The 56628-nt window shown below is 67.6% G+C and carries 56 protein-coding genes (2 of these 56 running past the window's edge); 30 read left to right on the forward strand and 26 right to left on the reverse strand.

The window, feature by feature from the left end:
- From H537_RS52170 to H537_RS0100560, 9 genes are all read right to left on the reverse strand, one after another.
- Positions 1–80 carry the start of a hypothetical protein gene (locus H537_RS52170; RefSeq protein ID WP_156901241.1) on the reverse strand. 304 nt of this gene lie to the left of the window's left edge, so 80 of the gene's 384 nt are visible here — the first part of the coding sequence; it begins with the start codon at positions 78–80; the stop codon falls past the left edge of the window.
- A gap of 125 nt (positions 81–205) precedes the next feature.
- Positions 206–1450 (reverse strand): beta-ketoacyl-ACP synthase II, encoded by a 1245-nt coding sequence (fabF, locus tag H537_RS0100525; protein ID WP_028996341.1) that lies wholly within the window; start codon positions 1448–1450, stop codon positions 206–208.
- 7 nt (positions 1451–1457) lie between these two features.
- A complete protein-coding gene (gene acpP, locus H537_RS0100530) occupies positions 1458–1697 on the reverse strand; it encodes an acyl carrier protein (protein WP_028996342.1) in 240 nt (79 codons plus the stop codon).
- A 96-nt stretch (positions 1698–1793) separates the two neighbouring features.
- Positions 1794–2543 carry a 3-oxoacyl-ACP reductase FabG gene (gene fabG / locus H537_RS0100535; protein WP_028996343.1) on the reverse strand — a complete coding sequence of 250 codons (750 nt, stop codon included), beginning with the start codon at positions 2541–2543 and terminating at the stop codon, positions 1794–1796.
- Positions 2540–3478: an ACP S-malonyltransferase gene (gene fabD, locus H537_RS0100540; protein WP_028996344.1), complete on the reverse strand. Its 939-nt coding sequence runs from the start codon at positions 3476–3478 to the stop codon at positions 2540–2542. The genes fabG and fabD overlap by 4 nt, the downstream gene beginning before the upstream one ends.
- 38 nt (positions 3479–3516) lie before the next feature.
- Entirely contained in the window at positions 3517–4506 is a 990-nt protein-coding gene (locus H537_RS0100545; protein WP_028996345.1) for a beta-ketoacyl-ACP synthase III, read from the reverse strand.
- Positions 4503–5558: a phosphate acyltransferase PlsX gene (gene plsX, locus H537_RS0100550; protein ID WP_028996346.1), complete on the reverse strand. Its 1056-nt coding sequence runs from the start codon at positions 5556–5558 to the stop codon at positions 4503–4505. The genes H537_RS0100545 and plsX overlap by 4 nt, the downstream gene beginning before the upstream one ends.
- A gap of 200 nt (positions 5559–5758) precedes the next feature.
- Entirely contained in the window at positions 5759–5941 is a 183-nt protein-coding gene (gene rpmF, locus H537_RS0100555; RefSeq protein ID WP_028996347.1) for a 50S ribosomal protein L32, read from the reverse strand.
- A 283-nt stretch (positions 5942–6224) separates the two neighbouring features.
- Positions 6225–6884, reverse strand: coding sequence for a YceD family protein (locus H537_RS0100560; protein ID WP_238446569.1), 660 nt, complete (start codon positions 6882–6884; stop codon positions 6225–6227).
- On the opposite strand from H537_RS0100560, the gene H537_RS0100565 reads away from it, so the two are divergent.
- Genes H537_RS0100565 through H537_RS0100575 form a run of 3 tightly spaced genes read left to right on the forward strand, consistent with a single transcriptional unit; the run spans position 6856 to position 9551 of the window.
- Positions 6856–7443, forward strand: coding sequence for a Maf family nucleotide pyrophosphatase (locus H537_RS0100565; protein WP_043457946.1), 588 nt, complete (start codon positions 6856–6858; stop codon positions 7441–7443). The two genes, H537_RS0100560 and H537_RS0100565, sit on opposite strands and share 29 nt — an antisense overlap.
- 48 nt (positions 7444–7491) lie before the next feature.
- Positions 7492–8799 carry a capsule assembly Wzi family protein gene (locus H537_RS48685; protein ID WP_084150239.1) on the forward strand — a complete coding sequence of 436 codons (1308 nt, stop codon included), beginning with the start codon at positions 7492–7494 and terminating at the stop codon, positions 8797–8799.
- Positions 8790–9551 (forward strand): SAM-dependent methyltransferase, encoded by a 762-nt coding sequence (locus tag H537_RS0100575; RefSeq protein ID WP_375136312.1) that lies wholly within the window; start codon positions 8790–8792, stop codon positions 9549–9551. Before H537_RS48685 ends, H537_RS0100575 begins: the two co-directional genes overlap by 10 nt.
- 24 nt (positions 9552–9575) lie before the next feature.
- Here H537_RS0100575 and H537_RS40285 read toward each other — a convergent pair whose 3' ends face one another.
- Both H537_RS40285 and H537_RS40290 read right to left on the reverse strand, forming a co-directional pair.
- Positions 9576–11045, reverse strand: a complete 1470-nt coding sequence (locus H537_RS40285) for a DEAD/DEAH box helicase (protein ID WP_043457947.1) — start codon at positions 11043–11045, stop codon at positions 9576–9578.
- Positions 10990–12174, reverse strand: a complete 1185-nt coding sequence (locus H537_RS40290) for an MraY family glycosyltransferase (RefSeq protein ID WP_084150241.1) — start codon at positions 12172–12174, stop codon at positions 10990–10992. The genes H537_RS40285 and H537_RS40290 overlap by 56 nt, the downstream gene beginning before the upstream one ends.
- A gap of 286 nt (positions 12175–12460) precedes the next feature.
- On the opposite strand from H537_RS40290, the gene H537_RS0100590 reads away from it, so the two are divergent.
- The 24 genes from H537_RS0100590 to H537_RS0100710 all read left to right on the forward strand — a co-directional run bounded on the left by H537_RS0100590 (position 12461) and on the right by H537_RS0100710 (position 37891).
- Entirely contained in the window at positions 12461–14344 is a 1884-nt protein-coding gene (locus H537_RS0100590; protein ID WP_064735875.1) for an SLBB domain-containing protein, read from the forward strand.
- An 18-nt stretch (positions 14345–14362) separates the two neighbouring features.
- The gene (locus H537_RS0100595) at positions 14363–15526 is read left to right on the forward strand and encodes a Wzz/FepE/Etk N-terminal domain-containing protein (RefSeq protein WP_238446570.1); all 1164 of its coding nucleotides are present in this window, start codon (positions 14363–14365) and stop codon (positions 15524–15526) included.
- Between the two features lie 31 nt (positions 15527–15557).
- Complete coding sequence (rfbB, locus tag H537_RS0100600) at positions 15558–16619, forward strand: dTDP-glucose 4,6-dehydratase (protein ID WP_028996352.1); 1062 nt, start codon at positions 15558–15560, stop codon at positions 16617–16619.
- Between the two features lie 13 nt (positions 16620–16632).
- Positions 16633–17529 carry a dTDP-4-dehydrorhamnose reductase gene (rfbD, locus tag H537_RS0100605; protein WP_028996353.1) on the forward strand — a complete coding sequence of 299 codons (897 nt, stop codon included), beginning with the start codon at positions 16633–16635 and terminating at the stop codon, positions 17527–17529.
- 34 nt (positions 17530–17563) lie between these two features.
- Positions 17564–18457: a glucose-1-phosphate thymidylyltransferase RfbA gene (gene rfbA, locus H537_RS0100610; protein WP_028996354.1), complete on the forward strand. Its 894-nt coding sequence runs from the start codon at positions 17564–17566 to the stop codon at positions 18455–18457.
- Positions 18458–18470: 13 nt separating this feature from the next.
- Positions 18471–19022 (forward strand): dTDP-4-dehydrorhamnose 3,5-epimerase, encoded by a 552-nt coding sequence (gene rfbC / locus H537_RS0100615; protein WP_028996355.1) that lies wholly within the window; start codon positions 18471–18473, stop codon positions 19020–19022.
- Positions 19023–19109: 87 nt separating this feature from the next.
- Complete coding sequence (locus tag H537_RS0100620; protein WP_043457948.1) at positions 19110–20540, forward strand: mannose-1-phosphate guanylyltransferase/mannose-6-phosphate isomerase; 1431 nt, start codon at positions 19110–19112, stop codon at positions 20538–20540.
- An 8-nt stretch (positions 20541–20548) separates the two neighbouring features.
- Positions 20549–21475: a GDP-L-fucose synthase family protein gene (locus tag H537_RS0100625; protein WP_028996357.1), complete on the forward strand. Its 927-nt coding sequence runs from the start codon at positions 20549–20551 to the stop codon at positions 21473–21475.
- Positions 21476–21498: 23 nt separating this feature from the next.
- Positions 21499–22620, forward strand: a complete 1122-nt coding sequence (gmd, locus tag H537_RS0100630) for a GDP-mannose 4,6-dehydratase (RefSeq protein ID WP_043457982.1) — start codon at positions 21499–21501, stop codon at positions 22618–22620.
- A gap of 34 nt (positions 22621–22654) precedes the next feature.
- Entirely contained in the window at positions 22655–23653 is a 999-nt protein-coding gene (locus H537_RS0100635) for a 2Fe-2S iron-sulfur cluster-binding protein (protein ID WP_028996359.1), read from the forward strand.
- Positions 23654–23676: 23 nt separating this feature from the next.
- On the forward strand, positions 23677–24450 hold the full coding sequence (rfbF, locus tag H537_RS0100640; protein ID WP_028996360.1) for a glucose-1-phosphate cytidylyltransferase: 774 nt from the start codon (positions 23677–23679) through the stop codon (positions 24448–24450).
- A gap of 2 nt (positions 24451–24452) precedes the next feature.
- A complete protein-coding gene (rfbG, locus tag H537_RS0100645; RefSeq protein ID WP_028996361.1) occupies positions 24453–25535 on the forward strand; it encodes a CDP-glucose 4,6-dehydratase in 1083 nt (360 codons plus the stop codon).
- Complete coding sequence (gene rfbH / locus H537_RS0100650; RefSeq protein ID WP_028996362.1) at positions 25532–26854, forward strand: lipopolysaccharide biosynthesis protein RfbH; 1323 nt, start codon at positions 25532–25534, stop codon at positions 26852–26854. The genes rfbG and rfbH overlap by 4 nt, the downstream gene beginning before the upstream one ends.
- Positions 26855–26867: 13 nt before the next feature.
- Entirely contained in the window at positions 26868–27755 is an 888-nt protein-coding gene (locus H537_RS0100655) for an NAD-dependent epimerase/dehydratase family protein (protein ID WP_028996363.1), read from the forward strand.
- The gene (locus H537_RS0100660; protein ID WP_028996364.1) at positions 27752–28777 is read left to right on the forward strand and encodes a GDP-mannose 4,6-dehydratase; all 1026 of its coding nucleotides are present in this window, start codon (positions 27752–27754) and stop codon (positions 28775–28777) included. Before H537_RS0100655 ends, H537_RS0100660 begins: the two co-directional genes overlap by 4 nt.
- Entirely contained in the window at positions 28774–29715 is a 942-nt protein-coding gene (locus H537_RS0100665; protein ID WP_028996365.1) for a glycosyltransferase family protein, read from the forward strand. Before H537_RS0100660 ends, H537_RS0100665 begins: the two co-directional genes overlap by 4 nt.
- A gap of 11 nt (positions 29716–29726) precedes the next feature.
- Complete coding sequence (locus tag H537_RS0100670) at positions 29727–31013, forward strand: lipopolysaccharide biosynthesis protein (RefSeq protein WP_028996366.1); 1287 nt, start codon at positions 29727–29729, stop codon at positions 31011–31013.
- A gap of 15 nt (positions 31014–31028) precedes the next feature.
- Positions 31029–31754, forward strand: a complete 726-nt coding sequence (locus H537_RS50510; protein ID WP_084150243.1) for an acyltransferase — start codon at positions 31029–31031, stop codon at positions 31752–31754.
- Between the two features lie 31 nt (positions 31755–31785).
- Positions 31786–32730, forward strand: coding sequence for an NAD-dependent epimerase/dehydratase family protein (locus H537_RS50270; protein ID WP_043457949.1), 945 nt, complete (start codon positions 31786–31788; stop codon positions 32728–32730).
- Positions 32727–33887, forward strand: a complete 1161-nt coding sequence (locus tag H537_RS48700; protein WP_051241441.1) for a glycosyltransferase family 4 protein — start codon at positions 32727–32729, stop codon at positions 33885–33887. Before H537_RS50270 ends, H537_RS48700 begins: the two co-directional genes overlap by 4 nt.
- A 99-nt stretch (positions 33888–33986) precedes the next feature.
- A complete protein-coding gene (locus tag H537_RS0100690) occupies positions 33987–35159 on the forward strand; it encodes a hypothetical protein (protein ID WP_156901245.1) in 1173 nt (390 codons plus the stop codon).
- Positions 35156–35992 (forward strand): glycosyltransferase family protein, encoded by an 837-nt coding sequence (locus H537_RS0100695; protein WP_028996369.1) that lies wholly within the window; start codon positions 35156–35158, stop codon positions 35990–35992. Before H537_RS0100690 ends, H537_RS0100695 begins: the two co-directional genes overlap by 4 nt.
- Positions 35989–36753: a glycosyltransferase gene (locus H537_RS52175; protein WP_156901247.1), complete on the forward strand. Its 765-nt coding sequence runs from the start codon at positions 35989–35991 to the stop codon at positions 36751–36753. Before H537_RS0100695 ends, H537_RS52175 begins: the two co-directional genes overlap by 4 nt.
- 7 nt (positions 36754–36760) lie before the next feature.
- The gene (locus tag H537_RS0100710) at positions 36761–37891 is read left to right on the forward strand and encodes a glycosyltransferase family 4 protein (RefSeq protein ID WP_028996371.1); all 1131 of its coding nucleotides are present in this window, start codon (positions 36761–36763) and stop codon (positions 37889–37891) included.
- 135 nt (positions 37892–38026) lie between these two features.
- Here the strand turns inward: H537_RS0100710 and H537_RS0100715 are convergent, their stop codons facing one another.
- From H537_RS0100715 to H537_RS0100760, 10 genes are all read right to left on the reverse strand, one after another.
- Positions 38027–39316: a lipopolysaccharide biosynthesis protein gene (locus tag H537_RS0100715; RefSeq protein ID WP_028996372.1), complete on the reverse strand. Its 1290-nt coding sequence runs from the start codon at positions 39314–39316 to the stop codon at positions 38027–38029.
- Positions 39317–39640: 324 nt separating this feature from the next.
- The gene (locus H537_RS40310) at positions 39641–41512 is read right to left on the reverse strand and encodes a polysaccharide biosynthesis protein (RefSeq protein ID WP_043457951.1); all 1872 of its coding nucleotides are present in this window, start codon (positions 41510–41512) and stop codon (positions 39641–39643) included.
- Positions 41509–42099: a sugar transferase gene (locus H537_RS0100725; protein WP_028996373.1), complete on the reverse strand. Its 591-nt coding sequence runs from the start codon at positions 42097–42099 to the stop codon at positions 41509–41511. The genes H537_RS40310 and H537_RS0100725 overlap by 4 nt, the downstream gene beginning before the upstream one ends.
- A 32-nt stretch (positions 42100–42131) precedes the next feature.
- Positions 42132–43295: a DegT/DnrJ/EryC1/StrS family aminotransferase gene (locus tag H537_RS0100730; protein WP_028996374.1), complete on the reverse strand. Its 1164-nt coding sequence runs from the start codon at positions 43293–43295 to the stop codon at positions 42132–42134.
- Positions 43296–43308: 13 nt separating this feature from the next.
- A complete protein-coding gene (locus H537_RS0100735; RefSeq protein WP_028996375.1) occupies positions 43309–44025 on the reverse strand; it encodes a methyltransferase domain-containing protein in 717 nt (238 codons plus the stop codon).
- A 13-nt stretch (positions 44026–44038) separates the two neighbouring features.
- Positions 44039–45070: a glycosyltransferase family 2 protein gene (locus H537_RS0100740; RefSeq protein ID WP_028996376.1), complete on the reverse strand. Its 1032-nt coding sequence runs from the start codon at positions 45068–45070 to the stop codon at positions 44039–44041.
- Complete coding sequence (locus tag H537_RS0100745; RefSeq protein WP_084150247.1) at positions 45067–46200, reverse strand: glycosyltransferase; 1134 nt, start codon at positions 46198–46200, stop codon at positions 45067–45069. Before H537_RS0100745 ends, H537_RS0100740 begins: the two co-directional genes overlap by 4 nt.
- On the reverse strand, positions 46197–46772 hold the full coding sequence (locus H537_RS0100750; protein WP_310732998.1) for an acyltransferase: 576 nt from the start codon (positions 46770–46772) through the stop codon (positions 46197–46199). Before H537_RS0100750 ends, H537_RS0100745 begins: the two co-directional genes overlap by 4 nt.
- A gap of 33 nt (positions 46773–46805) precedes the next feature.
- On the reverse strand, positions 46806–48053 hold the full coding sequence (locus H537_RS40315) for an MATE family efflux transporter (RefSeq protein WP_051241447.1): 1248 nt from the start codon (positions 48051–48053) through the stop codon (positions 46806–46808).
- Between the two features lie 68 nt (positions 48054–48121).
- The gene (locus H537_RS0100760) at positions 48122–48679 is read right to left on the reverse strand and encodes a Uma2 family endonuclease (protein ID WP_028996379.1); all 558 of its coding nucleotides are present in this window, start codon (positions 48677–48679) and stop codon (positions 48122–48124) included.
- Between the two features lie 142 nt (positions 48680–48821).
- Here H537_RS0100760 and lysS point away from each other — a divergent pair, with 142 nt between their 5' ends.
- On the forward strand, positions 48822–50381 hold the full coding sequence (gene lysS, locus H537_RS40320; protein WP_051241449.1) for a lysine--tRNA ligase: 1560 nt from the start codon (positions 48822–48824) through the stop codon (positions 50379–50381).
- Between the two features lie 167 nt (positions 50382–50548).
- Entirely contained in the window at positions 50549–51100 is a 552-nt protein-coding gene (locus tag H537_RS0100770) for a PNPOx family protein (protein ID WP_028996380.1), read from the forward strand.
- A gap of 22 nt (positions 51101–51122) precedes the next feature.
- Here H537_RS0100770 and H537_RS0100775 read toward each other — a convergent pair whose 3' ends face one another.
- Entirely contained in the window at positions 51123–51290 is a 168-nt protein-coding gene (locus H537_RS0100775) for a hypothetical protein (RefSeq protein WP_156901249.1), read from the reverse strand.
- A gap of 111 nt (positions 51291–51401) precedes the next feature.
- Positions 51402–51809 carry an IS200/IS605 family transposase gene (tnpA, locus tag H537_RS0100780; RefSeq protein ID WP_028996382.1) on the reverse strand — a complete coding sequence of 136 codons (408 nt, stop codon included), beginning with the start codon at positions 51807–51809 and terminating at the stop codon, positions 51402–51404.
- Here tnpA and H537_RS40325 point away from each other — a divergent pair.
- Complete coding sequence (locus H537_RS40325; RefSeq protein ID WP_156901257.1) at positions 51796–53106, forward strand: RNA-guided endonuclease InsQ/TnpB family protein; 1311 nt, start codon at positions 51796–51798, stop codon at positions 53104–53106. The genes tnpA and H537_RS40325 overlap by 14 nt on opposite strands.
- 190 nt (positions 53107–53296) lie before the next feature.
- Here H537_RS40325 and H537_RS0100790 read toward each other — a convergent pair whose 3' ends face one another.
- The 3 genes from H537_RS0100790 to H537_RS0100800 all read right to left on the reverse strand — a co-directional run.
- A complete protein-coding gene (locus H537_RS0100790) occupies positions 53297–54073 on the reverse strand; it encodes an enoyl-CoA hydratase (RefSeq protein ID WP_238446574.1) in 777 nt (258 codons plus the stop codon).
- Positions 54074–54180: 107 nt separating this feature from the next.
- Entirely contained in the window at positions 54181–55449 is a 1269-nt protein-coding gene (locus tag H537_RS0100795) for a DUF3108 domain-containing protein (RefSeq protein WP_028996384.1), read from the reverse strand.
- 52 nt (positions 55450–55501) lie between these two features.
- A protein-coding gene (locus H537_RS0100800) for a M61 family metallopeptidase (RefSeq protein ID WP_028996385.1) crosses the window boundary here: on the reverse strand, positions 55502–56628 show its 3' portion. Its footprint extends 613 nt past the window's final position; only the last 1127 of its 1740 coding nucleotides appear in the window; the start codon falls outside the window, past its right edge — the gene reads right to left on this strand; it ends in the stop codon at positions 55502–55504.

Genomic DNA, 56628 nt, shown 5'->3' on the forward strand with positions numbered 1-56628 from the left:
CCCGCCACGAGCAGCGCCCCGGCCGCCGCGGCGCCCAGGGCGGCCAGCGGGGGCGCCTGCAGCCACAGGGTCAGCCACATCAGCGGTGTGGCCACCGCCGCGGCACTCAAAAGGCAAAGGCCGACACGCCAAGACGTGTCGGCCTCCAGGGACAGGTGAACGGCCGGGGCCGTGCGCATGCCGCTCGCGAATCGGGCAACGCTGATCAGGCGCGGCGGAACACCAGCGTACCGTTGGTGCCTCCAAAGCCGAAGTTGTTCTTCACTGCCACATCGATCTTCATCGGCCGCGCCTCGTTGGCGCAGTAGTCCAGGTCGCACTCCGGGTCCTGGTTGAAGATGTTGATGGTCGGCGGCGAGATCTGGTTGTGCAGCGCCAGCACGGTGAACACCGACTCCACGCCGCCAGCGCCGCCGAGTAGGTGGCCGGTCATCGACTTGGTCGAGTTCACAACCAGCTTCTTCGCGTGGTCGCCGAAGGCCAGCTTGATGGCGTTGGTCTCGTTCTGGTCACCCAGCGGCGTCGAGGTGCCGTGCGCGTTGAGGTACTGCACGTCCTCGGCGTTGATGCCGGCGTTGCGCAGCGCGGCCTTCATCGAGCGCTTGGGGCCGTCGACGTTGGGCGCCGTCATGTGGAAGGCATCGGCACCCATGCCGAAGCCCACGAGCTCGGCATAGATCTTGGCGCCACGCTTTTTGGCGTGTTCGTACTCTTCCAGCACCAGCACGCCCGCGCCCTCGCCCAGCACGAAGCCGTCGCGGTCCTTGTCCCAGGGGCGCGAGGCCGTCTTGGGATCGTCGTTGCGGGTGGACAGCGCGCGCGCCGCGGCGAAGCCGCCGACGCCCAGGGGCGACACGGTGCTCTCGGCACCGCCGGCCACCATCACGTCGGCATCGCCGTACTCGATCAGGCGCGCGGCCTCGCCAATGCAGTGCAGCCCAGTGGTGCAGGCAGTGACGATGGCCAGGTTGGGTCCCGTGAATCCGAACTGGATCGACACGTGGCCCGAGATCATGTTGATGATCGAGGCCGGCACGAAGAACGGGGAGATGCGCCGTGCGCCGCGCTCCCGGTAGTCCTGGTGCGTCTGCTCGATCATCGGCAGCCCGCCGATGCCCGAACCCACCATCACGCCGATGCGCTCGGCGCTTTGCTCGTTGAGCTCCTCACCGGTGGGCAGCCCGGCATCCTTCACGGCCTGGATCGACGCCGCCATCCCGTAATGGATGAAGGTGTCCATGTGGCGCGCTTCCTTGCCGGGGATGTAATCCTCCACATTGAAGCCGCGCACCTCGCCTGCGAAGCGGCAGGACAGCGCCGACGCGTCGAACTTCGTGATGTGGTCGATGCCCGAACGGCCGGCGATGAGGTTGGCCCAGCCTTCGGCCACCGAGTTGCCGACCGGGCTGATCAGCCCCAGCCCGGTGATGACGACGCGACGTCGGCTCATGCTTCGGTCAGCCCTTGTAGTTCTTGCTGGCGTAGTCGATCGCCAGCTGCACCGTGGTGATCTTCTCGGCCTCTTCGTCCGGAATCTCGATGCCGAACTCGTCTTCCAGAGCCATCACCAGTTCCACCGTGTCGAGCGAGTCCGCGCCCAGATCGGCCACGAAGGCCTTCTCGTTGGTGACGTCGGGTTCGGGCACGCCGAGCTGCTCGGCAATGATTTTCTTGACACGTACTTCGATATCGCTCATTGACTCCTCCAGGGGGGGATTGCTCAAACGGCCCGGATTCTACGCGTCCGAGGGGGTCGGCCCCCTTGACGCCCCGTCGGGCCCACTCGGTGCTATTCAGTGCATGAACATGCCGCCGTTGACGTGCAGCTCGGTGCCGGTGATGTAACCCGCCTGCGGCGAGGCCAGGAAACAGACGGCATCCGCGATCTCCTGCGGCTGCCCCAGGCGGCCCAGCGGGATCTGCTGCAGCAGCGCGGCCTTCTGCGCCTCGGGCAGCACTTCGGTCATGTCGGTGGCGATGAAGCCCGGGGCCACGCAGTTCACCGTCACGCCGCGGCTGCCGAGCTCGCGCGCCAGCGCGCGCGTCATGCCCGCCACGCCGGCCTTGGCCGCGGCGTAGTTGGCCTGCCCCGGGTTGCCCGAAGCGCCCACCACCGAGGTGATGTTGACGATGCGGCCATAGCGCTGCTTCATCATCGGACGCATCACGGCGCGGCTCAGGCGGAACACCGCCTTGAGGTTCGTGTCGAGCACGGCGTCCCAGTCGGCGTCCTTCATGCGCATGGCGAGCTGGTCGCGCGTGATGCCGGCGTTGTTGACCAGCACGTGCAGGGCACCCTCGGTCTTGACGAGGGTCTCGATCGCAGCGTCCGTGCCGGCGGCGTCATTGACGTCCAGCGCAATGCCGCGGCAACCGGGGAAAGCCGCCAGCGCCTCGGAGATGGCCTGGGCGCCGGACTCGGTCGTGGCGGTGCCGATGACCTTCATGCCGGACTGCGCCAGCGCCACTGCGATGGCACGGCCGATGCCGCGCGAGGCGCCCGTGACCAGGGCGACTTGTTCGTTGAGAGCCGGTGCGCTCATGCCAGGAATCCTTTCACCTCGGCCAGCGAGGCCGGATCGAACAACGCCGCGCCCTGCAGTTCGGCGTCAATGCGCTTGACCATGCCCGCGAGCACCTTGCCCGGGCCGCACTCGACCACGTGCGTGATGCCGCGGCCCTTGAGGGCCTGCACCACCTCCACCCAGCGCACCGGGCCGAAGGCCTGGCGGTAGAGCGCATCGCGGATGGCCTCGGGCTCCACGGGGGAAGCCACGTCGATGTTGTTGACCACGGGGATCGCGGGCACGGCCAGCGCCACGCTGGCCAGCTTCTCGCGCAGACGCTCGGCCGCGGGCTTCATCAGGCTGGAGTGGAACGGCGCGGACACCGGCAGCGGCAGCGCGCGCTTGGCCCCCTTGGCCTTGAGCACCTCGCAGCCCTTTTCCACGCCGGCCTTGGAGCCGGCGATCACGGTCTGCTTGGGATCGTTGAAATTGACGGCTTCCACCACTTCGCCGCTGGCCGCGGCGGCCTCGGCGCAGCCCTCACGCACCGACTGCGCGTCCAGGCCCAGGATGGCAGCCATGGCGCCGGTGCCCACGGGCACGGCTTCCTGCATCGCCTGCGCGCGCAGCCGCACCAGCGGCAGCGCATCGGCCAGGGTCAGTGCACCGGAAGCCACCAGCGCCGTGTACTCGCCCAGCGAATGGCCGGCCAGTGCCTGTGGCTGCGCACCGCCCTCGGCCAGCCAGGCGCGCCAGCAGGCGATGCCGGCGGTGAGCATGACGGGCTGCGTGTTGGTGGTGAGGTCGAGCTCGGACTTGGGCCCTTCGTGGATCAGGCGGGCGACATCCTCGCCCAGGGCCTGCGAGGCCTCTTCGAGCGTGCTGCGCACGGCCGGGTGGTCGCCCCAGACGTCGAGCATGCCCACGGCCTGCGAGCCCTGGCCGGGAAACACGAAAGCGAACGAAGTCATCACGAAAAGCGAAGTGAGTACTGAAAACCTGGCGCGGATCAGAAGTCGATCAACACCGCGCCCCACGTGAAGCCGCCACCCACGCCTTCGAGCATGAGCGTGTCGCCACGCCGGATGCGGCCGTCACGCACGCCGGCGTCCAACGCCAGCGGAATGGAGGCGGCCGAGGTGTTGCCGTGCTGGTCCACGGTGACGATGACCTTGTCGGCCGGCAGCTTCAGCTTGCGGGCCGTGCTGTGCATGATGCGGATGTTGGCCTGGTGCGGGATGAGCCAGTCAATGTCGGCTTCGGCCCGGCCGGCCTTGGCCAGCACGGAGTGCGCCACCTCGGCCAGCACGCTCACCGCGAGCTTGAACACCGCCTGGCCGTCCATCTTGAGCAGCGGGTCGCCAAGCACCTGGCCGCCCGCCACCGTGCCCGGCGTGCACAGGATGTCGGCATGGCGCCCGTCGGCATGCAGCTCGCTGGTGAGGATGCCCGGGCGCTCGCTGGCCTCCAGCACCACGGCGCCGGCACCGTCGCCGAACAGCACGCAGGTGGTGCGGTCGTTGAAGTCCAGGATGCGCGAGAACACCTCGGCGCCGATCACCAGCGCCCGCGTGGCGCTGCCGGCACGGATCATCGCGTCGGCAATGGACAGGCCGTAGACGAAGCCCGAGCACACGGCCTGCACGTCGAAGGCCGCGCCGCCGTGGATGCCGAGCTTGCGCTGCACCAGGCAGGCCACCGAGGGAAAGACCATGTCCGGCGTGGACGTCGCGACGATGACGAGGTCGATCTGCGCGGGCTCCAGTCCGGCGGCTTCGAGCGCATGGCGTGCAGCCTGCGCGGCGAGGTCGCTCGAATTGACGCCGGGGTCCACGAAATGGCGCGCGCGGATGCCGGTGCGTTCGACGATCCAGTCGTCGGAGGTCTCGATGCCGCGCTCGGCGAGCTGGCGCACCAGGTCGTCATTGGTGAGCCGCCGAGGTGGCAGCACGCTGCCGGTGCCGGCGATGCGGGAGTAGCGGGAGGCGTTGGAAGTCATGCAGCGTGAACCGCCGGGCTTGGCGCGACTGCGGTCGCGGCCTGCAGCGTGCCCAGGATGCGGTCGTGAACCCGGTCCAGCAGCCGGTTGCGGGCGGCATCATAAGCGCGTGCCAGGGCATTCTCGAAGGCGAAGGCATCGGCCGAGCCGTGGCTCTTGAACACCAGCCCACGCAGCCCCAGCAGTGCCGCGCCGTTGTAGCGCCGGTGGTCCACCCGCGCCTTGAAATGATTGAGCACCGGCATCGCCGCCAGCGCTGCCAGTCGCGTGAAGGCGTTGCGCGTGAACTCCTGGCGGATGAACTCCGCCAGCATCGCTGCCAGGCCTTCGGAAGCCTTGAGCACCACGTTGCCCACGAAACCGTCGCACACGACGAGGTCGGTGGTGCCCTTGAAGATGTCGTTGCCTTCGACGTTGCCGTAGAAGTTGAGCTGACCAGCGGCAGCCGCCGCGCGCAGCAGCTCGGCGGCCTGCTTGATGGTGTCGCTGCCCTTGATGGCTTCCTCGCCGATGTTGAGCAGCCCCACCGTGGGCTCTTGCTTGCCTTCCACCGCCGACACCAGCGCGCTGCCCATGACGGCGAACTGCAGCAGGTGCTCCGCAGTGCAGTCCACGTTGGCACCCAGGTCGAGCACGGTCGTGTAACCGTCGCGGCGGTTGGGCAGCACGGTGGCGATGGCCGGACGGTCGATGCCCTGCAACGTCTTGAGCACGTAGCGCGCCACGGCCATGAGCGCGCCGGTGTTGCCGGCGGACACGCAGGCGTCGGCACGTGCACCTTGCCCCTCGACTGCCTTGAGCAGCGAGATGGCCACGCGCATGGACGAATCCTTCTTGCGCCGCAACGCCACCTCGACCGTGTCGTCCATGGTGACGACCTCGGTAGCGGTCACGAGCGTGCAGCGCTCCCAGTCCCGAGCAGGAGCCAGTGCCTGTTCAGTGCCCACGAGCAGCAACTCGGCATCCGCATGCCTGCGCAGAAAAGCTTGGCAGGCCGGCAGCGTGACGGCAGGTCCGTGGTCGCCGCCCATGCAATCGACGGCCAGACGCACCCGGTCAAGTGCGGCGTGAGACGATGGGGACACGAGAGGATCCAGAAACGGCGCCTGTGTGCTGGATAGCAATGCCACCAATGACGGCAAGCGCAATGCCAGCGGACATAGGAATGCCCGGCGGCACTGGACGCACCAGCCGGGCAGACAGCAAGCGAAACCGATGCGGCGGCCGGATCAGCCGGCCACGCGCTTCAGGATCAGGCGTCGGACTTGGTGGCGAGCACCTTGCGCCCACGGTAGAAACCGTTGGGGCTGATGTGGTGACGCAGATGCACTTCGCCGGTGGTGGGCTCGAGCGCCGTACCCGGCTGGGTCAGGGCGTTGTGCGAGCGGTGCATACCACGCTTGGAAGGGGACTTCTTATTTTGCTGAACGGCCATGTTGGATTCTCCTGCGCTCTTGCCGAGCAGAACCTGCGCCGGCCGGAAAAGCACCGGACCCGAATGCAGAGACGGCCCCACGCAACACGAAGCGGATGAAGTGACCGAAAGCAAGCCCTGCACAAGACTGACATGTCCAGCACAACGCTTTTTTCGGTTCTCTCCGCCTTCCGATTACGCCACCCGACCAACGGGTAGCGCCATGGGGCACCATTGAACGAAGCCAGCAAGTATAGCAGCTGAGCGACTCAAGCCCAAGAGCTGGTCTTTGCGGACGGTCAAATCAAACGTCTTCGCCACCCTGCCCATCCGGGCGGCGGCGCAAGCGCGCCAGCGCGGCAAAGGGATTCTCGCGCTCGGGCACCGGCTCCTCCTCCTCGGGCTGGGCAGGAACGTGCAGCGGCTGCGGACACTGCTCGTGACGCGGCACCAACGGCAGCGCAAGCAACAGTTCGTCCTCCACCAGCGAACGCAGGTCGAAAGCGCGCTCCAGCACCAGCACGTCGTCCTCGCTTTCGGCATCCAGCCGTGCCGCCTCTTCCTCACTGCGCACGAAGCGCAGGCTGCGCTGCAGTGACAGCGGCAGCGTCACCGGCTGCAGGCAGCGCTGACACTCGCGCCAAACCTGGGTGCGAGCTTCCAGATGCACCCATCGCTCGGGCTCCAGCGCCCCAGGCTTGCGCATTTCACCTGCGGCAGACCACTCCACCTCGCCTTCGGGCGGCGGCGCTTCGGCCGGCCAGCCATCGAGCAGCCGTTCGAAGTCGGCCAGCGGCCAGCCGCCCTGCAGCGCGGCGCCGTCGGCGGTGAAGTTTTCAAGGTCCAGGCGCAGGGGATCGTGGGAACGGGCTTTCATCCCGGGCAGTTTACGAGGGCGCACAGAACCTTCCGGGCCGGGTGGGACAATCCGCCCGATGAATCCGCCCCTGATCCTGGCTTCCACGTCACGCTACCGGCGCGAGCTGCTGCAGCGCCTGCGACTGCCCTTCACGATCGAGTCCCCGCACACTGACGAAACCCCGCTGCCTGGCGAAGCCCCGGCCGCGCTGTCGCTGCGCCTGGCGCTGGCCAAGGCACAGGCCGTGGCCGCGCAGCATCCTGAGGCAGTGGTGATTGGCTCGGACCAGGTGGCCGACCTGCACGGCCAGCCCATCGGCAAGCCTGGCGACTTCGAGCGCGCCGTGCAGCAGCTGCGCCGCATGAGCGGTCAACAGGTGGTGTTCCAGACGGCCGTGGCAGTGGTGCGGCGCGACCGCAGCTTCGAACGCGCGCTGCTGGCCCCCGTGGCGGTGACATTCCGCACCCTGTCCGATGCGGAGATCGAGCGCTACCTGAGCCTGGACCAGCCTTTCGACTGCGCTGGCAGCGCCAAGAGCGAGAGCCTCGGGGTGGCACTGCTGGAACGCATAGACTCGGATGACCCCACTGCGCTGGTGGGCCTCCCCCTCATGCGCACTTGCCGGTTGCTGCGCGAGGCCGGCATCGACCCGCTCTCCACCTGACTCCCCTGGCCGCCAAGACGGCCCATTTTTGTTCTTTGATCTGCCCGCATGCCTCTTCTAACTCGCTCTACCCTTCTGCACAGCGCCCTGGCGCTGCTGGCCGGCGCCGCCACGTTGCCCGCGCAAGCCGGCTTGTCGCTGGATCAGGCACTGGCGCGGCATCAGCAGCTCCTGGCTGCGGACGCCGGTGCACAGCCCGGCGTGACCGAGGCGCTGCCGCCCGTGCCGAACGGGATCCTGCTGGTCGGCGGCAACTCAATCGACAGGCTGCCGCAGCTGCTGGCATCTCCCCTGGGTTTGGGCGGTAGCGGCCTGCGTCTGGCACACACGCTTGCCGACGGCCGCGAGGGCTTGACCGTGCGCCTGGGACTGCTGGGCAGCGACGAAGCGGCACGCCACTGGACACTGGAAGGCACGGAGCTGGCCCTCCGGGCCGGACCAGGGGAAGCCTACGCCTCGGTGCAGCGGCGCCACTGGGGTCCCTCCTGGACAGGCAGCCTGATCCTGGACGCCGCCGCACCGGCCGTGGCGGCTGTGGGCTGGCGCAAAACGTCGACCACCGCCTTCGAAACGCCCTGGCTGGCCTGGCTGGGACCGTGGAACGCGGACTTCTTCATCGGCGGTCTGGCCGGCCACACCCAGCCCGCCCATCCTTATCTCGTCGGCATGCGGCTGCAGATCCAGCCCCTACCCTCGCTGCAGCTCGGCGCATCGCGCACGCTGCAGTGGGGCGGCCGCGGACGCGATCAGAGCTTCAGCTCCTTCGCGCGCGGACTGCTGGGGCGAGACAACCAGGACGACAGCAACACCCAGCCCGGCAATCAGCTCGCCGGCTTCGATGCGCGCTGGCACACCTCGATCGCGCAGAGCCAGCAGCTGGCGATCTACGGGCAGCTCACGGGCGAAGACGAAGCCGACTACCTCCCAGGCAAAAACATGAAGCTGGCTGGCCTGGAATGGTCGCTGCAGAGTGCGGGCCACAGCCTGCGGCTGTTCGTGGAACGTGCCAACGTCGTCGCCGGCCTGCCAGGTGTGGCCTACCGGCACCACATTTATCTTCAAGGCTATACGCAGGACGGGCGACCGCTGGGCCACCCTGCCGGCGGCGACACCAAGCTCACCAGCGTGGGAGCCGTGCTAGACATGGGCAATCTCAGCGGCGAGCTGGTGGCGTACGACGGCCGTGCCGAGCCCACGGCACAACGGCTAGTCGCCGGCTCCGTCAGCGGCGTCAACGCGGCCCTGGCTTGGCGTGCACGCAGCGACCAGACCGTGGGCCTGAACCTGTGGAGCGGGCGCGATGGCGGCGGCCGTGACAGCGCGGCGCAGCTGTGGTGGCAATACGCATGGCGATGAAGGGCTGCCTATTGCTCGTGCCGTGCCCGCTGGATTTCGGCGGCACGGACACGGCCCCCGACATCCGGCAGACGCTCCCGCAAGGCGCGCTGGAAGCGGCAGCCGGACTGCAACACTGGGTGGTGGAAAACGCACGTACGGCGCGCGCCGTACTCAAGCGCGTAGGCGCCGTGGTGCCACTGGCCGTACCGCTGCAGCAGCTGCACATGGTGGAGCTGCCGCGTCCGCCCAAAGGCCGACAGGCGCAGCCGGCGCCGGACCTGCGCCCGCTGCTGCAACCGGCCCTGCAGGGTCACGACATCGGCCTGATGTCCGAAGCCGGCATGCCGGCCGTGGCGGATCCAGGCGCGGCACTGGTGGCCGCGGCACACGCACTGGACATCCCCGTACGGCCACTGTCCGGACCCAGCGCGCTGCTGCTGGCGCTGGCGGCCAGCGGGCTCAACGGCCAGAGCTTCGCCTTCAACGGCTACCTGCCGGTGGACGCAGCCGAGCGCGCCACGCGCATTCGCGAGCTGGAAGCGCTGTCGCGCCGCGCCACGCAGGCGCAACTGCTGATCGAGACGCCCTACCGCAACGAGGCCATGCTCAGCGCGCTGGTGACGACGCTGCAGCCGTCCACGCGGCTGTCTGTGAGCTGCGGCCTGACGCTACAGGCCGAGTGGTCGCGCAGCGACACCGTGGCGCGCTGGCGCGCGCAGCCGCGCCCGCTGCCCAACGACGTACCGACGGTATTCGTGTTCCAGGCCTGAAGGCCACCGCCCCAAGCGGCGACTTCAGGCGGCCGACGCTTCGCTCTTCTTGGCGCCGAAGAGCGCAGCGATCTTCTTGCGTGGCTTGAGGTGCAGCGAGGCACCGGGCTGCACCGAAGGCGCACCCTGCTCCCAGGCTGGCGTGCCGGACGTGACGCTGGGCTCGTAGGGGCGGTCGAAGAAGGGGTCCGCGGAGGCGGTCGCGCCGCGGCGCGGCGCCGGAGCGCTGCGTTCCGCACGGCGCGGCTCCGGCCGCTCTTCGACCGACACGGGTCGACGCGGACGGCGCCAGCGGTCTTCGTCGAGCTCCAGCGGTTCCAGCTCAATCTTCTTCTTGATGAGCTTCTCGACCTCGGCCACCAGCCGCGCGTCCTCGCGCGCCACCAGGGTCATGGCCAGACCCGAGGCGCCGGCACGGCCCGTGCGGCCGATACGGTGCACGTAGTCCTCGGCGTTGAAGGGCACGTCGAAGTTGAAGACGGCGGGCAAGTCGGCGATGTCCAGGCCGCGCGCAGCCACGTCGGTGCACACCAGCACGTCCACCTCGCCGCGCTTGAAGGCTTCCAGCGCCTTCAGGCGCTCGTCCTGCGACTTGTCGCCGTGCAGCGCATTGGTGCGCAACCCGTCGCGCTCGAAGGAGCGCGCCAGCCGCGCGCAGCCGAGCTTGGAGTTGACGAAGACGATGGCCTGCCGGATCTCGCGATCTCGCAGCAGCTTGAGCACGGCGCGGCGCTTGTCGTCGGCATCCACGCTGTAGAAGCGCTGCTCCACGGTGGAGGCCGTGGCGTTGGGCCGCGCCACTTCCACCAGCAACGGATCCTGCAGATAGCTTTCGGCCAGGCGCTTGATCTCAGGCGAGAACGTGGCGGAGAACAGCAGCGTCTGGCGCGTCTTGGGCAGGTAGCTCAGGATGCGCTGCAGATCGGGCAGGAAGCCGATGTCGAGCATGCGGTCGGCCTCGTCGAGCACCACGTACTCGACCTGGTTGAGCACCGCATTCCTGGCCTCGATGTGATCCAGCAGACGCCCGGGCGTGGCGATGAGCACCTCGACGCCGGCCTTGAGCTCGGCAGTCTGGGGCTTCATGTCCACGCCGCCGAAAACTACGGCTGCACGCAGCTTGGTGTGGCGGGAGTAGGCCTTGACGTTGTTGGCGACCTGGTCAGCGAGCTCCCGGGTGGGCGCCAGCACCAGCGCGCGCACCGGGTGGCGGGCGGGCGACATGCTGCTGTTCTCGTGGCGCAGCATGCGCTGCAGCAACGGAATGGAGAAGGCGGCGGTCTTGCCGGTGCCGGTCTGGGCCGCGCCCATCACGTCACGGCCGTCCAGCACCACCGGAATGGCCTTTGCCTGGATCGGCGTCATCATCGCGTAGCCCTGGTCGGCTACGGCACGAAGCAGCTTGGGATCGAGCGGGAGGGTGTCGAAGCGCGCCGCCTCACTGGGGGCGCTGGGTGCGGCAGCCGGTGCCGCGGTTGGCGTGAGATCCATCATGTCGCGCAATTATCTCCGCTGCAGCACGGGCACGTTCGCGGGAACGGCGCAAGACCATCCAGCGCGGAGCCCTGAAACGCACGATGCGCCAGTACAGCGTGACGTAGCTCACGCCGAACAGCACGATGCAGCCGCCCAGCATGACGGTGTTGTCCCACCACAACATGGCCGGCACGACCGAGAGGCTGCACAGCAGCCACAGGTAAGGCGCGGTCATGGAATTGCGCCGGGTGAGTTCACGCGCGGTGCGCTCGCCAGCGGCCCAGCGCAGCAACCGGCGGTAGATCAGGCTATGCAGGTGCACACCGTCGGGCATGCCCACTGGCCGCCCCTGCAGCCACTTGCGCCGGTACATCGAGAACACGGTTTCGAACACAGGATAGATAACCAGCGTCAGCGGGAACATCGGCGACACCTCGGGATTGCGCGCCAACAACAGGATAGACAGCTCAGATAAATAAAAGCCCAGGAAATAGGCGCCGCCATCGCCGAGAAACACCAGCCCGGCCGGGTAGTTCCAGACGAAGAACCCCAGCACCGCGCCCATGCCCACCAGTGCCATCATGGCCACGAGTTGATCGTTCACGGCAAAGCCGACGTAGGCCAGGCTGCCCAGCATCATCAGCACGCACATCGACGACAGGCCATTGAAACCGTCGATCAGGTTCACGGCGTTGGCAATGCCCGCCACCGCCAGCACCGTCAGCAGCAGCGCGCCGAGCCAGAACGACACCACCCAGTCCAGACCGGGGATGTCCGTGCGCCGGATCAATGCATCGAGCAGCCAGCCTGCCAGCGCGGCCGACACTGCAGTGAACAGTAGCCGCTCGCGCGGGCTCACACGCTTGGTGATGTCTTCCACGATGCCTGCCCCGAAGGCCGGCACGGCACACGCAAGCAGCAGCAATGCCGTGCTACCGACACGATGGTCCTGCCACCACAGCACCAGCGCTCCCACCGTCACGGCGCACACGATGCCCAGGCCGCCCACGCGCGGTACGGAACGGGCATGGAATTTCTGCGGTCCGGACTCGTGGTCATTGACCAGATGCCCATGGGAATGGGCCAGCCGGATCACCGCCATGGTCAAGAGAAAAGCTACGGCAAATGTGATCAACAGCATGCTCATGGTGATAATTATGCGTTCTTGCGGCGGTGCAGCAGTCAACAGACGTGCGTCCAAAAGGTCCCCCTTGACCTCCCGCTAGAATCCGCGCCGCCTCCGGCGCTGCCACGGGCAGCAGAATTTCCTGCCTTTGCCTCCGGGGTGCTTACCTCCCCGCGCTGCTCCCGTCATCGGACCCATGACACTTTTCCCTCGCCTGCTCTCTGCCACCTTTTCTCATCGTCTGCGTCGTGCTGTGGGTGCGGCTCTGCTGGGATGGACCGCGGCGGCATCGTCGTGGGCGCAAAACGTGCCTGACGTCGGCAGCGCTGCAAACGCAGGCCCCATCAGGCTGCGCCAGCCGATCGCGGGCACGGACCAGCGCGACCCGCGCGGCACGACTGCCAACACCACCGACACGCTGCAAGACCCGATGCTGTTGCAGCGTCTGCAACGCGATGCTACGCCGGCTTACCAGCCGGGTGAATTCGAGTTGTTCGTGCAGCGTCTTGTTGCGACGCCGCAACGCAATAACGGCGAGCGCACGAGCCCCAACGGCCGCTCGCTGGAGGATGAAACCCATCTTGGGATAGCCGAGACGCCTGTCATTCGCCGCTTCGGCGCAGAGCTGATGACGCGCGTCGACGATCCCGGCAGCGTGGATTACAGCCCCCAGGTGCCGCCGGATTACCTGATCAAGAGCGGTGACGAGATCGTCGTCACGCTCTGGGGCTCGGTGGATGCGGATGTGCGCGTCGTGGTGGACCGCAGCGGGCGCATTAGCATCCCGCGCGTGGGACCGGTCCTGGTGGCGGGGGTGCGCTATGCCGAGCTGCCCGATGTGCTGCGCCGCCGTGTGGGGCAGGTGTTCCGCAATTTCGAGCTAAGCGTGTCGCTGGGCCAGCTGCGTGGCGTGCGCGTGTACGTCACGGGCTTCGTGGGGCGGCCCGGTGCCTACAGCGTCAGCAGCCTTTCCAGCATCCTGAGCTCGCTGCTGCGCGCTGGCGGGCCTTCGGCCGCGGGCAGCTTCCGCGATATCACGCTGCTGCGCGGGCGCCAGGTGGTGGCTCGCTACGACCTCTACGACTTCTTGCTGCGCGGCGACCGCAGCGCCGATGCGCTGGTGCAGCCCGAGGACGTGATCCACGTCGGCGCCGTGGGGTCGCAGGTGGCCGTGATCGGCAGCGTCAACCGCCCAGCCATCTTCGAGCTCAAGCCCGGCGAAACCGTGCAGGACGTGCTGAACATGGCCGGCGGCTTCACGGCCGTGGCCGACCGCAGCCGCTTGGCCGTGGAGCGGCTGCAGCAGCGCAGCGGCGAGCGCATCGCCGAAATGCAGCTCCCGCAAGGTGCCCGCCAGACGCTCAGCCATGGCGACGTGCTGCGCGCCTTCAGCGCCGTCAATTCGCAGCTGTCCGTGCAGCAGCAGAACAAGCGCGTGCGCGTGGAAGGCGAAGTGGCGCGCCCGGGCGAGTACGTGTTGCCGCCCAACAGCTCCGTCGACGACGCGCTGCGCGTGGCCGGTGGCCTGAGCCCCTCGGCCTACGTCTTCGGCACCGAGTTCAGCCGCGAGAGCGTGCGCCGCACGCAGCAGGAGAACTACGAGCGCGCGCTGCGCGACATGGAAACCGAGTTCGCCCGCGCCACTACCACACAGCGCACCAGCAACGCTGACGAGGCCGCTGCGCAGGCAGCGCGCTCGGCCTCCATCTCCCGGCTGGTGGAGCGGCTGCGCGCGGTCAAGCCCACGGGGCGGGTGGTGCTGCAGATGGACCCCGGCAGCAGCACGCTGCCGGACCTGGCTCTGGAAGACGGTGACCGGCTTTACATCCCGCCGCGCGGCACCTCGGTGGGCGTGTTCGGCAGTGTGTTCAACGCCGGCAGCTATCTCTGGAACGACGGCCGCTCGATCAACGACTACCTGCGCCTGGCCGGCGGCCCCACGCGCGGTGCCGACCGCGGCAGCGCGTTCGTGGTACGCGCCAACGGCAGCGTGGTCAGCGCGCTGCAGGACAGTGGCTGGTTCGGCGGCAGCCGTTCGCTGGAAGGCCTGCGTGCCGAGGCGGGCGACACCATCTTCGTGCCTGAGGAGCAGAACAAGGTCACCTTCATCCAGTCCGTCAAGGACTGGACGCAGATCCTCTACCAATTCGGCCTTGGCGCGGCAGCCCTGCAAGCCATCCGCAACAACTGATCCGCTATGCGACACGACATGATGGCCGACCCTGTGCTCGACGCGGACGATGAGGAACGCGGCTTGGGATTGCTGGACCTGGCGGTGCCGCTGGCCGAAAACCTGCGATTGCTCATTGCCGGCCCGCTGCTGGCCGGACTGGTGGCGCTGGGCATCACCTTCGTCATCGCGCCCACCTACACCGCCCGCACCACTTTGCTGCCGCCGCAGCAGCAGCAAAGTGCCGCGTCTTCCGCGCTGGCCAGCCTGGGAGCGCTCTCGGGCTTGGCCGGCCTGGGTTCCAGCATCAAGAGTCCGGCCGAGCAGTACGTGGCGCTGATGCAGAGCAACACCGTCACCGACCGCCTCATCGACCAGTTCAAGCTGATGGACGTCTACGAGGCGAAGTTCCGGGAAGATGCCCGCAAGCGCCTGGCGACCAACGTGCGCATCAGCGTGGGCAAGAAGGACGGTCTGCTGACCATCGAGGTGGACGACACGAGCCCGCAACGCGCGGCCGAGCTGGCCAATGCGCACGTGGAAGAGCTGCGCCGCATCAGTAGTGGGCTGGCGCTGTCGGAAGCGCAGCAACGGCGCGTGTTCTTCGAGAGCCAGCTCAAGCAGACCCGCGACCGGCTCACCAGTGCCCAGCAGGCGCTGCAGGCCAGCGGCTTCACGGAAGGCGCGCTCAAGGCCGAGCCTAGGAGCGCCGCGGAGGGCTACGCCCGGCTGCGTGCCGAGGCCACCGCCGCGGAAGTACGGCTGCAGGTGCTGCGGCGCAGCCTGGCGGACAACGCCCCGGAGGTGCAGCAGGCGCAAGGAACCCTGAATGCATTGCGCTCGCAACTCGCCCAGGCCGAACGCAGCAACGAGGTCGGCAACAGCAACGGCGCCGACTACGTGAGCAGGTATCGCGAGTTCAAGTACCAGGAAACGCTGTTCGATCTCTTCGCGCGCCAGTACGAGGCCGCCCGCGTGGATGAGGCGCGCGAGGGCGCGCTGGTCCAGGTCGTGGACCCGGCGCTGCAGCCGGAGCGAAGGAGCAAGCCCAAGCGCGCCCTCACAGCCGTGGCCACCACGCTGATCACCCTGCTGCTGCTGGCAGGCTTCGTCATCGTGCGGCACTTCTGGCGCCGCGCCGCCGCCGAACCTCAGAACGCCGAGAAGCTGACGCAACTGCGTTCGGCGCTGCGCCGCTCCTGACCCTCCCCCGCTCGTTGCCCATCTGATCGACATGACCATCCTCGTCACCGGCGGCGCCGGCTTCATCGGCAGCAACTTCGTGCTCGACTGGATCGCGCAGGTTGGTGAACCGGTCGTGAACCTCGACGCCCTCACCTACGCAGGCAACCTGCGCAACCTGGCTTCGCTGCAGGGCGATGCGCGCCACGTCTTCGTGCAGGGCGACATCTGCGACCGCGCGCTGGTGGATCGGCTGCTGGCCGAGCACCGGCCGCGCGCGGTGGTGCACTTCGCTGCCGAAAGCCACGTGGACCGCAGCATCCACGGCCCCGGCGCCTTCATGCGCACCAACGTCGAGGGTACCTTCACGCTGCTGGAGGCCGCGCGCGCCTACTGGAACACGCTGCAGGGCGAGGACAAGGCGGCCTGGCGCTTCCTGCACGTCTCCACCGACGAGGTCTACGGCAGCCTGGCGCCCGACGCGCCAGCCTTCACCGAGGAGCACCCCTACGAGCCCAACAGCCCGTACTCCGCGAGCAAGGCCGCCAGCGACCACCTCGTGCGCGCCTGGCACCACACCTACGGGCTGCCGGTGCTCACCACCAACTGCTCCAACAACTACGGCCCCTATCACTTCCCCGAGAAGCTCATCCCGCTGATGATCGTCAACGCCCTGGCGGGCAAGCCGCTGCCGGTGTACGGCGACGGGCGGCAGATCCGGGACTGGCTGTACGTGAAGGACCACTGCTCGGGCATCCGCGCCGTGCTGGCCGGGGGCCGCGTGGGTCAGACCTACAACATCGGCGGCTGGAACGAGCAGGCCAACATCGACATCGTGCACAAGGTGTGCGCGCTGCTCGACGAGCTGCGTCCCGACCCGGCCGGCCACTATGCACGGCTGGTCACGCACGTGACGGACCGCCCGGGCCACGACCGCCGCTACGCCATCGATGCGCGCAAGCTCGAACGCGAGCTGGGCTGGCGCCCGGCCGAGACCTTCGACAGCGGCATCCGCAAGACGGTGCAGTGGTACCTGGACCATCCCGAATGGGTGGCCGAGGTGCAGAGCGGCGCCTACCGCGACTGGCTCGCGGCCAACTACGCCACGCGCTGAACGGGTGGCGGACATGAAGATCCTGTTGCTGGGCAAGAGCGGCCAGGTGGGCTGGGAGCTGCAGCGCGCGCTCGGCGTGCTGGGCGAGGTCGTGGCACTGGACCACGAGGGCGCGCCGGGCCTGTGCGGTGACTTCCGCGAGCCCGAGGGCGTCGCCGCCGCCGTGCGCAGCGTGCGCCCGGACCTCATCGTCAATGCCGCGGCCCACACCGCCGTGGACAAGGCCGAGAGCGAGCCGGCGCTGGCGCAGCTGCTCAACGCCACCACGCCCGGCGTGCTCGCGCGCGAGGCGGCGGCGCTGGGCGCCTGGCTGGTGCACTACAGCACCGACTACGTCTTCGACGGCTCGGGCCAGGCCCCGCGCGACGAGGACGCGCCCACCGCTCCGCTGAGCGTCTACGGCCGCACCAAGCTCGAAGGCGAGCACGCCATCCGCACCAGCGGCTGCCGGCACCTGATCCTGCGCACGAGCTGGGTCTACGCCGCGCGGGGCGGCAACTTCGCCCGCACCATGCTGCGCCTGGCGGCCGAGCGCGAGCGGCTGACCGTGATCGACGACCAGATCGGCGCGCCCACCGGCGCGGACTTCCTGGCCGACGTGGCCACGCACGCCGTGCGCGCGGCGATGGCCAACCCCGCACTGGCGGGCACCTACCACGCCGTGGCCGCCGGCGAGACCAGCTGGCACGGCTACGCGCGGCTGGTCATCGAGTGGGCCCGCGCCCGGGGCCTGCCGGTGAAAGTGGCGCCCGAGGCGGTACTGCCCATTGCCACCAGCGACTACCCCACCCCGGCACAGCGGCCGCTGAACTCGCGGCTGGACACGCGCAAGCTGCAGCAGTCTTTCGGCCTGCGGACCCCGCCGTGGCAGCAGGGGGTGGAGCGCATGCTTTCCGAGGCATTCGCCTGAATTTGAACCAAGCATCGCGCCTCAGGGAGGGAGCATGACGACGACGAATCAGCGCAAGGGCATCATCCTGGCCGGCGGCTCCGGCACCCGGCTGCACCCGGCCACGCTGTCCATCAGCAAGCAGTTGCTGCCGGTGTACGACAAGCCCATGGTCTATTACCCGCTGAGCACGCTCATGCTCGCGGGAATGCGCGAGATCCTGCTCATCAGCACGCCGCAGGACGTGCCGCGCTTCCAGTCGCTGCTGGGCGACGGCAGCCAGTGGGGCATCTCGCTGCAGTACTGCGTGCAGCCCAGCCCCGACGGGCTGGCGCAGGCCTTCATCCTGGGCCGCGACTTCGTGGGCGGCGCGCCCAGCGCGCTGGTGCTGGGCGACAACATCTTCTACGGCCACGACTTCTTCAGCCTGCTGCAGGGTGCCTCGCAGCGCACGCAGGGCGCCACGGTCTTCGCCTACCACGTCAACGATCCCGAGCGCTACGGCGTGGTGGAGTTCGATGCCCAGCGCCGCGCGCTGAGCATCGAGGAAAAGCCCAAGGTGCCCAAGAGCAACTACGCCGTCACGGGGCTGTACTTCTTCGACGAGCAGGTGTGCGACATCGCCGCGGGCATCCGGCCCAGCGCGCGTGGCGAGCTGGAGATCACCGACGTCAACGCGGCCTACCTGCGCAACGGCCAGCTCGACGTGGAGATCATGGGCCGCGGCTACGCCTGGCTCGACACCGGCACCCACGACAGCCTGCTCGAAGCCGGCCAGTTCATCGCCACGCTGGAAAAGCGCCAGGGACTCAAGGTCGCCTGCCCCGAGGAGATCGCCTGGCGCGCAGGCTGGATCGACGACGGGCAGCTGGAGCGCCTGGCCCAGCCCATGCTCAAGAACGGCTACGGGCAGTACCTGATGAAGATCCTGCGCGACGCGACCTTCTGATTCGAAGCATCACATGAACATCATCAAGACTGCGCTGGAGGGCGTGCTGATCCTGGAGCCCAAGGTCTTCGGCGACGAGCGCGGCTTCTTCATGGAAAGCTTCAACCAGCGCCTGTTCGACGAGGCGGTGGGCCGCCACGTCGAGTTCGTGCAGGACAACCACTCGCGCTCGGCGCGCGGCGTGCTGCGCGGGCTGCACTTCCAGCTGCCGCCGCACGCGCAAGGCAAGCTCGTGCGCGTGACGCAGGGCAGCGTGTTCGACGTGGCGGTGGACGTGCGACGCGGCAGCCCCACCTTCGGGCGCTGGGTGGGCGTGGAGCTCTCGGGCACCAACCACCGCCAGTTCTGGATCCCGGCGGGCTTCGCGCACGGCTTCCTGGTCACCAGCGACAGCGCCGATTTCCTCTACAAGACCACCGACTACTACGCGCCGCAGACCGAAGGCGCCGTGCGCTGGGATGACCCGGCGGTGGGCGTGGAATGGCCCTTGGGCGACCAGCAGCCGCTGCTCTCCCCCAAGGACGCCCAGGCGCCGCTGCTGGCCGAGGCAACGCACTTCGACTGACCCTGCGGCCCCGAACCGGGCAGTACCCGTTCTGCCCAGTTCGGCTGCGGCGGTGGTCCCCCGGCTTACCTCAGAAAGCAACACGTCATGACTTCCCCGATCTCCGTGCAGCCCGTCGTGATGGCCGGTGGCAGCGGTACGCGGCTGTGGCCGCTGTCGCGCGCGGGCTACCCCAAGCAGTTCCTGGTGCTGTCGGGCAACCAGAGCCTGTTCCAGCAGTCCGTGCTGAGGCTGCAGGGCCTGGCCGGCGCGGACATCACGCTCACGCCGCCGCTGGTGGTGGGCAACGACGAGCACCGCTTCCTGGTGCTGGAGCAGCTGCGCGAGCTGCGCTGCGAGCCGGCGGCGGTGCTGCTGGAGCCCCTGGGGCGCAACACCGCGCCGGCGCTGACGCTGGCGGCGCTGCAGGCGCTGGAGGACGGCGCCGACCCGGTGCTGGTGGTCACGCCCGCGGACCAGACCGTGACCGACGCCGCGGCCTTCACCGACGCCGTGCGGCAGGCCGTGCGCCGGGCCGCCGACGGCAGCATCGTCATCCTGGGCATCACGCCCGACCGGCCCGAGACCGGCTACGGCTACATCCGCACCGACGGCGAGGCCGTGGCGCAGTTCGTCGAGAAGCCCGACGCCGCCACCGCGCAGCGCTACCTGGAGGCCGGCGGCTACTACTGGAACAGCGGCATGTTCGTGCTGCGCGCCTCCAGCTGGATGAAGGCGCTGGAGCGCTTGCGCCCCGACATCGCTGCGGCCACGCGCGCGGCCTTCGCCGCTCGCCGCACGGACCAGCGCTTCGTGCGCCCGGGCCGCGAGGAGTTCGCCGCGGTGCCTTCGGAGTCGGTGGACTACGCCGTGATGGAGCACTGCCCCGGCAGCGGCATCGGGCTGTACATGGTGCCGCTGGCTGCGGGCTGGAACGATCTGGGCGCCTGGGACGCGGTGTGGCAGGTGGCCGACAAGGACGCGCAGGGCAACGCCGTCGTGGGCGACGCGCTGCTGGAAGGCAGCCGCAACACGCTGGTGCACGCCACCAGCCGCCTCGTGGGCGTGGTGGGGCTGGACGACGTGGTGGTGGTGGAAACGCCCGACGCGGTGCTGGTGAGCCGGCGCGACCGCAGCCAGGACGTCAAGAAGATCGTGGGCCGGCTCGACGGACAGCAGCGCGACGAGCACACCGCGCACCGCAAGGTGCACCGGCCCTGGGGCTGGTACGACAGCATCGACGCCGGTGGGCGCTTCCAGGTCAAGCGCATCATGGTCAAGCCCGGCGCGAGCCTGAGCCTGCAGATGCACCACCACCGCGCCGAGCACTGGATCGTGGTCAGCGGCACGGCCGAGGTGAGCTGCGGCGACAAGGTGATGCTGCTCACCGAGAACCAGAGCACCTACATCCCGCTGGGCGAGAAGCACCGGCTGCGCAACCCGGGACGGCTGCCGCTGGAGCTCATCGAGGTGCAGTCGGGCTCGTACCTGGGCGAGGACGACATCGTTCGCTTCGAAGACACCTACGGCCGCAGCTGAGACGACACATGGACAAGCAAAGCAAGATTTTCGTGGCGGGCCACCGCGGCATGGTGGGCAGCGCACTGGTGCGGCGGCTGCAGGCCGGCGGCTATGCCAACGTGCTCACCGCCTCGCGCGCGGAGCTGGACCTGCTGGACCAGCGCGCGGTGCAGGAGTATTTGGCGCGCGAGAAGCCCGACTACCTCTTCATCGCCGCGGCCAAGGTCGGCGGCATCCAGGCCAACAACCTGCAGCGCGCGGACTTCATCTACCAGAACCTGGTGATCGAGGCCAATCTGATCCACGGCGCGCACCTGGCGGGCGTGCAGCGGCTGATGTTCCTGGGCTCGAGCTGCATCTACCCGCGTGACTGCCCGCAGCCCATCCGCGAGGAGTACCTGCTCACCGGGCCGCTGGAAGCCACCAACGAGCCCTATGCCATCGCCAAGATCGCCGGCATCAAGCTGTGCGAGAGCTACAACCGCCAGTACGGCCGCCAGTACGTGAGCGCGATGCCCACCAATCTCTACGGGCCCAACGACAATTACGACCTGGCCAACAGCCATGTGCTGCCCGCGCTCATCCGCAAGGCGCACGAGACCAAGCTGCGCGGCGACACGGAGTACGTGGTCTGGGGCAGCGGCACGCCGCGGCGCGAGTTCCTGTACGTGGACGACCTCGCCGATGCGTGCGTGCACCTGATGGAGCGCGGCTGGGACGGCGAGCTGGTGAACATCGGCACCGGCGAGGACGTGACCATCCGCGAGCTGGCCGAGACCGTCATGCGTGTGGTGGGCTTCGAGGGCCGCATCGTCTTCGACGCCACCAAGCCCGACGGCACGCCGCGCAAGCTGCTCGACGTCAGCCGCCTGGCGGCGCTGGGCTGGCGTGCGCGTACCCGACTCGAAGAGGGCATTCGCCTGGCCTACGAGGCCGCGCCCTTCCACGATTGATTCATCTGCAGGAAACCAACATCGTGAGCAACAACAAAGTCGCCCTTATCACCGGCGTGACGGGCCAGGACGGCGCCTACCTGGCAGAGCTGCTGCTGTCCAAGGGCTACGAGGTGCACGGCATCAAGCGCCGCGCCAGCCTGTTCAACACCGACCGCATCGACCACCTCTACCAGGATCCGCACGAGAAGAACCCGCGCTTCAAGCTGCACTATGGCGACCTCACGGACAGCACCAACCTGATCCGCATCGTGCAGCAGGTGCAGCCCGACGAGATCTACAACCTCGCGGCCATGAGCCACGTGGCAGTGAGCTTCGAGACGCCCGAGTACACCGCTAATGCCGACGGCATCGGCACGCTGCGGCTGCTGGAGGCCATCCGCATCCTGGGGCTGGAAAAGAAGACGCGCTTCTACCAGGCCAGCACCTCCGAGCTCTACGGCCTGGTGCAGGAAGTGCCGCAGAAGGAAACCACCCCCTTCTACCCGCGCAGCCCCTACGCGGTAGCCAAGCTCTACGGCTACTGGATCACGGTGAACTACCGCGAGGCCTATGGGCTCTACGCCTGCAACGGCATCCTCTTCAACCACGAGAGCCCGATCCGCGGCGAGACCTTCGTCACGCGCAAGATCACGCGCGCCATCGCCCGCATCGCGCTGGGGCTGCAGGACTGCCTGTACCTGGGCAACCTCAGCGCGCTGCGCGACTGGGGCCATGCACGCGACTACGTGCAGATGCAGTGGCTGATGCTGCAGCAGAGCCAAGCCGAGGACTTCGTCATCGCCACCGGGGTGCAGTACAGCGTGCGCGAGTTCGTGCAGCGCGCCGCCGCGGAACTGGGCGTCACGCTGCGCTTCGAGGGCGAGGGCGAGCAGGAGGTGGGCGTCGTCGCGGCCGTCAGCGGCAACCAGGCCAAGGTCAAACCCGGCGACGTGATCGTCAAGGTGGACCCGCGCTACTTCCGCCCCACCGAGGTGGAGACGCTGCTGGGCGACCCGAGCAAGGCCAAGCAAAAGCTGGGCTGGGAACCCACCACCACCTTTGAGGAGCTGGTGCGCGAGATGGTGCACAGCGACTACGACGCGGCCAAGCGCGACAGCCTGGTCAAGCTGGCCGGCTTCCAGGCCTACGACTACCACGAGTAATGCGCGCCGCCCTTGGCGGCGCTCTTGAATCACCGTGCCTTCGATCACCCTACCCAGCGGTAAGCAGTTTGCCGCGCAAGACGGCGAATCGCTGCTGGACGCGGCGCTACGTGCCGAGGTGGCCTTGGAATACAGCTGCCGCACTGGGCGCTGCAGCAGCTGCAAGGCGCAGGTGCGCAGCGGCTCGACCACGACGCTGCATCCCGAGACCGGCCTGAGCGAGGCTGAGCGTGCGGCCGGCTGGATCCTGAGCTGCGTGCGCAGCGCCACCTCCGACGTGCTGCTGGACGTGCAGGACCTCGGCGGCGTGAAGCTGCAGGCTGCGCGCACCTGGCCGTGCCGCATCCAGGCGCTGCAGCAGCTGGCGCCGGACGTGCTCAAGGTCATGCTGCGGCTGCCGCCGGCGGCCGACTTCGGCTTCCAGCCTGGGCAGTACGTCGACCTCATCGGCCCGGGCGGCGTGCGGCGCAGCTACTCGGTGGCCAACGCGCCGGCGGCGGACAAGCTGCTGGAGCTGCACATCCGCGAAGTGCCCGGAGGCGCGCTGAGCAGCTACTGGTTCGGCGCCGCCCAGGCCAACGACCTGCTGCGCCTGCACGGGCCGCTGGGCACCTTCTTCCTGCGCGGCACGGCCGGCATGCACTTGGTGTTCCTGGCCACCGGCACCGGCATCGCGCCGGTGAAGGCCATGCTCGAAGCCTTGCAGTCGCTGCCGGCGGCCGAGCAGCCGACCTCGGTCACGGTCTACTGGGGCGGCCGGACTGAGCAGGACCTGTACTGGCGCCCCGAAGGCGCGGCGGCCCAGGCCTGCCGCTTCGTGCCCGTGCTCTCGCGCGCGGGCGACGGCTGGAGCGGCACGCGCGGCCACGTGCAGCAGGCGCTGCTGGCCGACGCGCCCGAGCTGCAGCGCACCCTGGTGTACGCCTGCGGCTCGGACGCCATGATCCACGGCGCGCGCGAGGCGCTGCTGGCCGCCGGGCTGCCCGCGCAGCGCTTCCACTCGGACGCCTTCGTCTGCTCCGCGCCCGCCTGAGAAACAACTGAGGATTTCCGGAAATGAAAGCAGTCATCCTGGCCGGTGGCCTGGGTACCCGCCTGAGCGAGGAAACCACCACGCGCCCGAAGCCCATGGTGGAGATCGGCGGCAAGCCGATCCTGTGGCACATCCTGAAGATGTACTCGCACCACGGCGTCAACGACTTCGTGATTTGCTGCGGCTACAAGGGCTACGTCATCAAGGAGTACTTCGCCAACTACTTCCTGCACATGTCGGACGTGACCTTCGACATGCGCTCCAACCGCATGGAGGTGCACCACAAGCGCGCCGAGCCCTGGAACGTGACGCTGGTGGACACGGGCGACGAGTCGATGACGGGCGGACGACTGCTGCGCGTAGCGCGCTACGTGCGCGACGAAGAGGCCTTCTGCTTCACCTACGGCGACGGCGTGGGCGACATCGACATCAGTACCACCATCGACTTCCACCGCGCCCACGGCAAAGCCGCCACGCTCACCGCCACCTACCCGCCCGGGCGCTTCGGCGCGCTGGACATCCAGGGCGGCCAGGTGCGCAGCTTCAAGGAGAAGCCCAAGGGCGACGGCGCGATGATCAACGGCGGCTTCTTCGTGCTCTCGCCCAAGGTGCTGTCCCACCTCAAGGACGACAGCACCGTCTGGGAGCAAGAGCCGCTGACGCAGCTGGCCGCCGACGGCGAGCTCATGGCCTACGAGCATCACGGCTTCTGGCAGCCCATGGACACGCTGCGCGACAAGCACCTGCTGGAGGACCTGTGGGCCAAGGGCCGCGCGCCCTGGAAGATGTGGGAGTGAGCATGGCGGCGAAGTCCCTCATCGACGCCGCCTTCTGGCGCGGCCGCCGCGTGCTGCTGACGGGCCACACCGGCTTCAAGGGCAGTTGGCTGAGCCTGTGGCTGCAGTCGCTGGGCGCCGAGCTCCAGGGCCTGGCGCTGGAGCCGCCCACCACGCCCAGCCTGTTCCAGGAGGCCGGCGTGGCGCAGGGCATGGCCAGCGCCATCGGCGACATCCGCGACTACGAGACGGTGCGCGCCTGCATAGCTGTGTTCCGGCCCGAGGTGGTCATCCACATGGCGGCGCAGCCGCTGGTGCGGCTGTCCTACAGCGAGCCCGTGGCGACCTACGCCACCAACGTCATGGGCACGGTGCACGTGCTCGAAGCCGCACGCCAGTGCGGCAGCGTGCGCGCGGTGGTCAACGTCACCACCGACAAGTGCTACGAGAACCGCGAGTGGGTGTGGGGCTACCGCGAGGACGAGCCCATGGGCGGCTTCGACCCGTACAGCAACTCCAAGGGCTGCTCGGAGCTGGTCACCTCGGCCTACCGGCGCTCGTTCATGGAGAAGGCCGGCATCGCGCTGGCCTCGGCGCGCGCGGGCAACGTCATCGGCGGCGGCGACTGGGCCGCGGACCGGCTGGTGCCCGACATCCTGCGCGCCTTCGAGCGCGGCGACCCGGTAGTGATCCGCAACCCGCATTCCACGCGCCCCTGGCAGCACGTGCTGGAGCCGCTGTCGGGCTACCTGCTGCTGGCGCAGCGGCTGTGCGAACACGGCGCGGCCTTCGCCGAAGGCTGGAACTTCGGCCCGCAGGACGAGGATGCCCGGCCCGTGCAGTGGATCGTCGAGCAGATGGTGCAGCGCTGGGGCGACGGCGCGCGCTGGCAGCTCGACGGCGGAGAGCACCCCCACGAGGCCAACTACCTCAAGCTCGACATCTCCAAGGCCAAGGCACGCCTGGGCTGGCGCCCGCGCTGGGACCTGGGCACGGCGCTGGAAAACATCACGGCCTGGCACCAGGCCTGGCTCGCGCGCGAGGACGTGCGCGCGCTGTGCCTGCAGCAGATCCAGCAGTACACGAACACGGAACAAGCAGCATGAACGCGAATACCCCCGAATCCCTGCGCGGCCAGATCGCCGAGCTGGTGCAGCAGTACGCCGAGCTGGCGCTGGCCCCGAAGCCCTTCGTGCCCGGCGAGTCGCCGGTGCCCGTGTCGGGCAAGGTCATCGGCGCGCGCGAGCTGCAGCTCATGGTCGAGGCCTCGCTCGACGGCTGGCTCACCACCGGGCGCTTCAACGCCGCCTTCGAGCAGAAGCTGGCGCAGTTCCTGGGCGTCAAGCACTGCCTCACCGTCAACTCCGGCTCCTCGGCCAACCTGGTGGCGTTCTCGGCGCTGACCTCGCCGCGCCTGGGCGAGCGCGCGATCAAGCCCGGCGACGAGGTCATCGGCGTGGCCGCGGGCTTCCCCACCACCGTCAACCCGATCCTGCAGTTCGGCGCCGTACCGGTGTTCGTGGACGTGGACCTGGCCACGCACAACATCGACGCCAGCAAGATCGAGGCGGCCATCGGCCCCAAGACCAAGGCCATCATGCTGGCCCACTCGCTGGGCAACCCCTTCAACCTCGACGTGGTCACGGCGCTGTGCAAGAAGCACGGGCTGTGGCTGGTGGAGGACTGCTGCGACGCGCTGGGCGCCACCTACGACGGCAAGCTCGTGGGCACCTTCGGCGACATCGGCACGCTGAGCTTCTACCCCGCGCACCACATCACCATGGGCGAAGGCGGCGCGGTGTTCACCAACAACCCCGAGCTGAAACTCATCGCCGAGTCCTTCCGCGACTGGGGCCGCGACTGCTACTGCCCGCCCGGCAAGGACAACACCTGCAACAAGCGCTTCTGCTGGAAGCTCGGTGACCTGCCCCAGGGCTACGACCACAAGTACATCTACTCGCACCTGGGCTACAACCTCAAGATCTCCGACATGCAGGCCGCCTGCGCGCTGGCGCAGATGGAGCGGCTCGACGAGTTCATCGATGCGCGCAAGGCCAACTTCAAGTACCTGAAGGAGCGGCTGCAGTCCTGCGAGCAGTTCCTGCACCTGCCCGAGGCCACGCCGAAGTCCGACCCTTCGTGGTTCGGCTTCCCCCTGATCCTCAAGGAAAGCGCGGGCGTCAAGCGCGTGGACCTGCTGAGCTACTTGGACCAGCACAAGATCGGCACGCGGCTGCTGTTCGCGGGCAACCTCACGCGCCAGCCCTACATGCTCGGCCGCAACTACCGCGTCAGCGGCGAGCTCACCAACACCGACGTCGTGATGAACCAGACCTTCTGGCTAGGCACCTTCCCGGGCCTGACCACGGAGCACCTGGACTACATCGTGCAGAAGCTCGAAGAGTTCTTCGGGCTCAACTTCTGAGGCCCAGGCACCGGTGAAGATCCTTCTCACGGGCGGCAGCGGCTTTCTTGGCAGCGCGCTGGCGCGGCACCTGCAGGACCAGGGCCACGAGGTGGCGCTGCTGCTGCGCCCGGCGTCGTCGCTGGCGCGGCTGCAGGGGCGCGACTTCGACATCGGCCGCTGCGCGGACGATGCCGGCCTGCCCGCCTTCGTGCAGCGCGTGCAGCCGCAGGCCGTGATCCACACCGCCTGCGCCTACGGGCGCCAGGGCGAGACGCTGCTGCAGCTCACCGACGCCAACCTGCGCCTGGGCCTGGCACTGCTGCAGGCGCTGCAATCACTGCCCGTGGCCGAGGCGCCACGGCTGTTCCTCAACACCGGCACCGCGCTGCCGGCCGAGGTCAGCCCCTACGCGCTGAGCAAGCGCCAGTTTGCGCAGTGGGGCCACCGGATGGCGCGGGCCGCGCCGCGGCAGCTGCGCTTCGTCAACGTCGAGCTGGAGCACATGTACGGCCCCGGCGACGACGCGAGTAAGTTCACCACCCACGTGCTGCGCAGCTGCGCGCGCCACGAGCCGGTGCTCAAGCTCACGGCCGGCGAGCAGCGGCGCGACTTCATCTACATCGACGATGTGCTCAGCGGCTACGCCACGCTGCTGGAGCGCGCGGCCGAGCTCGGGGCTTCGGCCGATGTGCCGCTGGGCTCGAGCACCGCGCCCACGGTGCGCGAATTCGTACAGACCGCGCACCGGCTGTGCCGCTCGCGCACCGAGCTGCAGTTCGGCGCCGTGCCCTACCGGCCCGGCGAAGCCATGCACTGCCAAGCCGACCTGGCGCAGATGTACCGGCTGGGCTGGAGCCCGCGCTGGAGTCTGGAGCAGGGCCTGCAACACACCCTCGAACTGGAATTCCCCCAAGCATGAAACTTCTGATCACCGGCGGCTGCGGCTTTCTCGGCAGCAACTTGGCCGCGCACGCCCTGGAACAAGGCATCGAGCTGTGCGTGTTCGACAGCCTCTACCGCCACGGCTCGCAGCTCAACCTGCAGTGGCTGCAGGGCCTGGGGCGCTTCGAATACGTGCATGGCGACGTGCGCAACGCCAACGACGTGTTGCGCACGGTGCGGCGCTTCAAGCCCGACGCGGTGTTCCACCTCGCCGGCCAGGTGGCCATGACCACCTCCATCGCCGACCCGCGCATGGACTTCGAGGTCAATGCGCTGGGCACGCTCAACGTGCTCGAAGCCGTGCGCGAGCATGCCAAGGACGCCGCCGTCATCTACTCCTCCACCAACAAGGTCTACGGCGACCTGGAGCAGTACCGCTACGAGGAGACGCCCACGCGCTGGAGCTGCGTGGACCGGCCGCGTGGCTTCGCCGAGGACACGCCGCTGGACTTCCACTCGCCCTACGGCTGCTCCAAGGGCGCGGCCGACCAGTACCTGCGGGACTACCACCGCATCTTTGGCTTGAACACAGTGGTGTTCCGCCACAGCTCGATGTACGGCGGGCGCCAGTTCGCCACCGCCGACCAGGGCTGGATTGGCTGGTTCTGCCAGATGGCGGCCGAGACCCGCGCCGGGCTACGCCGCGAGCCGTTCACCATCTCGGGCAGCGGCAAGCAGGTGCGAGATGTCCTTCATGCCAAGGACATGATCGCGCTGTACTTCTCCACGCTGCAGCACGTCGGTGAGGCCGCGGGCCAGGCCTACAACGTCGGCGGCGGCATGGCCAACAGCCTGTCGCTGCTGGAGCTGTTCCAGCTGCTGGAGGAGCAAATCGGCCAGCCGCTGCAGTACCGCCAGCTGCCCCCGCGCGAGAGCGACCAGCGCGTGTTCGTGGCCGATATCGCCAAGGCCGGCGCGCTGGCGGGCTGGGCACCGCAAGTAAGCGCGCGCGAGGGAGTGGCGCAAATGCTGGAGTGGGTAGCCTCCGTCAAGCCATGAGCAGCAGCGAACTCACGCTTGCGGTTGCCATTCCCGCATACAAAAGGCCCGACTACCTGAAGGCTTTGATCGCCACGGTGCCCTCACACATCAGCGTGTATGTGAGCGACAACGATGGAAGTCTCAAAAGCCAAATGGGCGGGCTGCGTGACAACGTCCATGTGAAGCACATGGACCGGTTGCTGCCGATATTCGCCAACTGGAATAACGCTCTGTCGCTGGTTCCTGCGGCCGCCACCCATGTCGTCATGCCTTCCGATGACGATCTTTTTACCGATGGAGCCTTCGGCATCATCGAGTCGACCCTTGCGGCCCATCCCGACACCGACATTTTCATTTTCGGCTGCAACTTCATCGATGAGCATGGCCAATGCAGGCCGGGCTACCTTCCAGAACGGCTTGAGCGCTTCGATGCCGGACAAGGATTTTTGAAGTTTTACAGTGGAGTACAGGCCCGCATGCCGGGCATCGTCTTCAAAAGGAGTTTTCTCCAGCACATTGGCGGACTCGATGAGCGCTTCAAGCTTACGGCAGCCGACAGCGAGTTGATCCAGCGGGCATTGCTGAGCGGACGTTCGCTTTTTGTTCCGCACGCCATTGGTTCCTACCGCATATGGGCTGGTGGCCTGACTCATTTGCGGCAAGCCACCGACGAATGGATGCAGGAAATCTCTTTGTGGGGGGACAAGATTGCAGAAATCATGCGTTCCAAACCCGGAACTCAGTTTCAGGGCTACAACACACAGCGATTCAAGCACGATCTTATTGGGCTCAACCTGCTTTCGGGCCTTGGCGGACTGATAGATCGTAATGAATTCGAAAAAGCCCAGGAATTCTTTCATCAGCACGGCATCCCGCGCCATGCCAGCTGGGGCGTGAAGCTGCAGCTCGTGCGCATGCTGGTGAAGGCGCGACTGAAGCGGCTGACCAACGCCTAAAAGCCACGGCGATGATTGCTGACACTGTCATTTCCCTGGCGTTGAAGGTGGCGCACGCCGTTCTCGGCTTTGCGACCATCCGGGCCCTGGTTGAGCACTGGGGCTTGCAACACTATGGGACCTGGGTGACCTTCACCGCCGTGGCGGCTTACATGACCATGTTCGACCTGGGCGTCGGGTATGGAATACGCAACAAGGTCGCCGAATATTGGGAGCGTGGAGACAAGCAGCTTGCAGGCAAGACCATACAACTGGGCTTGATGCTTTATGCCGTGGCTGCCCTAGTGGGGCTGGCCGTGGCGCTGGTGGTGACCTTCACGGTGGCCCCATACAACAGCCATCCCGCTGCGGCTCTGGTCCTGTGGTCCAGTTGTGCGCTGTCGTTCCTGCTGTCCCTGTACACCATCGTTCTGCAGGCACTGGGCCAGTTCAGGATCATTGCCATTCTCAGCCTTGTCATGCCATTGGGATGGTATTCATTCGTGCGCGCGTGGACGGTGTCGCATGCGCTTTCCATGGAAACCGCGGCATGTGCTTATTCCGCAGCGATGCTGCTGCAAGCCGGGCTGCTGACCTGGGCGTCCGTTCGACGCCACCACATCCATATCTTCAAGCGCTTCCAGGTTGACCTGACGCAGGCATACGCACTGATCAAGACCGGGCTGCGATTTTTTGTATTGCAAGTGACATCGCTGGTGCTCTCCAACTCCGGCAACATTCTCGTCTACAACCATCTGGGCGCTGCCGACACCGCTCAGTATGACGCAGCCAACAAGGTGTTCTCCATGTTCACCTTCGGATTTTCCGTGCTCATTGGCATTGCCTGGACGGAAATCTCGAGAGCCAAATCACGCGCCGACCATAAGCGGCTCACACACATCTTCAAGGTACTGCATGCAGCGGCGCTCTTGCTGACTGGAGCAGGAATAGCCTGTGCGCTTTTTTCCGAGCCAATGACTCGATTCCTGACAGGTGTGACGGTAGACACCGCGCAAACCATGGCGTTTGCCGTCATGGTTGGCATCCAGATGCTCGCCTACTCGTCCGCAGTATTTCTCAATGCATTCGAGCAGCTTCGAGTCCAGCTCATTGCCGCAGTGATCGGCATCCCGATCTTTTTTGGAACATCCTTATTGCTGCTGCGTACGGGCTCAAGTTTCAGTGCCGTGCCCATGGCCACTGCGGCATCGGCCCTGCCGGCACTCATCATGTGCCTGATCACGGTGCGCCGCCTGCTGGCTCGCGAGCGCGCCCGTTACACGGCCGCGCATGACGCCACGCCGCGAATGGCAGCGTGAACTGACCCGACTACGATGCCTATGCTCAAGGTGAGGATTCGTAACGCACTTCGGGCAATGCCACCCAAAGTGCAGTGCCTGATCATGGCTTGGCGCAGTCGCCATTCGCTGCAAAAAGGTCCGGGCAGCTATGTGCATTCATCCGTCCAGATTCTAGGACGTGCCCACGTTTCCATTGGCGCCAATACCGTCATCGGGCAGGACTGCTGGCTCAACGTCAACCATCGTACCGATGGGCGGCTTGCCATCGTGATCGGAAACCAATGCTTCATTGGCAGGCGAAACTTCTTTTCCTCTGGTGCGTCCATCCAGTTGAGCGATTTCGTGCTCACGGCCAATGATTGCCATTTCCTGGGCAGCACGCATCTGGTGGACGATCCGATGAAACCCGTCATCTGCACCGGCACCAGCAATTTAGATTCCATCATCGTGGGCACCAACACCTTCATTGGCGCTGGAGCGCGCATCCTGGGCAGCGTCAAAATCGGGCATGGCTGCGTGATCGGCGCCGGCTCCACCGTCACGCGAGACGTCCCGCCTTTCAGCCAGGCTCACGGCCATCCGGCACGCGTACATAAACGCTACAGCTTTGGCCAACGGAAATGGATTGCAGCAGCGCTGTTCACGGCGGAGGATGAGGCTGCTTTGCCCACGGAAAGTGCCTATGTCCAGCATTTGAGCGCCGTGGGTCGGATTCCCATGCCCCATATTGCCGCAGGCGCCGACCTGGGCAGTTTCTGACCTCGTCAGACCAGATCATCAGAGGAAGAAAATGAGTCAGAACCAGGTCTGTTCGGTTATTGTTCTGGGCGCGGCGGGCTTCGTAGGCCGGCATGTATGCCGCACGCTTGCTGAACTGGGCGTGGAAGTCATCGGACTGGGCCATGGAAACTGGGATGAAGTGCAATGGCGTTCCTGGGGCCTTTCCCGCTGGATCAACGCCGACGTCACCGCGGACAGCCTTCAAGCCGCATGGCCCGGCCCGGGAAAGAGCTTCAGCGTCATCCATTGCGCCGGAAGCGGTGCAGTTTCCTATGCATACCAGCAACCGCTGGACGATTTTGAGCGCGCCGTTCACACGACGGCCCAGCTTCTCGAATGGGCACGGCGGCATGAGACTTCATGCCACCGCGTCGTGATCGTTTCCAGCGCCGCCGTCTATGGAGATCAGGGAAACAAAAACCTGACGGAAAACTCCGTGCGCGCGCCCATTTCCCCCTACGGTTTCAACAAGACAGCGGCCGAGTTGCTGTGCGAATCTTACAGCCGCTTTTTCAACGTCAAAATCAGCATCGTGAGGTTGTTTTCGGTCTATGGCGAAGGGTTGAAGAAGCAGTTGCTCTGGGATGCCTGCAACAAGTTCCACAAAGGCACTCCCCATTTCTTCGGCACGGGTGATGAAATGCGTGACTGGATCCATGTCACCGATGCGGCAGCCTTGCTGTGTGCGGCCGCGCGGCCATCTCCGAGCCCGTTTGACATCTACAACGGCGGTCATGAGCAGCGTTCCACGAGCAATGTGCTCCATACGCTGGGCGCCTGTTTTGACGGCCAGCCCGTGCCCACCTTTACCGGGGAAACTCATGTCGGCAATCCTCGCCGCCTGACCTCCGACAGTGGCCATGCCATGCGCCAACTGACATGGCGGCCCTATAAGGCACTGACCGACGCATTGCCGCGCTACGTGCATTGGTTCAAGAAGGAAATTGCCCGATGAAACGTCGCATTGCTTTTGTTCAGCAATTCAGCGACAAGGATTGGCTGGGGGGCAAGAACTACTTTTCGAGCCTGATGAACGCCATTCATGCCGTGGCGCCGGACAGCATTCAGATGGTGCTTTTCACAGGCCATAAAATCACTGCGGAACTGCCCCGGGAACTGCCTTTCCTGGACGTCGTCCGCACGCCACTGCTTGATCGCCGCCATCCGGCCTGGATAGGGCGGCAATTGATGCGCTCCTGGTATCGCCTTCAGCATGACCCGGTGTTCGACCGGTTGCTGCAACGCGAACGCATCGACCTCCTTTCCCATACCGAGCCTTTGGTCGCCGCCCGAACCAGCATCAAGACCTTGGGCTGGTTGCCAGATTTCCAGTTCATGCACCTGCCGCAGTTCTGGAGTGAAAAGCAGATCAGTGCGACCCAGCGCTCCTACAACACCATCGTGGAGCACTCCGACGCCGTGGTCGTCAGCAGCCATCATGCCTTGCATGATTTGCGTCACTTCGCGCCAGCAAGCCGCACACCGGCCCACGTGCTTCACTTCATCCCGTCACGCGTACGTTTCGACGGCATCCTGTCTCGCGAGCAGATAAACCTCAAATACGATCTTCCGGAACGCTACATTCATCTTCCCAATCAATTCTGGGCACACAAGAATCATGGCGTCGTGCTCGAAGCGTTGTCGCAACTGAAGGCGGCCGGATCGTCCGCGACGGTCGTGTGCACTGGACATACCCGTGACGTTCGCCGCCCTGAATACTTCGACCAATTGATGGCACGGTGCAGGGATCTGGGCCTAGAAAACAATTTCCGTGTACTGGGCGTGGTGCCCTACGTGGACATGCAGTCCCTGATGCTGCATGCCCACGCGGTGCTCAACCCTTCGAAGTTCGAAGGCTGGAGCACCACGGTCGAGGAAGCCAAGCTCATGGGCAAGACCATTATCCTTTCTGATATTGCCGTGCATCGGGAGCAAGCCCCGGAGCGCGGCTTTTACTTTGCTCTCGGAGATCCGCAGGCCTTGGCCACGGTGCTCGATGCCGTGCAGAAGCAACTGCCACACCCGTGGAGCCGCGACGCCATCGAGTCCCGCTACGGTACGGCACTGATGGCGTTCGGAAAAAGGTACCTGTCCATCATAAATACACTCTGAGCCTGAAAACCCGGGGATTCATGCTCAAGCCTGCCCTGTCCTTTCAAGAAACATTCATGTCTGGCAGGCCACTTCCCCATCTTACAGGCCACTCTTTCCATGTTCACAGAAACCGTCCTTGAGAACCCATTGCTGCTGGCATGCGCGCTCTTCGGCGTGCTGGTCTACTGGTGTCTGCTCGGTCGGCGCTGGGATCAGCGGATATTTCTTGCACTGAATCTTTCGCTGATCACCTTGTGGACAGGCTTGAGCACCTCCGTGCCGGCCCTTCGGCTGGCGGCGCTGCTCTATATTTTGCTGTTGCTGCTGGGTTACTGGACTCGCCCGGTTTCCAAGGCCGCAATCGCCCGCACGGACGACTGGCTGGACTTCGACGCGGCTCCCCTCGTCCTGGCACTGTCTGCCCTGCAGTGCTATATCAACATTTCCTCCGGCTACACCACGCTGGATGACAAGGCAGCGCTCTTGATGGAGCTTGCCGAAAGCACCACCTCCCGCTATACGGCCTATATTCTTTTTCTTACCAGCTGGCTGAGCGTCCACACCATTTGCAGAGCGGCAAGCCAGAGCCGCTGGTCCTGGATACAGGTGGCCGCCATCGCCATGACCGCGGCATCATTCGTCACGGGACTGAGCAAGGGCTCGTTCATGCCGCTGCTGCTGACCTTCCTGTTCGTGTATCGCCATCGGATTCCCTTCCCGGCATTGATGGGCATTATTGCGGGTGGCTTCATGCTGGCCATTTTCATGGTTCAGCGCCTCTTCCCGGATGCGGCGGCGTTCAACGAAGTCGCCGGACTGATTTTTGAGCGAATCATCCGCAACGTTGATGTACTGGATTACATCGACTCCCTGGACGACCAGGTCTTCAGCTACCCCCACATTTCACCGGCCTACCTGGCCTGGCCGCTGTTCCAGTTGACCCAGAAGGATTTCGTCGTGCCAGGCGTCTGGCTGCACGGGACCTTGTATAGCGACTGGCGGGGCTTTGGGCCCAACCCGACCTTCGTCGTCGACCAACTGGTTTCAGCATTTTTCATCGGATTACCGCTCGCATTCTTTTTTGGCAAGGCCCTGCGGCTTGCCGACCGCTCGCGCTACCGCGTTCTTATTGCGGTATTTGTTTATACCCTGTTGCAGGACTGGTATCTCTCATGCCTGCAACTTGGAATGTTTTTTGTTGCAGCCTTGCTGTGCAAAGCACTCGGGCAACGCCGGTCATTCTCCGCCCGCACGGCGAGCAGGACCAGACGAAAGCAAAAGATCGCATGAAATCGGTTTTTCTCATTCCTCTGTACAAGCCGGCAGGGCGGCATGTGCTGCTTTTGCAGTCAGCCCTTTCGGCCTGTCCTGCCGGCCAAGGACATGTCTTTCTGGTGGTGGCGGACGGCCCGAACAGCGAGGTCGAATGGAACAAGGCTACCCTGGAGCAACTCCAAGCCGTAGCCCAGAGCAAGAAAATTGATCTGCGTCTTTATTCGCGCCTGCACGCCTCGGGCTACCCAGGCTGCTTCCAGGAATTGATGGTGGATGCACTGGGTATAGAAGACGCGCAGACGATTCAGTTCATCGACCAGGACGATTACTGCCTGCCTGTGCGCTTCAGCCCACGCGCCTCGAACGCCACCATGGCGTCCAGCACACTGGTGGTGAACCAGCACTTCAACGTACTGACCATGCATCGGTTCGACGAATCCGTTCACACCGGGCTGCTTGAAACTCCGTCACAAGGAATGACATTTTCAACCACGCCAGCCATGGCAAAAAAATACCTAAAACTGTGCGTGGACTTTCCCGAAGCAGCCAAGGCGCCTCATGACTATGTCATTGCCCAGCTGGCCATACACGACGGAACCATGGAGAGAGCACCCGGGCCTTCCATGATCTACATTCAGCATGCCGACAACGCCATCGGGTATGTCAGTGGTTACCAATGGGTTGCTAGAAAGTTGAAAACGTTCTCGCAAGTCATGGAACGGACGCTGCGACACGCCCGCATCCTTGACCATATTTATGGCAACACATATTGGACCCGAAGTGCGGCACTGCACCGCAACCCTCTGCGCTCGCTGCTCTATCGGTCCATTCTGAAGCTGGCACGATGACCTCACCTTTGCTCACGGTCTGCATGGCCATAGGACCCAAGGAATCTGCCGAGCCTGTCCACAAGACAATTGACTCCCTTGCGCAGCAGAACCATGGCGACATTGAACTGGTCGTCAAGACACTGGATGACCATCTGGCCCCCGAGGTGCAGCAGCGCTGCCTTGGGTTTCAGCATGTCACCTTGAAACTGCTTACAGGAAAAGATCAGGGCATTTATGACGCCTTCAACATATGCATGCGCGCCAGCCGGGGAAAATACCTCATTTATCTTGGCTGCGGTGACCGCTTGGCCGATGCCTTCGTGGTCGCCGACCTCGCCCAGCATGCGACCCTCCACCCTGATGCGCCGGTCATCTATGGTCCTGTGCTGATCGAAGACACCAACGGTCGAATCATTTCAACCTTCAGCAATGCTGCGTTCCATGGTCAACGCCGCATTTTTCCCTGGCGCAATCCCTGCCATTCGCAAGGCCTGATCTACAAGCGGGAATGGTTGATTGGACGTCCTTTCCGAACCGATGTCGGCCCACTTGCGGACTTGATTCACACGCATGAGCACAAGGTTCACCTCAACACCTCCTGGATCAACCGGCCCTTGAGCATATTCTCGATAGGCGGCATTTCCACCCTCAGGACCCGACGCGCCATGCAGGCCCGGATGCGAGGCATCCTGGAAAACTGCAACAACTTTCCGTTCCCCACCTTCTGGCGACTGACATCCCGCACTGTCTGCGAGTTGGAATTCATTCTTAGAAAATAAACCTGCCATGAAAATATTGCTTGTCTCCAACACCGCCTGGTCCATTTTCAACTTCAGGCTCAACATCATTCGCGCCTTCCAAGCCAATGGTTTTGAAGTCCATGTGGCAGCGCCGGCAGACTCCTTCTCCCAAAATCTTCTGCAGGCTGGCTGCCGGTTTCACCCCATCTACATCGACAGCAAAGGCAAGAACCTTTTTCGAGACCTGCGTTCCATCCGCTCCTTGCGTTCGCTATACCAGTCGGTGGCGCCGGACATCATCATCAACTACACGATCAAACCAGTCATCTACGGATTGATGGCGGCACGCCCACTCAAGATACCGGTCATCAGCGTCATTACTGGCCTGGGCTCCCCCTTCACATCCAGGAATATAAGCGCCCGGATGATCGAAGGGCTACTGAAAATTACCCAACGCCACGCCGAGATCGTCTTCTTCCTGAATCGTGATGATTTGGGGGAAATGACATCGAGGCGTGTCATCGACGGTACCAAGGCTCGTCTGCTGCCCAGCGAGGGCATCGACCTGTCGCACTTCGCGCCCTCGGAACCAGCAAGCTCGGGCGGCAATGACTTGAGTTTTCTTTTTGCTGGCCGCCTACTGTGGGAAAAAGGAGTCGGCCATTTTGTCGAGGCTGCCCGCATAGTGCGCCGAGAACGGCCCGACATCGTGTTCAAGCTGCTGGGGCCTTGCGGCGTCAACAATGCGTCCGCCCTGACCGAGGCGCAGGTACGGGCATGGCACGAGGAGGGCGTGATCCAGTATTTGGGCAATACCAGCGACGTACGGCCTTTCATTGCCAGTACCGACTGCGTAGTACTGCCCTCCTTCTACAGGGAAGGTGTGCCGCGCATCTTGATGGAGGCTGCCGCGATGGCCAAACCCATCATCACCACCGACATGCCAGGGTGTCGCGACGTGGTCGAAGACAACGTTTCCGGCTTGCTGTGCCGGGCCAATGATCCTCAGGATCTGGCCCGAAAGATGCTGAAATTTTCCGCCATGGAACCGGCAGAGCGAAAATTGATGGGCATCCGGGGCCGACTGAAAATGGAGCAAGAATTTGATGAGAAGCTTGTGATTGCACAATACAAGCACTCCATCAGCCACATTCTCGGCAATCAAGGTGCTGTCTGAAGTCAAGTCCACGTCCGGCATTGCACTGATGGACTCTTCAAACACGAAGGTTCAGCACGAAATTTTCGCAAACCGTGTTTGAAATCAAATGCAGCGAGAGTGCTCGACCGCCTTTCCCTTCCGCGATATCACGGTTCACGACGACGAGGATGGCCGTATTTCGACCCCGAACCACGGCATAGGGCACCGCCGCTGCGCTACCCACCACGTCAGCGCGAATCGCAGCCCCATGCTCAGGCTGAAAGCCATGGCGGCGCCCGGCAGCCCCAGCGGCTTGACCAGCATCAGCAGCAAGGCAACGTTGACCAGGCCCGACACCACGGTGACCAGCGCCAGCGCCCCGGTACGCCGCGAATAGAAAACGTAGTTGTTGACCATGAAATACATGCCGTTGAAGGCCTGCCCCAGCGCCAGCCAGCCGATGAGCGCGCCCGCGTGCACAAACTCCGGCCCCGCGAGCCAGCTCACCAGCAGCGGCCCCAGTTCCAGCGCCATCGCCGCGCCCAGCAGCACCAGCGCGAACCAGGCATAAGTCAGCCGCACGATGCGCCGCTTCTCCGCGGCGTCGTTGCGCTGCAGCCGCTCGAACAGCCACGGGCCGTAGGCCTTGTTGAGGGCGTCGAACACCAGGCCCATGCCGTTGGCCACCTGCACCGCCACCATGTAGACGCCCGCCTCGGCCAAGCCCAGCTCGGCGTGGATGACGACGCGGTCCACCGCGTTGAGCAGGAAGAGCCCGGAGAAATGCGGCACCAGCGGCAGCCCGAAAGCCAGCGCATCCTTGAGCTGGTCCGGCCGCCACACCAGCAGCCTCAGCAACGCGTCGCGGCGCAGCAGCGCCAGCGCCAGCAGCGCGAACAGCCCGGTCGTCCCCACCTGCGCCGCCATGCGGCCGTCCGCGCCCTGATCCAGTCCCACCACCAGCAGCAGCGACAGCCCCATGTTGAGCAGCCCCTGCGAGACCTGCAGCGCCCCGAAGCACCGCGCTTGGTGGCGCACCTGCCACTGGCCCAGCCGGATGCCCATGACCGCCGAGCAGGCGCAGGAGAACACCGCCCAGGACATCCACTGCGGCCGCAGCCCCAGCGCCGCTGCCAGCGGCTCGCGCAGCAGCTGGATCAGGCCCAGCATCAGCACGCTGGCGCACAGCACCAGCTGCAGGCAGGCACCGATGAAGCCCGCGAGCTCGCGCTGCGCGCAGGCCCCGTCGGCGTCGTAGAACTTGCGCCCCGCCGCCCCCGCCACGCTCAGCCCCACCAGGGGCTCCAGCGCACACAGCAGGGTCTGGAACATCGCCACCTCGCCGTAGCCCTCGGGCCCCAGCACGCGGGTCAGCAGCGGCAGCAGCGCAAAAGGGATGGCGGCGTTGACGACGTTGGCCACCAGGTAGACGGCGGCACCCGACAGCAGCGTGTTGGCCGGCACGGGGGTCAACGCCTGGTGAAGAAGCCGCCCAGCAGTCCGGTGCTCCCTCCGGAAGGATTGCGTCGCGGGAAGAAGACGTCCGGGAGCGTCGGCAGTTCAGGCATGCGGCACCGCGATAGGCAGGCCGGCGAACGCGCGGGAAACCACGGGACAGCAGGCGCGCGGCACCGGGAGGTGGAGTCGGCCATTCTGGAACGCCCCCTGTGCACGTGGATGCGCCCTCATCTATGGACCCGGGGGGAGCCCTCCCCCCTTGGGGGGAAACATCGGCCTCAGGGGATGACAGCCGCGGCGCGCCTCAGGGCGGCGGCCGGGCCGCCTCGCTCAGCCGCCCGACCGGAACTCCGGCACCAGCTCGCGCAGGCAGGCGCGCACCGCCGCGTCGCCCTCGCGCGCCGCGGCCTCGCAGCGCTGCAGCCACGGCTCCACGCGCTCGCGCGCGCCGTCGTCGTTGAGCCGCGCGATGCGCAGCCGCTCGAAGCGCGTGGGCAGCGTGGTGTCGTTGTCGGCCAGCAGCTCCTCGAACAGCTTCTCGCCCGGGCGCAGGCCGCTGAAGACGATGGGCACCTCCTCCGTCGTCATGCCCGCCAGGCGGATCAGCTGCCGCGCCAGGTCCACGATGCGCACGGGCTCGCCCATGTCCAGCACCAGCACCTGGCCGCTGTCGCCGATGGCCGCGGCCTGCAGCACCAGCCGCGCCGCCTCGGGGATGGTCATGAAATAGCGAATGATGTCCGGGTGCGTCACCGTCACCGGCCCGCCGCGCGCGATCTGCTCCTTGAACTTCGGGATCACGCTGCCGCTGGAGCCCAGCACGTTGCCGAAGCGCACGGCCATGAAGCGCGTGCGCGGGTGCCGCGCCGCCATGGCGCTGACCACCAGCTCCGCCGCGCGCTTGGTCGCGCCCATGACGTTGGTCGGGTTCACCGCCTTGTCGGTGCTGATGAGCACGAAGCGCTCGGCCCCGACCTCCGCCGCCGCCAGCGCCGCGTGGTACGTGCCCAGCGTGTTGTTGCGCAGCGCGGCGCCGGCGTTGTCCTCCTCCATCAGCGGCACGTGCTTGAAGGCGGCGGCATGGAACATGACCTGCGGCCGCCAGCGCGCGCAGGTGGCGCGCAGGTGCGCGAGGTCCTTCACGTCGCCCACCAGCCGCACCAGCGGCAGGTGCGGGAAGCGGTCGGAGAGCTCCTGCTCGATGCTGTAGAGGTTGAACTCGCCCAGCTCGTAGAGCACCAGCCGCGCCGGGCCGTAGCGCGCGACCTGGCGGCACAGCTCGCTGCCGATGGAGCCGCCCGCGCCCGTGATCAGCACGGTCTTGCCGTTGAGCGTCTCGGCGATGCCCGCCTCGTCCAGCACCACGGGGTCGCGGCCCAACAAATCCTCGGCCTCGACGTTGCGCAGCCGGTCCACCGCGCTCAGGCCGTGGCGCAGCTCGTCCACCGAGGGCACGGTGAGCACGTGCAGCCCGGTGGCGGCGGCCAGCTCCAGCGCGCGCCGGCGCGCCGTGTCGGGCGCGCCGGGCATGGCGACGATGACGTGCGTGGCGTCGCCGCGCACCTCCTCTCGCCCCACGTCCGCCAGCGTGCCCAGCACCTGCACTCCGCCGATGCGCGCACCGAGCTTGGCCGGGTCGTCGTCCAGCAGCCCCAGCACGCGCCAGCCCTGGCGGTGGATGCCCGCCAGCAGCATGCGCGCCGCCTCGCCCGCGCCCAGCACCAGCGCGCGCTGCGGCGTCCCGTTGCCGCCGTGCTGGCGCGCGTTCTCGTAGAGCATGCGGTAGGCGATGCGCATGCCGCACACGCCCAGCAGGCTCATCAGCGGATGCAGCGCCAGCACCGCGCGCGGCACCGCGTGCAGGTGCGCCATGAGCACCGCCACGGCGCACAGCGCGCCGGCGGCGAAGCAGGCCGTGCCCAGCCGGCGCAGCTCGCGCACGCCCACGAAGCGCCACATCCCGCGCGGGATGCCCATGAGCGCGAACACCACCAGGTAGGCCGCGATCACGCCGGCCATCACCCAGGGGTCGTAGCCCGGCCGCGCGCTCCACCAGCGCTCGAAGCCCAGGCGGAAGAGGTACGTGAAGTTCCAGGCCAGCGCGATGACCACGCCGTCCAGGACCATGGACAGGGCCTCGCGGCGCGTGCGCAGCCGTGCCAGCAGCCGGTCGAGGCGGCTCCAGAAGTGCGCGCCGTTCATCGCGAGGCCAGCAGCCGCAGCGTGCGCAGCAGGATGCGCAGGTCCGACGCCAGCGTGGCGCTGCCCGCGTAAGCCACCTGCTGCGCCAGTTTCGCGGGCAGCACCTGCTCGACGTAGGCGCGCTCCGGGTCGGCCGCCTGCGCCAGCAGCGCGCCCTCGTCCAGGTGCGCCAGCGAGGCCGGGTCGGTGATGCCCGGGCGCACCGAGAGCACCGCCTCGCGCAGCGCCGGCGGGTAGTGCTGCACGTAGCGCGGCACTTCCGGGCGCGGGCCGACCAGGCTCATGTCGCCCTTGAGCACGTCGATGAGCTGCGGCAGCTCGTCCAGGCGGCGCGAGCGCAGCCAGCACCCGGCGCGGGTGATGCGCGCGTCCAGCCCCACCGTCAGCGGCAGCCCCGCGGCGTCGGTGCGCATGGTGCGGAACTTGTGGATGCGAAAGGGCTTGCCGTGCCGCCCGACCCGCTCCTGCCGGAACAGCGCCGGGCCGGGCGAATCGAGCCGGATCCACAGCGCGATGGAGAGCAGCAGCGGCGACAGCAGCAGCAGCGCCGCCGCGGCGATGACCAGATCGAACACTCGTTTGCCCATGTCCCGAAGGCGCCTTCCACTCAACGCCCGCTTCAGCGCGGCTGCAGCGCGCCGCGCACCGCCTCGACCACCCGCTGCACGTCCGCGTCGCTCATGCGCGTGTAGATGGGCAGGCTCAGCATGCGCTCGAAGGCGCGCTGGCTGTGCGGGAAGTCCTCGGCGCGCAGCCCGTAGCGGTCGCGCCAGTACGGGTGCAGGTGCAGCGGGATGTAGTGCACGCTGCAGCCGATGCCGGCGGCGAACAGCGCCTCGATGAAGGCATCGCGCGCGATCGGCAGATCGTCTTGGAGCCGCAGCACGTAGAGGTGCCAGGCGTGCGTGTCGCCCGGCTGTGGCTTGGACGGCGTGATGAGCGGCAGCCCGGCGAAGGCCGCGTCGTACTGCGCCGCGATCTCCGCGCGCCGCTGCTGGAACCCGCGCGAGCGCCCGAGCTGGTGCAGCCCCAGCGCCGCGGCGATGTCGGTCAGGTTGTACTTGAAGCCGGGGGCGACGATCTCGTAGTACCAGCTCGGCACCGTGGCCGTGAAGCGGTCGAAGGCGTCGCGGCTCATGCCGTGCAGCCGCATCACACGCGCACGCTTGGCCAGCTCGGGGTCGCGCGTCACCAGCATGCCGCCCTCGCCCGTGGTCATGGTCTTGTTGGCATAGAAGCTGAACACCGTGGCGTCGCTCTCCAGCGTGCCCACCAGCTTCCCGGCACTGGTGGTCGGCAGCGCGTGCGCGGCGTCTTCCACCACCTTCAGCCCATGCTTCCTTGCGATCGCCAGGATCGCCGGCATGTCCGCCGCCAGCCCCGCGTAGTGCACCGGCAGCAGCGCCTTGGTGCGCGGCGTGATGGCGGCCTCGATGGCGGCGGGGTCGATGTTGAGCGTGGCGGGGTCGATGTCCACCAGCTTCACGTCCGCGCCCAGGTAGCGCACCACCTCGGCGGTGGCGGTGAAGGTGTGGGTGGTGGTGATGACCTCGTCGCCCGGGCCGATGCCCAGCGCCTCCAGCGCCAGGTGCAGCCCGGCGGTGGCGGAGTTGACGGCGATGCTCTGCAGCGAGTCGTCACCCAGGAATTCGGTGAAGGCCTGCTCGAAGCGGCGCGCCTTGGGGCCGGTGGTGATCCAGCCGGACTTCAAGGTGTCCACCACCTCGGCGATTTCCTCGTCGCCGATCTCGGGCAGGGCAAAGGGCAGGAAGGGCTTGCTCACGGCCAGGGTTCTCTCAGTTCTTGGGGTCGGGCTTGGCGATCCAGCACAGCCGGTGCGTGCGCAGCCAGGGCAGCGCATCGAGCAGCCGGTGCAGCGCCGGGTGCACGCGCACGGCGGCGCGCGCCAGCGGCGGCGCCAGGGTGACGCGCCGCGCCGTCAGGCGCCCATGCGGGAACAGCGCGCGCACGCGCGCCAGCGGCACGCCGCGCACGTCGCGGTTGCCGGGGTTGTCGAAGGCGAAGTCGTACCAGAGCACCGCGCCACCGGGGCGCAGCCAGCGCCACATGGCATCGGCCAGGCGCTGCTGGAAGGCGTCGTCCAGCAGCGAGGAGAAGACGGTGCTCTGCAGCACCAGGTCCTGGCTGCCGGGGGCGACGTCGGCCACCGCCGCGTCGCCCAGCAGCACCCGAGTGGCCGCGGGCAGCCGCGCGCGCGCTGCCGCCTGGCGCTCGGCCAGCAGCTCGATGCCGGTGAGGTGCCCGGGCGCGAAGCCCAGCCGCAGCAGCTCCAACAGGTTGTCGCCGTGGCCGCAGCCGACCTCGGTGAGGCGCAGCGCGGCCAGGTCGAAGCCCGCGTGCCCGCGCAGCAGCGCGCACAGCGCGCGCTCGCGCTGCTGGCGCGCCAGCAGCACCTCCACGCGCAGCGGGTGGTAGCGGTCGGCCAGGCCGGCGCGGCGCGCGTAGCGCTCGCGCACGGCGGCGGGTTCGTCATGGTCAGGGGTGGAGCTCATGGCCGGCTCGGCCTCACCTCGTCAGCCGGCTGAAGCGCTCGCGCCCGCGCCCGTGGCGCAGCACGTCCCACCAGCCCAGCAGCGTGCCGATGCCGTAGCCCACGTGGTGCGCCGCGATCACCACCGGCAGCCGCGGCAGCAGCGCCCAGTGCCCGTCGGCGGCGACCAGCAGCGACAGCGCGCCCAGCGCCGCGCCGTAGGCGCCGAGCCAGGCCAGCGGCAGCGCCCAGGGCGCGCCCAGCAGCGCGGCCAGCGTCAGCAGCAGCTGCCCGCCCACAAACACGCCCGGCACCAGTTGGCGCAGCGCCGCGGGCTGGCCGTGCTTCTTCATCACGAAGGGCTTCCAGTAGCCGTACTGCAGCCACTGCCGGAACAGCGCCCGCACCGAGCCGCGCGGCCGGTACACCGAGCGGATGCGCGCGCTCTGCCATACCCGCCCGCCACCCAGCGTGACGCGCAGGTTGTGCTCGTCGTCCTGGTTGCGCACCAGCGCCTCATCGAAGCCGCCGAAGCGCTCGAAGGCCTCGCGCCGCCACGCGCCCAGATAGACGGTGTCGGCCTCGCCCTCGTAGTCGAGCTGGCGCGAACGCGCCCCGCCCGACACCCATCGCGACTGGAAGGCCGCCGCGATGGCGCGCTGCCAGGGCTCGGCGCCCTCGGCCTTCCACGGTCCGCCCACCACCGCCGCGCCGCTGCGCTGCAGCGCCTCCACACACTGCGCGACGTAGTCGTCGGCATAGGTGGTGTGCACGTCCATGCGCACAATCACCTCGCCCCGCGCCGCCTCCAGCGCCCGGTTCAGGCCGCAGGAGACGATGCGCCCGGGGTTGTCGAGCATGCGGATGCGCGGGTCCGCCGCCGCCAGCCTGAGCAGTTCCTTGCGCGTGCCGTCGTCGCTGTGGCCGTCGGCGATGAGCAGCTCCAGCGCCCAGCCCGGCGCCAGCCGCTGCGCCTGCACCGAGGCGCAGAAGGCGCCGATGTACGCGCGCTCGTTGCGGCACGGCACGATCACGCTGACCAGCCGCGGCATGGCGGAAGCATTCATGCCGCCTCCCCGGCCGCGCGGCCCGTGAGCTGCAGGTACAGCGCGTACATGCGGTCCATGTGCTGCTTGCGCGCGGCGCGCTCCAGCACGATCTCGCGGTTGCGCCGGCCCATGGCCCCCAGTTCCTCCCGCGGCAGCGCCTGCAGCGTCCACAGCGCGTCGGCCAGCGCCCGGGCGTCGCCCGCGGGCACCAGGCGCCCGCCGCGGTCGTCGATCCACTGCCGGTTGGCGGGCAGGTCCGAGGCGGCCAGCGCCAGGCCGCAGGCCATGGACTCCAGCACCGACACCGAGGTCGCGTCGCTCTCGGGCACGCTCACCGAGACGTGGCAGCGCTGCATCCAGGCGCGCATGCCGGCATCGTCCTGGCGGCCGACGAAGCGCACCGCGTCCTGCAGCCCCAGCGTGCGCGCCAACTCGCGCAGGGCCGGCTCCAGCGAGCCGCCGCCCAGCAGCGCCAGCCGCACAGGCCGCCCGGTGCCGCGCTGCTGCAGCAGGGCCAGCGCCTGCAGGATCACGTCGATGCGGTAATTGGGCTCCCAGGAGCGCAGGCTCAGCAGTTCGAAGGCGGCGTCCCCGCGCGCGCCCGGCGCGGGCGGCTCGAAGCGCTCGGTGTCCACGCCCCACAGCAGTTCCTGGCGCGGGGCCGTGGCGCCGTAGCCGTCCATGGCCTCGATCAGGTCGCGCGAGTCGCCGGTGAGCAGGTCGGCGCGGCGCAGTGTCCAGCCGGTGATGGCGTGCATCAGGCGGCTGCGCCGCGGCGTCACCAGCAGGTCCGTGCCCCAGGCGGTGAGCACAATGGGGCGGCGCCCGCTGGCCGCGGCCCACAGGCCGTTGGAGCTGACGTAGTGGCCGTGCACCAGGTCCGGCGCGATGCGCGCGGCCCAGCGCCGCACCTCGGGCAGCGCCAGGAACCAGCCCGCGCCGTCGCTGCCGGGGCGGATGGCGTGCACGGCAGCGGCGCCCGGCACCACCGCCGGGCGCCGCGTCAGCACGTGGCACTCTACGCCGCGGCAGCGCATCTCCCACACCCAGCGCTGCAGGTGCACGCTGTCGGCGTCGCCGGTGAAGAGGATGCGCAGCGGGCGCGGCGACGCAGCCGCGCCCTGCGGCGCCTTGGGCAGCGCGCTCATGGCAGCTCTCCGGCCCAGGCGCGGTAGTGCTCGCGCATTTCCGGGTGCAGCTTCAGCAGCGTGCGGTCCACGTCGCGCACATCGCCCACCACGCGCGCGGGCTGGCCCTGCACCACGGCGAAGTCCGGCACCGTGCCCGAGACGTAGCTGTAGGCCGTGACCAGCACGCCGCGGCCGAGCTTGGTGCCCGGGGCGATGACGGCGTGCGGGCCGATGAAGCAGTAGGGGCCGATCTCGGTGGAGGCCTGCCGGTAGCCCGGCGGGCGCGGATGGCCGTAGTAGCCGCGCCCGCACACGCGCAGCGCGTGGTGCGAGCTGTGGGTGAGGATGGAGACGTGGTTGGTGATCTGGCAGCCCTCGCCGATGGTCAGCCCGCCCGAGGCGTCCAGGAAGTTGAAGTGGCCGATGAAGACGTGGTCGCCGATGTGCAGCGTGTCGCGGTACTCCACGTGCGAGTGCGTGCTCACGCGCGTGTGCCGCAGCAGCCGGCCGTCGGGAGTGCGCCAGCCGTACACCATGCGCGGCGCCAGCACGCAACTCAGCAGCGACAGCAGGGCTCTCTTGATCGACACGGCGAGCGGCTTCAGTGGAAAAGGCAAAGACTTCTATTGTCGCGGCTGTGCCAGGGGCGCCTCCCCGGCGCCGGGCCGCGCGGCGCGCCGGAACAGCCACAAGGCCACGCCGATGGCGCCCACGTAGGCCACGCTGGTGCTGGCCGCCGCGCCCAGCGCGCCCCAGCGCGGCACCGCCAGCAGGCAGCCTAGGGTGTTCAGGGTCAGCGACAGCGTGGCGATCAGGCCCGAGAGGTGCGGCCGTCCCAGGTGATTGGTGAAGAAGGCCGAGAGGCTGGAGGCAGCGGCGTAGGCCGCGATGCCCGGCAGCAGCGCCGCCAGCGGCATCAGGCTGCCGGCATAGGCCTCACCCAGCACGCGCGGCAGCGCCAGCGCCGCCGCGCCCCACAGCAGCGGCGCCGCCACCGCCGCCAGGGCCACGTTGAGCCGCGCCGCCTGCAGCGCGGTGCGCGCGGCGGCGTCGGTGTCGCGCTGGCCGATGCGGTGGTAGGCCGAGATGGTCAGCGCCGACGACAGCAGCCACAGCAGCTCCGCCACCTGCACTGCCACGGAATAGACGCCCGCGGCGGCCAGCCCGTCGTGGCGCTCCACCAGGAACAGCGTGACGCGGTAGTTCAGCAGGCTCACGACATTGGTGATGCCGATCTCGACCACGAAGCGCGCATCGCGCTTCAGGCCGTCCCAGGGGTGCTCCGGGCCGGAGGGCGCGCTGCGCAGTGCCGCCGCGGCCGTCCCCACGCCCACCAGCGCCTTGGCCGCCACCCAGGCCACGAGCACGGGGCCGAGCACATCGGCGCCCTGGCCGGGCAGGAGCAGCAGCGCGCCCAGCACCAGCGCCGGGGCCACGACCTGCGGCAGGTTCAGCGGCGCCATGCGGCCCTGTCCCAGCCACAGCCCGGTGGCGGTGGGCACCAGCAGCAGCAGCGGCGCCGCCAGCGCCATCAGGCCCAGGCGGTCGTAGGGCGGGCGCTGGACGGTCGCCGCCAGCGCCAGCAGCACCAGCGAGGCGACGGCCCCGAAGGCCACCGACACCGCCAGCCAGCGCCGCAGTCCGGGCCCGGGGGCTTCCTGGTGATGGGAGATCCGGCGCGCCAGCGCTAGGCCGAAGCCGGAGCCCAGGGTCAGCAGCACCGACTCCACGGCCATGAACAGCGCAAAGGCACCCTGCACTTCCGGCCCCAGGCGCGCCACGTAAACCATGAGCCCCAGGCCCAGGGCCACGGTGGCGACGCGCGCGAGCAGGTTCAGGCTGGCACCACGGGCCAGGCCGGCGAGGGACATGGGAGTTCAGGGGACGGCAGCGGGGGGCTGCATTGTCGCCGCGCGGGGGAACGCGGCCTGAACGCAGATCAGGCCGCGTCCAACCCCTGGAAGACCTCGGCGAGCGTCACGTCGCAGTCGACGCTCGGCAGCGCCATGGCCGCGTCCACGCTCATGTCGTGGAAGGTCCAGCCGCCGTCGGCCGTGCGCCGGAAGGACTCCACGCGGCGCGTGTCGGGATCGATCAGCACGTATTCGTGTAATGCGGCAATACGGCGGTAAAGGGCGAATTTCTGGCTGCGGTCGTAGGCCTGGGTGCTGGGCGCCAGGACCTCGATCACCAGCGTGGGCGCGCGGAAGATCATTTCCGTGGCGAGATCGGCCTTGTCGCAGGTGACTAACACGTCGGGGTACAGGAGGGTGTCGTCGGCCACCTGAACCTTCATGGACTCGCTGAAGACTTGGCACGGCGTGCTGTCGAGCTGATTGCCCAAGTGACGCACCAGGTTGGCGACGACGCGGCCATGGCTGCGGCGCCCGTCCACCATCGCGAACACCTCGCCGCGATGGAACTCGTACCGGTCGGGCTGGGCGTTCTCCCACTCTAGGAACTCGCTGAGCGTCAACTTGTGCTGCGAAACGACCATGCGCGTACTCCGTATGGGGTTCGTGAACGCCTCCAGATACGGAGATTGTGGTTGAAGGCCACCCGCCATCCTGCCCCCGGGCCCGCCCACCCTGCCCTGCCTACAATTCGCCCTTTTGCCCGCCGCAAAGCCTCTGTCAGCCATGAGCAGCCACGAACTTCCCCAGACCGACGACAACAAGCTCATCGCCGAGCGGCGCGAGAAACTGGCGGCGATCCGCGGCCGCGGCGGCGTGGCCTTCCCCAACGACTTCAAGCCCACGCACGACGCCGCCGACCTGCAGCAGCGCTTCGGCCAGGTGCCCAACGAAGAGCTGGAGCCCCAGGCCATCGCCGTGGCCGTAGCCGGGCGCCTGATGCTCAAGCGCGTCATGGGCAAGGCCAGCTTCGGCACCCTGCAGGACGCCTCCTTCGGCCCCACCAACGGGCGCATCCAGCTCTACGTCTCCAAGGCCGACGTGGGCGACGAGGCCTACGACGCCTTTAAGCACAACGACCTGGGCGACATCCTCGGCGCCAAGGGCGCCCTGTTCCGCACCCGCTCGGGCGAGCTGTCCATCAAGGTCACCGAGCTGCGGCTGCTGACCAAGAGCCTGCGCCCGCTGCCGGACAAGTTCCACGGCATGACGGACCAGGAGCAGAAGTACCGCCAGCGCTACGTGGACCTGATCACCGACGAGGCCGCCCGCGCGCGCTTCGTGGCCCGCAGCAAGGCCGTCAGCTCCATCCGCAATTACATGGTGGAGCACGGCTTCCTGGAGGTGGAGACGCCCATGCTCCATCCCATCCCCGGCGGCGCGAATGCGAAACCCTTCGTGACGCACCACAACGCGCTGGACCAGGAGATGTTCCTGCGCATCGCGCCGGAGTTGTATCTCAAGCGGCTGCTGGTGGGCGGCTTCGAGCGGGTGTTCGAGATCAACCGGAACTTCCGCAACGAAGGCATCTCGGTCCGGCACAACCCCGAGTTCACGATGATGGAGTTCTACGCCGCGTACTGGAACTACCACGACGTGATGGGCTACACCGAGCAGGTCATCCGCCACGCCGCGCGCCAGGCCACCGGCAGCGCCAAGGTGAGCTACCAGGGCCGCGAGGTGGACCTGGAGCAGCCCTTCCAGCGCCTGTCCATCCGTGACGCCATCGTCAAGTACGTGCCGGAAGTCGGCGCCGAGCGCATCGACGACGAGGCCGCGCTGCGCGCGCAGCTCAAGCACGGCGGCCACGAGGCCCCGGCGCACTGGAACCTGGCGCAGCTGCAGTTCGGGGTGTTCGAGGAGTACGTCGAGCACCACCTGTGGGCGCCGACCTTCATCGTGGACCACCCTGTGGAGGTGAGCCCGCTGGCGCGCGCCGCCGACACCGACCCCACGCGCACCGAGCGCTTCGAGCTCTACATCACCGGCCGCGAGATCGCCAACGGCTTCTCCGAGCTCAACGACGCCGAGGACCAGGCCGAGCGCTTCCTGTCGCAGGTGAAGAACAAGGACGCCGGCGACGAGGAGGCGATGTACTACGACGCCGACTTCATCCGCGCGCTGGAGTACGGCATGCCGCCCGCGGGCGGCTGCGGCATCGGCATCGACCGCCTGGTGATGCTCATCACCGACAGCGCCAGCATCCGCGACGTGATCCTCTTCCCCGCCCTGCGCCGCGAAAGCCCCGCCGCGCACGGCAACGGCAACGGCCACGTCGAGGAATAAGGCCCGCGGCCGGGCAGTGTCCGGCCTCCACTCCCCATCAAGGCGCCGGCCCGGGATGAACCCGGGTCGGCGCCTTGCTTTGATCCAGGTGAATCTCCGAAGCTTGCGCACGCCTACGCTGCGTGGCGCATTGCACGGACAGCGCAGTTTTCTGTGACGGAGGCCGGATGGATCAACAGCTGGAGTCGCTGCCCGGGATCGAAGCCGCCTGCTGGGCGGAGCTGGCGCGCGCCAGCGCCGATCGATCCCACCCCTGGCGCACCATGACGCTCGCCACCACCGACGGGCGCGAGGCGCATGCGCGCAGCGTGATCCTGCGCGAGGTGGACGCCGACGCGCGCGCGCTGCTGTTCTTCACCGACTCGCGCAGCACCAAGGTGCAGCACATCGCGCAGTTCCCGCACGGCACGCTGGTGGTGTGGTCGCCGCAGCTGAGCTGGCAGCTGCGGCTGCGCGTGACGCTGGAGGTGGAGACCGAGGGGCTGGCGGTGTCCTCACGCTGGGCGCGGCTGAAGCTCACGCCGGCGGCGCAGGACTATCTCTCGCCCCTGCCGCCCGGCCAGCCGCTGTCGCAGGCCGCCGCGCCCGAGCGCTCCTCGCGCGGCTACTTCGCGCTGGTGCACGCGCAAGTGCGCAGCATGGACTGGCTGGAGCTGCTGCCGCAGGGACAGCGAAGGGCCTGCTTCGACCGCAACGGGGGGAAGTGGGTACAGCCGTAGCCCGCGGGATGCCGAAGCGGCATCAGTCCTTCTCCTGGCTCCACCCCATCCCGGCGCTCTGGAAGTGCTTTTCGATGATTTCCCAGTACTCCGGCGCCAGGTTCACGAACTGCAGCCTCACCAGGAAGCCGCATTCCCGCCCGCTGAGCACGCTGTAGGCCACGCGGCCCTGGGCCGTAACGTGGTCCACCGAAAGCGCGGGGGGCTCCATCCAATGAGGTCGGCCGCGTAAGCGGCCCCTGGAGGCGAAGCCACCCGCATTGGGTGGAGAGGGATAGCGCGCTGGCCGCAAGGCCGGCTTTCAGTTCTCGGGCTGGTCCTGCTGCTGGATGTACTGCTGCAGGACGGCCAGCGGCGCACCGCCGCAGGACAGCACGCAGTAGCTGCGCGACCAGAGCACGGGCTTGGCATAGAAGGCGTCCAGGTGTGTGGCGAAGGTGTTGCGCAAGCGCCGGCTGGTGCCGGTCTTGAGCGCGTTCACAAAGTCGGCCAGGGCCGTGGTGGGCGGCAACTCCAGCAGCAGATGCACATGGTCGGGCTCGCCGTTGCACTCGATGAGCCGCCCGCCCCATGCCTGGCAGCGCTCGCGCGCTTGGCTCTTGAAGTCCTCCAGCATTGGCGCAGTGATGCACTTGCGCCGGTACTTCGTGACCAGGACCAAATGGTAGTGAAGTGAATAAACGCAGTGGTTAAGGGTGTTTATCTGCATTCATGCTATATTAACCAAAGGCATGAACGCGCCGCGCAACCTTCGCAAGACGACCCTTCGGCTGTACCCGACGCTGAAGCAGGAAGCGGCCTTGCACGCGCTGCTGCGCTCGCACCAGCAGCTCTACAACGCCGCGCTGGAAGAACGCATCGACTGCTATCGCAAGACCGGCGAGTCGCTGACCTTCGCGGCGCAGTGCAAGTCGCTCACCGCTTTGCGCAAGCAGTGCCCCGAGTGGGCCGAGGCGGCGAACTGCTCCAGCCAGCAGATGACGCTGCGCCGGCTGGACAAGGCGTTCGCCGCGTTCTTCCGCCGCGTCAAGGCGGGTCAGGCGCCCGGGTTCCCGCGCTTCAAGTCGCTGGCCCGGTTCCCGGGCTTCAGCTTCAAGGGGCACGGTGACGGCTGGCGCTTCACTCCTGGCGCCGACTGGAGACACGGCACGCTGCGGCTGTCGGGCGTTGGGCACCTGCGCGCACGCGGCAATGCCCGCCAGGGTGGCGACGTGCGCGCCAGTGACGTGCTACACCGCGACGGCAAGTGGTACTTGTCGCTAACGCTGGACATCGGCACGCCGCAGCGCGAGCGCACGGGCAACGCTGCCATGGCCTTCGATTGGGGCGTGCAAACCTTCTTCACCGGCGTGGACCACGCGGGCGAGGAATTGCGCCTGGACAACCCGCGCTGGTGGCAGACCGAGAAGGACCACATCATCGGGCTGCAGCAGGCCGTCTCGCGCAAGCGCAACAAGCGAAGCAACCGCCGCCGCAAGGCCGTGCAACGACTCGCCAGCGCACGCGCCAAGACCGCCCGGCGCCGCCTGGATTGGGCGCACAAGGAAACGGCCAAACTCGCCGGCCGCTTCGCGCTGGTGGCCACCGAAGGGCTGCGCATCGCCAACATGACGCGCAGCGCGTGCGGGACGATGGAGGAACCCAGAAAGAACGTTGCTCAGAAAGCGGGCCTGAACCGCGAGATTCTGGACACAGCCCCCGCGCTGTTCACTTCCCTGCTTCGCTGCAAAGTGCTGGAAACTGGTGGCGAATGGGTCGAGGCGCCGACACTCAAGCTCAAGCCAAGCCAGCGATGCCCCGCGTGCTGGGCCCTGGCTAAAAAGAGCCTGTCGATGCGCACGCACACATGCGCGCAATGCGGTTACACCGAGCCTCGCGACCTGGCTTCGGCGCGCGTCGTGCTGAACTGGGCGCTGGGTACGCAAAACGGTCAGGAACTGGCCGGTATAGGGGCGCGTGGGCGCCCCTGTGAAACTCCATCCTTTGCGCAGCAAAGGGTGGAGTAGTTCATCGTGTGCACCTCCAGCACCTGCTGCGTGGGCAGCCTCAGGTACGCCGTGCACGAGAAAGGCTTGCGCGTGTGCGCGCGCCGCTCCGGCCCCGAGGAGACCCAATCCTTGACTTCTCTTGATCCGATCATGGTGCGGGCGGTACAGCAGGCGGCCGCGCCGGGGCGCGGCCGCCGGGAACATCACATCAGCGATGCTTGAAATTCGCCTTGCGCTTGGACAAGAAGGCGTCCATGCCCTCCTTCTGGTCCTCGGTGGCGAACATGGAGTGGAACAGTCCGCGCTCGTAGGCGATGCCTTCGCTCAGCGTGGTCTCGTAGGCGCGGTTGACGCAGTCCTTGGCCATGATCACCGAGGGCAGCCCGAAGCTGCAGATCACCGCCGCCGCGGCCAGGGCCTCCTCCAGCAGCTTGTCCGCCGGCACCACGCGCGACACCAGCCCGGCGCGCTCGGCCTCCTGCGCGTCCATCATGCGGCCGGTCAGGATCAGGTCCATCGCCTTGCTCTTGCCGATGGCACGCGGCAGCCGCTGCGTGCCGCCGGCGCCGGGCATGATGCCGATCTTGATCTCGGGCTGGCCGAACTTGGCCGTGTCGGCGGCGATGATGAAGTCGCACATCATCGCCAGCTCGCAGCCCCCGCCCAGCGCGAAGCCGCCCACCGCGGCGATGACGGGCTTGCGCACCTTGCGGATCGTTTCCCAGTTGCGCGTGATGAACTGGGTCTTGAAGACGTCCATGAACTCGCGCTTGGCCATGGCGGCGATGTCGGCGCCGGCGGCGAAGGCGCGCTCGCTGCCCGTGAGGACGATGCAACCCACGCTGTCGTCGGCGTCGAAGGCCAGCAGCGCCTGGCCCAGCTCGTCCATCAGCGGATCGTTGAGCGCGTTGAGCGCCTTGGGCCGGTGCAGCGTGATCACCGCGGTCTTGAGCGTGCCGTCCTCGCCGCCGTGCAGCGCCGTCATCAGGTTCTGGAATTCCATCGGTCGTTCTCTCTTACGGAGTTCAGGGCGGCGCTGACTATACGGGGCGGATTCCCTGGAGGCGGGGACTGCGGGGCGCGCGCCAAGCCTCACCGCGACTGCAGCGGCAGGCTCTTGAGCTTGAGGTCGGCCCAGACGTCGGCCGACTGGCGAATCAGCAGCCGCACCGGCAGGTACTGCAGCGTGGGCGCGAACCACACTTCGGCCGTCATCACGTCGCCGGCCACGGGCTCGCGCCGCGGCTTCACGTGCACCGCCTGCAGCGGGCCCAGCGGGGTGTCGATCTGCTCCTCGCCCAGCACGTCGTAGGTCCACAGGTCCAGCCGGCGCGGCAGCGCCAGCGGCAGCTCCACCACGTTTCCCCGGCGCAGCAGCTCCGGGTGCAGCGTGAACATCCACGTCATCTGCACGAACTGGCTGGCACTGTCCTGCACGCCCAGCACGGGCACGCGGCGGCTGCCGCCGGACAGCACGATGGCCTCGGACTCGAAGCGCACCGTGGAGCGCCGCGGCGTCAGGAAGCCCAGCCGCGTCTCCTCGTCGTAGCGCTGCGGCACCAGCCCGCGCTTGCCCAGCTCGCCGTCGCTGCTCATGCGCCGCGTCATCAGCGGCGCGAAGCGCGGCCCCACCACCACCTCCAGGTGCACCTGGTAGCGCCTGTCCTGCCGCAGCCACTGCACGCGCGCGCTGCCGTGCACGTCGCCGCGGTACCAGCCGGTGAGCTGGTAGTCGAGCTGCGTCGACGGAGGCCAGTCGCGGAAGGGCGACAAGGCGTCGGATTCGATGCCCGGCGGCACGGCCTGCGCCATGGCGGAGGCCGGCGGCGGCGCCGGGGCGGCGGCGTTGGCGGGGGCAGCGGCAGAAGCGGCGTCCGCCGTCGCCTGGGCCTGGCTGGCCGCGTCCGCGGGCGCCTCGGCCAGCGCCGGCACGTCGGAAGCCGTGGACGCGGGCTCCGAGGCGGCCTCGGCCACGACCGGCGTCTCTTGCGGCGACGGCTCGGAAGCCGCGTCCTGCGGCGCGGAGACGGCTTCCGGCGCCTCGGCCACGACTTCGGGCTCGGGTTCAGGCGCAGGCGGCGGCTCCGGCTGCGGCGCCGAGGCAGGCTTGGCGGCCGGCGGCGGCGCCTCGCGCTTCGGCGGTGGGGCGGGCGGTGGTGGCGGCGCGGGTGCCAGCGGCAACGTCGGCACCAGCTCGCGCACGAAGGCCACTTCCATGCGCGGCGGCGGGGCGTCGGGCTGCGGCAGCGAGACGGCGATGTCGTTGATCAGCCAGACGTGCAGCAGCAGCACGGCGAGCGCCAGCAGCGCCAGCCGCAGCCGGCGCCGGGGACGGCGCTTCTGGGGGGAAACCACGGGCATTCAGGCGGCGGCTAAGGCACCGCCATGACGGGCCAACAACGGGAAGCTCGGCTCAGCCCTGCAGCCACGCCTTGCGCAGCGCGCGCGCCGATTCGCCCGCCTGCTCGTCCACCGCCAGCGCCACGCTGGTGGCGGGCTGCGCCGGCGGCTCGACGTGGCAGCTCAGCACGCGCTGGCCGCGCACCAGCAGCAGCTCGAAGGGCGCGCCCACGGTGAGCCACTGCTGCGCGTCCTCCAGCCGGCGCACGCGCCAGCGGTCCACCGCCAGCAGCTCGTCACCGGCCGACACGCCCGCGCGCTCGGCAGCACTGCCGCGCAGCACCGAGCGCACCTGCACGCCGGTCACCGGCCCCTCGCTCAGGCGCAGCCCCAGCACGGTGGCGAAGGGCAGCGGCTCGGTCTTCCAGGACACGCCCACGCGCGCCAGCAGCGGCTGCACGGCCACGTCCTCGGTGCCGTGCACCCAGGCATGCAGTTCCTCGGCCAGCGAGTGGCCGGCCACCTGCTGCAGCGCGCGCTCCACGTCCGCCTCGCCGATGGGCCCGCCGCCGCTGTCGCGCCACAGGGTGCGCATCACCTCGTCGAGCGAGCCCTCGCCCCGGCCGCGCAGCGTCAGGTCCAGCGCCAGCGCCACCAGGGAACCCTTGGCGTAGTAGCTCACGGTGGCGTTGGGCGTGTTCTCGTCGCTGCGGTAGTACTTGACCCAGGCGTCGAAGCTGGACTGCGCCACGCTCTGCACGAAGCGCCCCGGCGTGGCCAGCACGCCGTTAAGGTTCTTGGCCACCAGCTTCAGATAGCGCGCCTCGTCGATGAGCCCGGCGCGCACCAGCAAGAGGTCGTCGTAGTAGGACGTGAAACCCTCGAAGAACCACAGCAGCTCGGTGTAGTTCTCCTGGCCGTAGTCCAGGCGCTCGAACTCGCGCGGCTTGAGCCGCTTGACGTTCCAGCTGTGGAAGTATTCGTGGCTGATGAGGCCCAGCAGCGTGACGTAGCCCTCGGTCAGCGCCGTGGGCGGGTTGCCGCGGCGCGGCAGGTCGCGGCGCGAGGCGATCAGCGCCGTGCTGGCGCGGTGCTCCAGGCCGCCGTAGCCGTCCTCCACCACGTTGAGCAGGAAGACGTAGCGCCCGAACGGCACGGGCCCGTCCTGCGGGTGCCAGAAGGCGATCTGCGCCTCGCAGA

The organism is Azohydromonas australica DSM 1124 (assembly GCF_000430725.1).
GTDB lineage: Bacteria > Pseudomonadota > Gammaproteobacteria > Burkholderiales > Burkholderiaceae_C > Azohydromonas > Azohydromonas australica.

Coding starts and splice junctions, on each gene's coding strand:
- H537_RS0100690 (WP_156901245.1), top strand. CDS start 33,987: ATGTTCACAGAAACCGTCCTTGAGAACCCATTGCTGCTGGCATGCGCG.
- fabG (WP_028996343.1), bottom strand. CDS start 2,543: ATGAGCGCACCGGCTCTCAACGAACAAGTCGCCCTGGTCACGGGCGCC.
- rfbH (WP_028996362.1), top strand. CDS start 25,532: ATGAACGCGAATACCCCCGAATCCCTGCGCGGCCAGATCGCCGAGCTG.
- H537_RS0100595 (WP_238446570.1), top strand. CDS start 14,363: ATGATGGCCGACCCTGTGCTCGACGCGGACGATGAGGAACGCGGCTTG.
- H537_RS0100770 (WP_028996380.1), top strand. CDS start 50,549: ATGGATCAACAGCTGGAGTCGCTGCCCGGGATCGAAGCCGCCTGCTGG.
- fabD (WP_028996344.1), bottom strand. CDS start 3,478: ATGACTTCGTTCGCTTTCGTGTTTCCCGGCCAGGGCTCGCAGGCCGTG.
- H537_RS50270 (WP_043457949.1), top strand. CDS start 31,786: ATGAGTCAGAACCAGGTCTGTTCGGTTATTGTTCTGGGCGCGGCGGGC.
- rpmF (WP_028996347.1), bottom strand. CDS start 5,941: ATGGCCGTTCAGCAAAATAAGAAGTCCCCTTCCAAGCGTGGTATGCAC.
- H537_RS0100725 (WP_028996373.1), bottom strand. CDS start 42,099: ATGGGCAAACGAGTGTTCGATCTGGTCATCGCCGCGGCGGCGCTGCTG.
- H537_RS0100745 (WP_084150247.1), bottom strand. CDS start 46,200: ATGAGCGCGCTGCCCAAGGCGCCGCAGGGCGCGGCTGCGTCGCCGCGC.
- rfbG (WP_028996361.1), top strand. CDS start 24,453: ATGGCGGCGAAGTCCCTCATCGACGCCGCCTTCTGGCGCGGCCGCCGC.
- H537_RS0100695 (WP_028996369.1), top strand. CDS start 35,156: ATGAAATCGGTTTTTCTCATTCCTCTGTACAAGCCGGCAGGGCGGCAT.
- H537_RS0100795 (WP_028996384.1), bottom strand. CDS start 55,449: ATGCCCGTGGTTTCCCCCCAGAAGCGCCGTCCCCGGCGCCGGCTGCGG.
- H537_RS40290 (WP_084150241.1), bottom strand. CDS start 12,174: ATGAGCATGCTGTTGATCACATTTGCCGTAGCTTTTCTCTTGACCATG.
- H537_RS0100790 (WP_238446574.1), bottom strand. CDS start 54,073: ATGACGGCGCTGCACGGCGGCGAGGACGGCACGCTCAAGACCGCGGTG.
- H537_RS50510 (WP_084150243.1), top strand. CDS start 31,029: ATGCCTATGCTCAAGGTGAGGATTCGTAACGCACTTCGGGCAATGCCA.
- H537_RS0100760 (WP_028996379.1), bottom strand. CDS start 48,679: ATGGTCGTTTCGCAGCACAAGTTGACGCTCAGCGAGTTCCTAGAGTGG.
- H537_RS0100625 (WP_028996357.1), top strand. CDS start 20,549: ATGGACAAGCAAAGCAAGATTTTCGTGGCGGGCCACCGCGGCATGGTG.
- H537_RS0100735 (WP_028996375.1), bottom strand. CDS start 44,025: ATGAGCTCCACCCCTGACCATGACGAACCCGCCGCCGTGCGCGAGCGC.
- H537_RS0100565 (WP_043457946.1), top strand. CDS start 6,856: ATGAATCCGCCCCTGATCCTGGCTTCCACGTCACGCTACCGGCGCGAG.
- acpP (WP_028996342.1), bottom strand. CDS start 1,697: ATGAGCGATATCGAAGTACGTGTCAAGAAAATCATTGCCGAGCAGCTC.
- H537_RS0100740 (WP_028996376.1), bottom strand. CDS start 45,070: ATGAATGCTTCCGCCATGCCGCGGCTGGTCAGCGTGATCGTGCCGTGC.
- H537_RS0100575 (WP_375136312.1), top strand. CDS start 8,790: ATGGCGATGAAGGGCTGCCTATTGCTCGTGCCGTGCCCGCTGGATTTC.
- rfbF (WP_028996360.1), top strand. CDS start 23,677: ATGAAAGCAGTCATCCTGGCCGGTGGCCTGGGTACCCGCCTGAGCGAG.
- rfbB (WP_028996352.1), top strand. CDS start 15,558: ATGACCATCCTCGTCACCGGCGGCGCCGGCTTCATCGGCAGCAACTTC.
- tnpA (WP_028996382.1), bottom strand. CDS start 51,809: ATGCAGATAAACACCCTTAACCACTGCGTTTATTCACTTCACTACCAT.
- H537_RS0100620 (WP_043457948.1), top strand. CDS start 19,110: ATGACTTCCCCGATCTCCGTGCAGCCCGTCGTGATGGCCGGTGGCAGC.
- H537_RS0100660 (WP_028996364.1), top strand. CDS start 27,752: ATGAAACTTCTGATCACCGGCGGCTGCGGCTTTCTCGGCAGCAACTTG.
- H537_RS40315 (WP_051241447.1), bottom strand. CDS start 48,053: ATGTCCCTCGCCGGCCTGGCCCGTGGTGCCAGCCTGAACCTGCTCGCG.
- H537_RS48700 (WP_051241441.1), top strand. CDS start 32,727: ATGAAACGTCGCATTGCTTTTGTTCAGCAATTCAGCGACAAGGATTGG.
- rfbC (WP_028996355.1), top strand. CDS start 18,471: ATGAACATCATCAAGACTGCGCTGGAGGGCGTGCTGATCCTGGAGCCC.
- H537_RS0100545 (WP_028996345.1), bottom strand. CDS start 4,506: ATGACTTCCAACGCCTCCCGCTACTCCCGCATCGCCGGCACCGGCAGC.
- H537_RS0100665 (WP_028996365.1), top strand. CDS start 28,774: ATGAGCAGCAGCGAACTCACGCTTGCGGTTGCCATTCCCGCATACAAA.
- rfbA (WP_028996354.1), top strand. CDS start 17,564: ATGACGACGACGAATCAGCGCAAGGGCATCATCCTGGCCGGCGGCTCC.
- H537_RS0100710 (WP_028996371.1), top strand. CDS start 36,761: ATGAAAATATTGCTTGTCTCCAACACCGCCTGGTCCATTTTCAACTTC.
- H537_RS0100670 (WP_028996366.1), top strand. CDS start 29,727: ATGATTGCTGACACTGTCATTTCCCTGGCGTTGAAGGTGGCGCACGCC.
- fabF (WP_028996341.1), bottom strand. CDS start 1,450: ATGAGCCGACGTCGCGTCGTCATCACCGGGCTGGGGCTGATCAGCCCG.
- H537_RS40310 (WP_043457951.1), bottom strand. CDS start 41,512: ATGAACGGCGCGCACTTCTGGAGCCGCCTCGACCGGCTGCTGGCACGG.
- H537_RS40285 (WP_043457947.1), bottom strand. CDS start 11,045: ATGATGGATCTCACGCCAACCGCGGCACCGGCTGCCGCACCCAGCGCC.
- rfbD (WP_028996353.1), top strand. CDS start 16,633: ATGAAGATCCTGTTGCTGGGCAAGAGCGGCCAGGTGGGCTGGGAGCTG.
- H537_RS48685 (WP_084150239.1), top strand. CDS start 7,492: ATGCCTCTTCTAACTCGCTCTACCCTTCTGCACAGCGCCCTGGCGCTG.
- lysS (WP_051241449.1), top strand. CDS start 48,822: ATGAGCAGCCACGAACTTCCCCAGACCGACGACAACAAGCTCATCGCC.
- H537_RS52175 (WP_156901247.1), top strand. CDS start 35,989: ATGACCTCACCTTTGCTCACGGTCTGCATGGCCATAGGACCCAAGGAA.